Annotated in this window: 41 protein-coding genes, 1 tRNA gene and 1 pseudogene (1 of these 43 running past the window's edge); 19 read left to right on the plus strand and 24 right to left on the minus strand. The window is 73.8% G+C overall.

Annotated elements, in window-relative coordinates:
* From ACFVHI_RS19900 to ACFVHI_RS19935, 8 genes and pseudogenes are all read left to right on the plus strand, one after another.
* Positions 1-2,252, plus strand: a pseudogene (locus tag ACFVHI_RS19900) (condensation domain-containing protein); the annotation flags it as partial.
* Positions 2,253-2,339: 87 nt separating this feature from the next.
* Entirely contained in the window at positions 2,340-8,087 is a 5,748-nt protein-coding gene (locus ACFVHI_RS19905; RefSeq protein WP_380341257.1) for an amino acid adenylation domain-containing protein, read from the plus strand.
* Positions 8,088-8,234: 147 nt separating this feature from the next.
* The gene (locus tag ACFVHI_RS19910; RefSeq protein ID WP_063349681.1) at positions 8,235-9,281 is read left to right on the plus strand and encodes a class I SAM-dependent methyltransferase; all 1,047 of its coding nucleotides are present in this window, start codon (positions 8,235-8,237) and stop codon (positions 9,279-9,281) included.
* Complete coding sequence (locus ACFVHI_RS19915) at positions 9,281-10,294, plus strand: pyridoxal phosphate-dependent aminotransferase (protein ID WP_380341160.1); 1,014 nt, start codon at positions 9,281-9,283, stop codon at positions 10,292-10,294. Before ACFVHI_RS19910 ends, ACFVHI_RS19915 begins: the two co-directional genes overlap by 1 nt.
* A gap of 208 nt (positions 10,295-10,502) precedes the next feature.
* The gene (locus tag ACFVHI_RS19920) at positions 10,503-11,801 is read left to right on the plus strand and encodes an MFS transporter (protein WP_380341163.1); all 1,299 of its coding nucleotides are present in this window, start codon (positions 10,503-10,505) and stop codon (positions 11,799-11,801) included.
* Between the two features lie 52 nt (positions 11,802-11,853).
* Positions 11,854-12,951, plus strand: a complete 1,098-nt coding sequence (gene hppD, locus ACFVHI_RS19925; RefSeq protein ID WP_380341166.1) for a 4-hydroxyphenylpyruvate dioxygenase — start codon at positions 11,854-11,856, stop codon at positions 12,949-12,951.
* Positions 12,948-14,135, plus strand: a complete 1,188-nt coding sequence (locus ACFVHI_RS19930) for an alpha-hydroxy acid oxidase (RefSeq protein ID WP_380341169.1) — start codon at positions 12,948-12,950, stop codon at positions 14,133-14,135. The genes hppD and ACFVHI_RS19930 overlap by 4 nt, the downstream gene beginning before the upstream one ends.
* Positions 14,136-14,200: 65 nt before the next feature.
* Positions 14,201-15,430, plus strand: coding sequence for a PLP-dependent aminotransferase family protein (locus ACFVHI_RS19935; RefSeq protein WP_380341260.1), 1,230 nt, complete (start codon positions 14,201-14,203; stop codon positions 15,428-15,430).
* A 68-nt stretch (positions 15,431-15,498) separates the two neighbouring features.
* Here ACFVHI_RS19935 and ACFVHI_RS19940 read toward each other — a convergent pair whose 3' ends face one another.
* Positions 15,499-16,062 (minus strand): MarR family winged helix-turn-helix transcriptional regulator, encoded by a 564-nt coding sequence (locus tag ACFVHI_RS19940; RefSeq protein ID WP_380341172.1) that lies wholly within the window; start codon positions 16,060-16,062, stop codon positions 15,499-15,501.
* A gap of 232 nt (positions 16,063-16,294) precedes the next feature.
* Here ACFVHI_RS19940 and ACFVHI_RS19945 point away from each other — a divergent pair, with 232 nt between their 5' ends.
* The 3 genes from ACFVHI_RS19945 to ACFVHI_RS19955 all read left to right on the plus strand — a co-directional run bounded on the left by ACFVHI_RS19945 (position 16,295) and on the right by ACFVHI_RS19955 (position 19,644).
* On the plus strand, positions 16,295-17,494 hold the full coding sequence (locus ACFVHI_RS19945; protein WP_380341175.1) for a cytochrome P450: 1,200 nt from the start codon (positions 16,295-16,297) through the stop codon (positions 17,492-17,494).
* A gap of 41 nt (positions 17,495-17,535) precedes the next feature.
* Positions 17,536-17,733 (plus strand): ferredoxin, encoded by a 198-nt coding sequence (locus ACFVHI_RS19950; RefSeq protein ID WP_063349674.1) that lies wholly within the window; start codon positions 17,536-17,538, stop codon positions 17,731-17,733.
* Between the two features lie 666 nt (positions 17,734-18,399).
* A complete protein-coding gene (locus tag ACFVHI_RS19955) occupies positions 18,400-19,644 on the plus strand; it encodes a hypothetical protein (protein ID WP_380341178.1) in 1,245 nt (414 codons plus the stop codon).
* Here the strand turns inward: ACFVHI_RS19955 and ACFVHI_RS19960 are convergent.
* Entirely contained in the window at positions 19,628-21,682 is a 2,055-nt protein-coding gene (locus ACFVHI_RS19960) for a tetratricopeptide repeat protein (RefSeq protein WP_380341181.1), read from the minus strand. The genes ACFVHI_RS19955 and ACFVHI_RS19960 overlap by 17 nt on opposite strands.
* 600 nt (positions 21,683-22,282) lie before the next feature.
* On the opposite strand from ACFVHI_RS19960, the gene ACFVHI_RS19965 reads away from it, so the two are divergent.
* Both ACFVHI_RS19965 and ACFVHI_RS19970 read left to right on the plus strand, forming a co-directional pair.
* Positions 22,283-24,226, plus strand: a complete 1,944-nt coding sequence (locus tag ACFVHI_RS19965) for a hypothetical protein (protein ID WP_380341184.1) — start codon at positions 22,283-22,285, stop codon at positions 24,224-24,226.
* Between the two features lie 381 nt (positions 24,227-24,607).
* Complete coding sequence (locus ACFVHI_RS19970; protein ID WP_380341187.1) at positions 24,608-24,844, plus strand: hypothetical protein; 237 nt, start codon at positions 24,608-24,610, stop codon at positions 24,842-24,844.
* Between the two features lie 329 nt (positions 24,845-25,173).
* On the opposite strand, the gene ACFVHI_RS19975 is transcribed toward ACFVHI_RS19970, so the two are convergent.
* Positions 25,174-25,431, minus strand: coding sequence for a DUF5302 domain-containing protein (locus ACFVHI_RS19975; RefSeq protein WP_380341190.1), 258 nt, complete (start codon positions 25,429-25,431; stop codon positions 25,174-25,176).
* A 347-nt stretch (positions 25,432-25,778) separates the two neighbouring features.
* On the opposite strand from ACFVHI_RS19975, the gene ACFVHI_RS19980 reads away from it, so the two are divergent.
* Positions 25,779-26,300, plus strand: a complete 522-nt coding sequence (locus tag ACFVHI_RS19980) for a tyrosine-type recombinase/integrase (protein WP_380341193.1) — start codon at positions 25,779-25,781, stop codon at positions 26,298-26,300.
* Here the strand turns inward: ACFVHI_RS19980 and ACFVHI_RS19985 are convergent.
* The 7 genes from ACFVHI_RS19985 to ACFVHI_RS20015 all read right to left on the minus strand — a co-directional run bounded on the left by ACFVHI_RS19985 (position 26,282) and on the right by ACFVHI_RS20015 (position 32,482).
* Positions 26,282-26,355: transfer RNA gene (locus tag ACFVHI_RS19985), tRNA-Pro, on the minus strand. The genes ACFVHI_RS19980 and ACFVHI_RS19985 overlap by 19 nt on opposite strands.
* Positions 26,356-26,501: 146 nt before the next feature.
* Positions 26,502-27,875 (minus strand): MFS transporter, encoded by a 1,374-nt coding sequence (locus ACFVHI_RS19990; RefSeq protein WP_380341196.1) that lies wholly within the window; start codon positions 27,873-27,875, stop codon positions 26,502-26,504.
* A 62-nt stretch (positions 27,876-27,937) separates the two neighbouring features.
* The gene (locus ACFVHI_RS19995; protein ID WP_380341198.1) at positions 27,938-28,729 is read right to left on the minus strand and encodes a DUF1684 domain-containing protein; all 792 of its coding nucleotides are present in this window, start codon (positions 28,727-28,729) and stop codon (positions 27,938-27,940) included.
* 261 nt (positions 28,730-28,990) lie between these two features.
* Positions 28,991-29,857, minus strand: coding sequence for an acyl-CoA thioesterase (locus ACFVHI_RS20000; RefSeq protein WP_380341200.1), 867 nt, complete (start codon positions 29,855-29,857; stop codon positions 28,991-28,993).
* Positions 29,858-30,085: 228 nt separating this feature from the next.
* The gene (locus ACFVHI_RS20005) at positions 30,086-30,793 is read right to left on the minus strand and encodes an alpha-ketoglutarate-dependent dioxygenase AlkB family protein (protein ID WP_380341263.1); all 708 of its coding nucleotides are present in this window, start codon (positions 30,791-30,793) and stop codon (positions 30,086-30,088) included.
* 70 nt (positions 30,794-30,863) lie between these two features.
* Positions 30,864-31,322: a transglycosylase family protein gene (locus ACFVHI_RS20010; protein WP_380341202.1), complete on the minus strand. Its 459-nt coding sequence runs from the start codon at positions 31,320-31,322 to the stop codon at positions 30,864-30,866.
* Positions 31,323-31,678: 356 nt separating this feature from the next.
* Positions 31,679-32,482: a transglycosylase family protein gene (locus ACFVHI_RS20015; RefSeq protein ID WP_380341205.1), complete on the minus strand. Its 804-nt coding sequence runs from the start codon at positions 32,480-32,482 to the stop codon at positions 31,679-31,681.
* A 595-nt stretch (positions 32,483-33,077) separates the two neighbouring features.
* Between ACFVHI_RS20015 and ACFVHI_RS20020 the strand changes: the two genes are divergently transcribed.
* Entirely contained in the window at positions 33,078-33,920 is an 843-nt protein-coding gene (locus ACFVHI_RS20020; RefSeq protein ID WP_079135943.1) for a hypothetical protein, read from the plus strand.
* Between the two features lie 288 nt (positions 33,921-34,208).
* Positions 34,209-34,973 (plus strand): hypothetical protein, encoded by a 765-nt coding sequence (locus tag ACFVHI_RS20025; protein ID WP_380341208.1) that lies wholly within the window; start codon positions 34,209-34,211, stop codon positions 34,971-34,973.
* Positions 34,974-35,100: 127 nt separating this feature from the next.
* On the opposite strand, the gene der is transcribed toward ACFVHI_RS20025, so the two are convergent.
* The 4 genes from der to ACFVHI_RS20045 form a co-directional block, all read right to left on the minus strand.
* The gene (gene der / locus ACFVHI_RS20030; protein WP_063349663.1) at positions 35,101-36,555 is read right to left on the minus strand and encodes a ribosome biogenesis GTPase Der; all 1,455 of its coding nucleotides are present in this window, start codon (positions 36,553-36,555) and stop codon (positions 35,101-35,103) included.
* A 266-nt stretch (positions 36,556-36,821) separates the two neighbouring features.
* Positions 36,822-37,535 carry a (d)CMP kinase gene (cmk, locus tag ACFVHI_RS20035; RefSeq protein WP_363374184.1) on the minus strand — a complete coding sequence of 238 codons (714 nt, stop codon included), beginning with the start codon at positions 37,533-37,535 and terminating at the stop codon, positions 36,822-36,824.
* Between the two features lie 215 nt (positions 37,536-37,750).
* Positions 37,751-38,845, minus strand: coding sequence for a DUF4419 domain-containing protein (locus ACFVHI_RS20040; protein WP_380341212.1), 1,095 nt, complete (start codon positions 38,843-38,845; stop codon positions 37,751-37,753).
* A gap of 80 nt (positions 38,846-38,925) precedes the next feature.
* Entirely contained in the window at positions 38,926-40,011 is a 1,086-nt protein-coding gene (locus tag ACFVHI_RS20045; RefSeq protein ID WP_380341215.1) for a prephenate dehydrogenase, read from the minus strand.
* Between the two features lie 459 nt (positions 40,012-40,470).
* Here ACFVHI_RS20045 and ACFVHI_RS20050 point away from each other — a divergent pair, with 459 nt between their 5' ends.
* The 3 genes from ACFVHI_RS20050 (at position 40,471) to ACFVHI_RS20060 (ending at position 44,896) form a co-directional block, all read left to right on the plus strand.
* Positions 40,471-42,903 carry a DUF4139 domain-containing protein gene (locus ACFVHI_RS20050; protein WP_380341218.1) on the plus strand — a complete coding sequence of 811 codons (2,433 nt, stop codon included), beginning with the start codon at positions 40,471-40,473 and terminating at the stop codon, positions 42,901-42,903.
* A gap of 3 nt (positions 42,904-42,906) precedes the next feature.
* Positions 42,907-44,454 (plus strand): mucoidy inhibitor MuiA family protein, encoded by a 1,548-nt coding sequence (locus ACFVHI_RS20055; protein ID WP_380341221.1) that lies wholly within the window; start codon positions 42,907-42,909, stop codon positions 44,452-44,454.
* Positions 44,455-44,533: 79 nt separating this feature from the next.
* A complete protein-coding gene (locus ACFVHI_RS20060; RefSeq protein ID WP_063349658.1) occupies positions 44,534-44,896 on the plus strand; it encodes a DUF952 domain-containing protein in 363 nt (120 codons plus the stop codon).
* 71 nt (positions 44,897-44,967) lie between these two features.
* On the opposite strand, the gene ACFVHI_RS20065 is transcribed toward ACFVHI_RS20060, so the two are convergent.
* From ACFVHI_RS20065 to ACFVHI_RS20110, 10 genes are all read right to left on the minus strand, one after another.
* Positions 44,968-45,951: a helix-turn-helix domain-containing protein gene (locus tag ACFVHI_RS20065; RefSeq protein WP_159398525.1), complete on the minus strand. Its 984-nt coding sequence runs from the start codon at positions 45,949-45,951 to the stop codon at positions 44,968-44,970.
* 260 nt (positions 45,952-46,211) lie between these two features.
* Positions 46,212-47,570 carry a pseudouridine synthase gene (locus ACFVHI_RS20070; RefSeq protein ID WP_063349657.1) on the minus strand — a complete coding sequence of 453 codons (1,359 nt, stop codon included), beginning with the start codon at positions 47,568-47,570 and terminating at the stop codon, positions 46,212-46,214.
* Between the two features lie 63 nt (positions 47,571-47,633).
* The gene (gene scpB / locus ACFVHI_RS20075; protein WP_279634960.1) at positions 47,634-48,269 is read right to left on the minus strand and encodes an SMC-Scp complex subunit ScpB; all 636 of its coding nucleotides are present in this window, start codon (positions 48,267-48,269) and stop codon (positions 47,634-47,636) included.
* A 359-nt stretch (positions 48,270-48,628) separates the two neighbouring features.
* A complete protein-coding gene (locus ACFVHI_RS20080; RefSeq protein ID WP_380341226.1) occupies positions 48,629-49,495 on the minus strand; it encodes a segregation and condensation protein A in 867 nt (288 codons plus the stop codon).
* A 185-nt stretch (positions 49,496-49,680) separates the two neighbouring features.
* Positions 49,681-50,259, minus strand: coding sequence for a hypothetical protein (locus tag ACFVHI_RS20085; RefSeq protein WP_380341229.1), 579 nt, complete (start codon positions 50,257-50,259; stop codon positions 49,681-49,683).
* The gene (locus tag ACFVHI_RS20090) at positions 50,256-51,323 is read right to left on the minus strand and encodes a ParA family protein (protein ID WP_208869108.1); all 1,068 of its coding nucleotides are present in this window, start codon (positions 51,321-51,323) and stop codon (positions 50,256-50,258) included. Before ACFVHI_RS20090 ends, ACFVHI_RS20085 begins: the two co-directional genes overlap by 4 nt.
* 481 nt (positions 51,324-51,804) lie before the next feature.
* Positions 51,805-52,920 carry an alanine dehydrogenase gene (ald, locus tag ACFVHI_RS20095; RefSeq protein ID WP_063349655.1) on the minus strand — a complete coding sequence of 372 codons (1,116 nt, stop codon included), beginning with the start codon at positions 52,918-52,920 and terminating at the stop codon, positions 51,805-51,807.
* A 261-nt stretch (positions 52,921-53,181) separates the two neighbouring features.
* The gene (locus ACFVHI_RS20100; protein WP_380341233.1) at positions 53,182-55,347 is read right to left on the minus strand and encodes an AAA family ATPase; all 2,166 of its coding nucleotides are present in this window, start codon (positions 55,345-55,347) and stop codon (positions 53,182-53,184) included.
* A gap of 175 nt (positions 55,348-55,522) precedes the next feature.
* Positions 55,523-56,170, minus strand: a complete 648-nt coding sequence (locus ACFVHI_RS20105) for an NUDIX hydrolase (RefSeq protein WP_063349653.1) — start codon at positions 56,168-56,170, stop codon at positions 55,523-55,525.
* Positions 56,171-56,263: 93 nt separating this feature from the next.
* A protein-coding gene (locus ACFVHI_RS20110; protein ID WP_079135937.1) for a CTP synthase crosses the window boundary here: on the minus strand, positions 56,264-57,671 show its 3' portion. 272 nt of this gene lie beyond the right edge of the window; the window shows 1,408 of its 1,680 coding nt (coding positions 273-1,680); its start codon lies beyond the right edge, outside the window; the stop codon is at positions 56,264-56,266.

Below are 57,671 nucleotides of genomic sequence, written 5' to 3' on the forward strand. Positions count from 1 at the left end.
GGCGTGGCAGGCGAGCTGTACATCGCCGGCGCCGGACTCGCCCGCGGCTACACCGGCCGCCCCTCCCTCACCGCCGAACGCTTCGTCGCCTGCCCCTACGGCCCGCCCGGCGAGCGGATGTACCGCACCGGCGACCTCGCCCGCTGGACCACCGACGGCATCCTGGAATTCCTCGGCCGCGCCGACGACCAGGTCAAGATCCGCGGCTTCCGCATCGAACTCGGCGAAGTCGAAACCGCGTTCACCACCCACCCCGCCGTCGGCCAAGCCCTCGCCCACGTCCGCGAAGACCAGCCCGGCGACAAACGCCTCGTCGTCTACACCACCACTTCGACAGACAGCGTCACTCCGGGCGAACTGCGCGCCGCCGTCGCCGAAGCCCTCCCCAGCTACATGCTCCCCGCCGCCGTCGTCATCCTCGACACCCTCCCCGTTACCGCCAACGGCAAAGTCGACCGCCGCGCCCTCCCCGCCCCCGACTACACCGGCACCACCGAAGGCCGCGCCCCCCGCAACACCACCGAACAGACCCTCTGCGAACTCTTCGCCGACGTCCTCGGGTTGACCACCGTCACCATCGACGACCGCTTCTTCGACCTCGGCGGCCACTCGCTGCTCGCCACCAGGCTGGTCAGCCGCATCCGCGCCGCCCTCGGTACGGAGCTGCCGATCCGCACCCTGTTCGACTCCCCCACGGTCGCCGCCCTGGCCGCCGTCCTGCCCGAGCGCGAACAGAAGGCCACGCCGAAGAAGGCCCGCCCGGCCCTGCGGCCGATGCGCCGCCCGGGCGGTCCGGCCTGACCTGCCGCCCACCTCGCGGCCCCGTCCACAGCAGGATGCGCGCCCGCCGCCGGCCCGGCCGGCGGCGCGGCCCGCCGCGTCCCGCGACCGCCGAACCCCACCAGCCACACCAGCCCCAGCAGTCACAGCACCCGTACGTCGCCAGTCGGAGGCAGACCTTGATCCCGTTGTCGTTCGCCCAGCAGCGGCTCTGGTTCATCGAGCAGTTCGAGGGCCCGAGCGCCCTCTACAACACGCCGTTCGCCCTCCGGCTGACCGGCGAGCTCGACGCCGCCGCCCTCGAAGGCGCGCTGTGGGACGTGGTGGCCCGGCACGAGGTGCTGCGCACCGTCTTCCCGACCACCGACGGCCAGCCCCACCAGCACATCCTCGACCAGGGGCGCCCGCCGCTGCACCGGGTGCCGGTGGCCGGCGAGGCCGAACTGTCCGAGCGGCTGCGCGAGGACGCCGGGCAGGTCTTCGACCTCGCCGCCGATCTCCCCGTCCGCGCCTGGCTGTACGCCCTCCCCTCGCCGGGCGAGCACGTCCTGCTGCTGCTGACGCACCACATCGCCAGCGACGGCTGGTCCGTCGCCCCGCTCTTCGGCGACCTCGCCACCGCCTACGAGGCCCGGCTCGCCGGCACCGAGCCGCAGTGGGAGCCGCTGCCGGTGCAGTACGCCGACTACACCCTCTGGCAGCGCGAGCTGCTCGGCGAGGAGGACGACCCCGAGAGCGTCGTCTCCCTGCAACTCGCCTACTGGCAGCAGGCGTTGTCCGGCCTCCCCGAAGAGCTTGCGCTCCCCTACGACCGCCCCCGCCCGACCGCGCCCACCCGCCGGGGCGGCGCCGCGGAGCTGGAACTCGACGTCGAACTGCACACCGCGCTGGCCGAGTTGGCCGGCACGCAGAACGCCAGCCTCTTCATGGCCCTGCAGGCCGCCGTCGCCGCCCTCTACACCCGCCTCGGTACGGGCACCGACCTGCCGATCGGCACCGTCGTCGCCGGACGCACCGACGAAGCCCTCGACGACCTGGTCGGCTTCTTCGTCAACACCCTGCTGCTGCGCACCGACACCAGCGGCAACCCGAGCTTCCGGGAACTGCTGGACCGCGTCCGCCGCACCGACCTCGACGCCTACGACCACCAGGACATCCCCTTCGAGCGCCTGGTCGAACACCTCAACCCCACCCGCACCGCCGGCCACCCCCTCTTCCAGTCGCTCGTCACCCTGAACACGGAGCGGGCCGGCGATCTCGCCTTCGGCCCGGTGACGGCCCGGCCGGTCGAGGCCGGCGAGGCCCAGGCCCAGTTCGACCTGAACTTCAACTTCGTCGAGCACCTCACGGCGGACGGCGACTGCCTCGGTGTCCGCGGCGCCGTCGACTACGCGGCCGACCTCTTCGACCACGCCACCGCGACCGCCCTCGCCGAGCGGCTGCTGCGCGTCCTGCACGCCGTCGCCGCCGACCCGGACGCCCCGATCGGCAGCATCGAGATCCTCGACCCGGCCGAACGCGAGCACCTGCTCACCGGCTGGAACGGACCGACCGCACCGGTGCCCGACACCAGCCTGCCCCGGCTGTTCGAGGCCCAGGCCGCCGCCACCCCCGACGCCCCCGCCCTGATCACCGACGCCGAACAGCTCAGCTACGCCGAGCTGAACGGCCGCGCCAACCGCCTCGCCGCCCTGCTGCTGGCGCGCGGCCTGACCGCCGAGCAGCCGGTGGCGGTGCTGATGGAGCGCTCCGCCGGGCTGCTCACGGCCGTTCTCGCGATCGCCAAGGCGGGCGGCACGTACGTCCCGCTGGACGACCGCTACCCGCTGGACCGGCTCCAGCACATCCTCACCGACACCCGCACCGGCCTGCTGCTCACCGACCCGGCCCACCACGGGCATCCGGTCCTCGCCACCGGCGGCTTCACCACCGTCGAGGTCACCGACGCGCTGCTCGCCACGGCCCCCGAGGCGGGCGACCCGGCCGTGCCCGTGCACCCCGGCCAGCTGGTCTACGTGATGTACACCTCGGGCTCGACCGGCCTGCCCAAGGGCGTCGCCGTCACCCACCGCAACGTGGTGGACCTGCTGGGCAACCAGCACTTCCGCACGGGCCACCACGAGCGCGTCCTGCTGCACTCGCCCACCGCCTTCGACGCCTCCACCACCGAGATCTGGGCGCCGCTCGTCACCGGCGGGGCGATCGTGCTGGCCGAGCCCGGCGAGCTGGACATCCGGCGCCTCGCCGAGACCATCACCACCCACCGGGTGACCCTGGTCCAGGCGCCCTCGGGCCTGCTGCGGCTGATGGCCGAGGAGACGCCGGAGGCCTTCCGGGCCGTCCGGCAGGTGTGGACCGGCGGCGACGTCGTCCCGCCCGAGGCCGTCCGCCGGCTGTTCCAGGCGTGCCCGGACACCTCCGTCGTCGCGGTCTACGCGCCCACCGAGACGACGGCCATCAAGACCACCTTCACCATGACCCCCTCCTCGGCGGTCCCGAACGTGGTGCCGATCGGCCGCCCGCTGGCCAACACCCGGACGTACGTGCTCGACACCGCACTGCAGCCCGTACCCGCCGGCGTGGCAGGCGAGCTGTACATCGCCGGCGCCGGACTCGCCCGCGGCTACACCGGCCGCCCCTCCCTCACCGCCGAACGCTTCGTCGCCTGCCCGTTCATCGCCGGCGAGCGGATGTACCGCACCGGCGACCTCGCCCGCTGGACCACCGACGGCATCCTGGAATTCCTCGGCCGCGCCGACGACCAGGTCAAGATCCGCGGCTTCCGCATCGAACTCGGCGAAGTCGAAACCGCGTTCACCGCCCACCCCGCCGTCGGCCAAGCCCTCGCCCACGTCCGCGAAGACCAACCCGGCGACAAACGCCTCGTCGTCTACACCACCCTCACCACCACCTCGACAGACAGCGTCACGGACACCGTCACCGCCGGCGAACTGCGCGCCGCCGTCGCCGACACCCTCCCCAGCTACATGCTCCCCGCCGCCGTCGTCATCCTCGACACCCTCCCCGTCACCGCCAACGGCAAAGTCGACCGCCGCGCCCTCCCCGCCCCCGACTACACCGGCACCACCGAAGGCCGCGCCCCCCGCAACACCACCGAACAAACCCTCTGCGAACTCTTCGCCGACGTCCTCGGATTGACCACCGTCACCATCGACGACCGCTTCTTCGACCTCGGCGGCCACTCCCTCCTCGCCACCAAACTGGTCAGCCGCATCCGCGCCGCCCTCAGCACCGAACTGCCCATCCGGGCCCTGTTCGACGCTCCCACGGTGGCCGCCCTGGCCGCCGTCCTACCCGCCTCCGGCGCGGCTCGCCCGGCCCTGCGGCCCGTCGACCGGCCCGAGCGCATCCCGCTCTCGCCGGCGCAGCAACGCCTGTGGTTCATCGAGCAGTTCGAGGGCCCGAGCGCGCTCTACAACACCCCGTGCGCGGTGCGCCTGACCGGCCGGGTCGACGCCCCCGCCCTCCAGGCCGCGCTGACGGACGTCCTCGACCGCCACGAGGTGCTGCGCACCGTCTACCCGACCACCGACGGCCAGCCGCACCAGCTGATCGTCGAGCGCCCCGAACTCCCGCTGCACACCGTGTCGGTGGCCACCGAGGCCGAGCTCCAGGCCGCCCTGACCGAGGCCGGCGAGGCGGTCTTCGACCTCGCCCACGACCTGCCCGTCCGCGCGACGCTGCTCTCCCTCCCGCACGACGAACACGTCCTGCTCGTCCTCATGCACCACATCGCCACCGACGGCTGGTCCGTCGCCCCCCTCCTCCGCGACCTCGCCACCGCCTACCAGGCCCGGCTCACCGACACCGCACCGCAGTGGCAGCCACTCCCCGTGCAGTACGCCGACTACGCCCTCTGGCAGCACGAACTCCTCGGCACCCCACAGCAGCCCACCACCCTGCTCACCGAACAACTCGCCCACTGGCAGCAGACGTTGTCCGGCCTCCCCGAAGAGCTTGCGCTCCCCTACGACCGCCCCCGCCCGACCGCGCCGACCCGCCGGGGCGCGGCGGTGGAACTGCACCTGGACGGTGAACTCCACGGCGCCCTGGTCGAGTTGGCGCAACAGAGCCGGGCCAGCGTGTTCATGGTGATGCAGGCGGCACTCGCCACCACGCTGGGCCGCCTGGGCGCGGGCACCGACCTGCCGATCGGCACCGTCGTCGCCGGGCGCACCGACGAAGCCCTCGACGACCTGGTCGGCTTCTTCGTCAACACCCTGGTGCTGCGCACCGACACCTCCGGCGACCCGAGCTTCCGGGAGCTGCTGGAGCGCGTCCGGATCGGCACCCTGGACGCCTTCGGGCACCAGGACGTGCCTTTCGAGCGCCTGGTCGAGCTGCTCAACCCGGCGCGCTCGACGGCCCGGCACCCGCTCTGCCAGGTGATGCTGACCTCGGGCGGCGACGCCGGACAGATGCGCCTCGGCGGCCTGCCGGGCCGGGTCGAGGCGCTGGATTCGGACCTCGCCAAGTTCGACCTGACCTTCGCCTTCGGCGAGACCTTCGACCGCGACGGCGCCCCCGCCGGGCTGGAGCTGTCGGTCGAGTACGCCGTCGACCTGTTCGACCGGGCCACGGCGGCGGCGACGGCCGCGCGGTTCGAGCGCGCCCTGCGCGCGGTGCTGGCCGACCCGGACCAGCGGGTGGGCCAGGTGGAGATCCTGGCCCCGGAGGAGCGCCGGCAGCTGGTCACGGCCTGGAACGACACCGACCACCCCGTCGCCCCCGCCACCTTCCCGGCGCTCTTCCAGGCCCAGGCCGCCGCCCGCCCCGACGCCGTCGCCCTCGCCTTCGGCGCCGAGCAGCTCACCTACGCCGAGCTGAACGGACGCGCCAACCGCCTCGCCCGGCTGCTCACCGCACACGGCGCGGGCCCCGAGCGGTTCGTCGCGATCGCCCTGGACCGCTCGACCGAGCTCATCGTCGCCCAGCTCGCCGTCCTCAAGGCCGGCGCGGCCTTCCTCCCGCTCGACCCGCGCTACCCGGCCGACCGCATCGCCTACATGCTCGCCGACGCCGCCCCCGTCCTGGTCCTCACCACCGGTACGGTGGCCGCCGGCCTGCCGGCCGACAGTGCCGTCCCACGCCTGCTGGTCGAGGACCTCGACACCTCCGGTCACCCGGCGCACAACCTCACGGACGCCGAACCTGGTACCGCCACCGCCCCCACCCCCGACGCCGCCGCGTACGTCATCTACACCTCCGGCTCCACCGGCCGCCCCAAGGGCGTCGTCGTCCCCCACACCGGCCTCGCCTCCCTGATCGAGAGCCAGCGCGAGAGTCTCGCGCCCACCCCCGACAGCCGCGTCCTGCTGTTCGCCTCCCCCTCCTTCGACGCCGCCGTCGCCGAGCTCAGCATGGCCCTGCTCACCGGTGCCCGCGCCGTCCTCGGCACCGCCGACCAGCTGCTGCCCGGCCCGGCCCTGGCCGAACTGATCGCCGAGCAGGGCGTCACCCACGTCACCCTGCCGCCCACCGCCCTGGCCGTCCTGCCCCCCGACGCGCTCGCGCACGTCGAGACCCTGGCCGTCGCCGGGGAGGCCTGCCCGCCCGACCTCGTCGAGCACTGGTCCGCCCGCCTGCGGATGGTCAACGCCTACGGGCCGACGGAGTCCACCGTCTGCGCCAGCATGACCACCCCGCTGTCCGGCCGGATCGCACCGCCGCTGGGCCGGCCCATCCTGAACACCCGGCTGCACGTCCTCGACGCCGCCCTGCGACCCGTCCCCGCCGGGGTCGTCGGCGAGCTCTACCTCGCGGGCGCCGGCCTGGCCAGGGGCTACCTCAACCGGCCCGGCCTGACCGCCGAGCGCTTCGTCGCCAACCCGTACGACGCCCCCGGCAGCCGGATGTACCGCACCGGCGACCTCGCCCGCCGCCGGGCCGACGGCTCCCTGGAGTACCTCGGCCGCACCGACCACCAGGTCAAGGTCCGCGGGTTCCGCATCGAACCCGGAGAGATCGAGGCCGCCCTCGTCCGGCACCCCTCCCTCGCCCAGGCCTTCGTCCTGGTCCGCGAGGACCGCCCCGGCGACCGGCGCCTGGTCGGCTACGCCGTGGCCCGGCCCGGGCAGACGGTCGACCAGGCCCTCCTGCGGGCCCACGTCGGCGCGACCCTGCCCGACTACATGGTGCCCTCCGCCGTCGTGGCCCTGGACGCCCTCCCCCTCACCGCCAACGGCAAGGTCGACCGCCGCGCCCTCCCCGCCCCCGACACCGCCGCCTGGCCCGGCGCCGGGCGGGCGCCCGGCACGCCGCAGGAGGAGGTGCTCTGCGGGCTGTTCGCCGACGTGCTCGGGCTCGAACGGGTCGGCGTGGACGACAACTTCTTCGAACTGGGCGGGCACTCGCTGCTGGCCGCCCGGCTGGTCGCGGGGCTGCGGGAGCTGGTCGGCGCGGGCGAGGGGATCGGGGTCCGCACCGTGTTCGAGGCGCCGACCGTCGCCGGGCTCGCCGAGCGGCTCGCCCGGGGGCCGGGCGCCGAGAGCTTCCCCGTCCTGCTGCCGATCCGCACCCGGGGCTCGCGCCCGCCGCTGTTCTGCGTCCACCCGGCCGCGGGCATCAGCTGGGTGTACACGGGGCTGCTGCGCCACCTCGACGCCGAGCAGCCGATCTACGGCCTCCAGGCCCCGGGCCTGGCCGATCCGAGCCACCGCCCCTCCTCCGTCGCGGAGTTGGCGCGCGACTACCTCGCGCAGATCCGCGCCGTCCGCCCCGAGGGCCCGTACGCCCTGCTCGGCTGGTCCTTCGGCGGGGCCGTCGCCCACGCGATCGCCGCGCTGCTGCGCGACCAGGGCGAGGAGGTCCGGCTGCTGGCCCTGCTGGACGCCTACCCGGGCGCCGGCGAGGCCGGGCCCGAGCAGTGGCGGGACGACCCGGCGCAGCTGGCGGTGATCCTCGACTCGCTCGGCCACCCGGCCGGGGAGGTCGACGCCTGGCCCGAGGACGAGGACGGCTACGCCGAGCTGGTCCGGCACGGCGAGGGCCCGCTCGCGGGCCTCAGCGGCGCCGCGGTGGCCCGGGTGGTCGCGGTCTTCCAGACCAACGCCGAGCTGGCGCACGCGCTCCCGCTGCCCGGCTACGACGGCGATGCGGTGGTCTTCACCGCCGCCAAGGACCGCCCGTCCGACGCCCCCGACCCGGACGGCTGGCGCCCCCACGTGGGCGGCCGGATCGACGTCCACGAGGTGCCGAGCACCCACGGTGCCATGACGGGCCCCGAGGCGCTCGCCGTCATCGGCCCGGTGCTCGCCGCCCGTCTGACCGCCCGGCCGGCCTCCTGACCGACCGGCCTCTGACCGGCCTCCTGACCCACCTCCCGACCGGCCTCCCGACCCGCCGACTTTCGCATCCCTTCCGACCGCAGGCCACCGACCTGCACCCACCGCGCGGGCCGCACCCGGCCCGCCCACCGAGAAACGGACACCACCATGACCACTGCCGCCATCCCCGACACCTGGCGCGGCGTCACCCCGTCGCCGATCACGTCGACCGACGCCTACAACGGCTTCATCGCCGCCAACGTGATCTTCGCGCTGGACCGGATCGGCGTGCTGGAGAAGCTCGGGCGCGGCGAGCCGCTCTCGGCCGTCGAGGCCACCGCCCAGGGCGGCGACACCGCCCGGACCGAGGCCGTCCTGCGCGCCGCCGCCGACTGCGGCTACGTCAAGGCCGACGGCGGCACCTACGTGCCCACCGAGGTGGGCCTCGAAGTCGCCGCCGCACGCGGCTACTTCACCTGGGCCGTCGGCGGGTACCACGACGTGTTCGGCCGCGCCGGGCACCTGAGCGCGGGAACGCACCGCTACAGCGAGGACGTCCTGCGCGACGAGGCGATGGTCGCCCTCGGCTCCGCCCAGTGCGACCAGTCGCTGTTCGCCGCGCAGCTGACCGACGTGCTCTCCGGCATCGACTTCCGCACCATCGCCGACCTTGGTAGCGGCACCTCCGCCCGGGTGCGCCGGGTGGTCGGGCAGCGCGAGGGCACCCGGGGCCTGGGCATCGACATCAGCCGCCCGGCCACCGACATCGCCCGCCGCGACATCGTCACGGCCGGGATGCAGGACCGCGTCACCGCCGTCCGGGCCGACGTCCTGGGCCTGCTCGGCACCCAGATCGACAACGACGCCGAGGCCGCCGAGGTGGCCGAGGTCGACACCGTGATGAGCTTCTTCCTGCTGCACGACCTGCTGGCCGACCCGGCCACCCGCTCCTCGATCTTCACCCGGATGCGGGAGGCCTTCCCGAAGGCCCGCACCTTCGTGCTCGGCGACACCATGCTGCGCGGCCCGGGCGAGTCCCAGAGCGCCCTGCCGGTCTTCTCGGTCGGCTTCGAGCTGGCGCACGCGATGATGGGCGTGCCGCTGCACACCAAGGAGACGTACGAGGAGCTGTTCACCGACGCCGGGCTGCGGATCGACCGCGTCGAGGCGCTGGCCACCCCGCACTCCTGGCTCTACGTCCTCCAGACCGACTGATGGCCGCCGCCCCCGCCGCCAGACACCTGCTGGCGCAGAACGAGCACCCGGGCCCGCCGCTGCCGTCCGTCGTGGCCGCCCTGGCCGCGGCCGCCGGCGACCTGCACCGGTACCCGGACTTCCGCCCGCAGCGGATCGAGGGGATCATCGCCGACTGGCAGGGCGTCCCGGCCGGCCAGGTCGCGGTCGGCCACGGCTCGGCGGGCGTGGCGCTGGACCTCTTCCACGCCGTCGTCGAGCCCGGCGACAACGTGGTGCACTCGGCGCCCTGCTTCGACGCGTACCCGCTGTTCTGCGAGATCGCCCGGGCCGAGGCCCGGGCCGTCCCGCTCGGCCCCGACGCCCGGCACGACCTGGCCGCGATGGCCGAGCGGCTGGACGAGCGCACCCGGATCGTCGTGCTGTGCAACCCGCACAACCCGACCGGCACGGTCTACTCCTGGGCGGAGCTGACGGACTTCTTCCGCCGCGTCCCGGCCACGGCGCTGATCCTGCTGGACGAGGCGTACGTCGACTTCGCCCGGGACTGGGCGGCCCCGGCCGTCCCGGACCGGATCGCCGAGTGGCCGAACCTGGTGGTGCTGCGCACCCTCTCCAAGTCGCACGGCATCGCCGCCCTGCGGATCGGCTACGCGCTCGCGGAGGAGTCCGTGGCCCAGCGGGTACGGGACCACCAGGTCCCGTACGCGGTGAACCGGCTCCAGGAGGCGGGCCTGCTGGCCGCCGTCTCGGCCCAGGACGAGGTGGACCGGCGGATCGCCGAGATCGCCGCCGAGCGGGAGCGCCTGCGGGCCGAACTGCTGGGGCTGGGCTGGACGGTGGCGCCCAGCCTGACCAACTTCCTCTGGGTCGTCGCGCCGGGTGACCAGCTCCCCCTGCGGACGGAGCTGGAGCGCCGGGGGGTGGCCGTCCGCTACTACGCCGGGCAGGGCATCCGGATCGCCGTCGGTGAGAAGGACGCCAACGACGCGGTGATCGAGGGCTTCGGCGCCACCGCGCCCGCCGCTCCCTGACCGCACCCCGCGTCCGCGGATCCCCGCGTATCCCTGCACCTCCCCGCACGTCCCGCACGTTCCCGCATGTCCCCGCGCACGGCGCGTGAGGGCGCACCGTCCGCGCCCCACGCGCCGAGCAGCCCAGCAACTCAGCACACACGGCACGTCCAGCACGTCCAGCACGTCCAGCACCCCGAAGCGCCGTCGGCGCAGCGAAGGAACCGCGATGCACCCGCTGTTGGCCCGCCCGGAGTTCCGGCGCTACCTCGCCGGGCAGACCCTGTCCGTCCTCGGCGACAGCGCCCTCTCCATCGCCCTCGGCATCTGGGCCAAGGTGCTGACCGGCAGCAACTCCGCCGCCGGGCTGGTGCTGTTCTGCTTCGCCGCGCCGCTGCTGCTCCTGCCGCTGGGCGGCCTGCTCGCCGACCGGGTCCGGCGCAGACCGCTGCTGGTCGGGGTCAACCTGGTGGTGGCGGTGGGGTTGACGCCCCTGCTGCTCGTCGACGGTCCGGACCGGGTCTGGATCATCTACTGCACCGCCTCGCTCTGCGGTCTCGCCGGGGCCGTACTGGCCCCGGCGCAGAGCGCCCTGCTACGTACGATCCTGACGGACCGTCAGGACTTCGGCGCAGCAGCCGGGTTCACCCAGAGCGCCCGGGCCGGCACCACGCTCGTCGCGCCGCTACTCGGCTCGGGCCTCTACAGCTGGCTGGGCGGGCGCGCCGTGGCCCTGGCCGACCTCGGCGTGCTGCTGCTGGCGGCCCTGGCCTTCCTCGGCCTGCGGGCGGACGAGCCCAGGCCGGAGCCCTCGGGCCGCCGGTGGCGCACCGAGGTGCTGGCGGGCTTCGCCCACCTGCGCGGCGCGACCGGGCTGCGCCCGCTGGTGGCGGCCACCGCCGTCACGGGCTTCGTGCTGAGCCTGCTCCAGCCGGTGCTGTTCGCACTGACCCAGCACGGGCTGCACCGCCCGCCGCAGTTCCTCGGCGTGCTGGAGACGATCGAGGCGGTCGGGGCGCTGGGCGGCTCGGTGGTCGGCGGTCTGCTGATCGGCCGGCTCGGGCCGCGCCGGACGGTCATGGCGGGGTCGGTGGTGTTCGGCCTCGGCACGGTCCTGCTGCTCGCGCCGTCCCTCCCCGTGGTGGCGGCCGGCCTGGTGATCGCCGGGGCGGGCATCCCGGCCGCCATGGTCGGCCTCGCCACGGCCGCCCAGGCGGCCACGCCGCCCCAGCTGATGGGCCGCGCCCAGGCGGCCGTCAACCTCTCGCTCACCGCCCCGCAGGCCCTCGCGGTCGGCGTCGGCTCCGGGCTGGTGGCCGCCCTGGACTTCCGGGTCGTGCTGGCCGTGATGGTGCTCGGCGCCCTGCTCGCGGCCGCCCACCTGCTCGGCAAGCCCGAGGCCCCCGCGGAATCCGAGGCCCCCGCCGGGACCGAGGCCCCCGAAGAGCCCGAGAGCTCCACCGAGCCTCCGGCCGACTCCGAGAGTCCCACCGAGCCCGGGAGCGCCCCGGACCTCCAACGCACCTGATCGCCCGATCACCCCCGACACCTCCTCTCCTCCTCACCAGAAAGCTCCTCAGATGACCGACCGCTCCTCGCCCACCGCCGCCCCGCTCCCCGTCGAACTGGACCACGTCGAGTTCTACCTGTCCGACCTCACCGCCGAGACCGCCCGGCTGACCACCGAGTACGGCTTCGAGCTGCTCGTCCCGCCCACCGAGCGCGGCGAGGCCGCCGAGCGCTGCCTCTCGGCGCTGGTCGGACAGGGCACCGTCCGGCTGCTGCTCACCCAGCCGCTGGCCGGCGGCCACCCGGCCACCGACTACCTGGCCCGGCACGGCGACGGCGTGGGCGCACTGGCCCTGCGGGTGCCGGACGCCGCCGACGCCTACCGGACGCTGACCGGCCGGGGCGCCGACGGGCTGCGCCCGCCGCAGGCCGCGCACGGCTGCGTCACGGCGGTGGTCGGCGCCTTCGGCGACGTGGTGCACACCCTGATCGAACGCGGCCCCGACGCCCCCGCCGACCGGATCCCCGGCCTGCCGGACGCCGCCCCCGTGACCGGTGCCGGTACGACGGGGCTGCGCTCCGTCGACCACTTCGCGGTCTGCGTCCCCTCCGGTGAGCTGCGCGAGACCGTTCGCCGGTACTGCGAGGTCTTCGGCTTCCGGATGATCTTCGAGGAGCGGATCGAGGTCGGCGCGCTCGGCATGGACTCGGCGGTCGTGCAGAGCACCGACCACAGCGTCACGCTCACCCTGATCGAGCCGCTCAGCCCCGACGCGGGCGGCCAGATCGCCTCCTTCCTCGCCGACCACGGCGGCGCCGGGGTGCAGCACGTGGCCTTCTCCTCCGCCGACGCCGTGCACTCCGTCTCCGCGATGGCGGAGCGCGGCGTGCCGTTCCTGCGCACCCCGGGCGCGTACTTCGACGCGCTGCCCGCCCGTCTGACGCCGCTGCGGCACTCCCTCGACCAGCTGCGCGCCCTGCACCTGCTGGTCGACCAGGACCACGACGGCCAGCTGTTCCAGATCTTCACCCGCTCCCAGCACCCGCGCGGCACCTTCTTCTTCGAGGTGATCGAGCGCATCCGGGCCCGCACCTTCGGCAGCAACAACGTCCGCGCCCTCTACGAGGCCGTCGAACTCCAGCGCAGCGCCAGCGAAGTGGCCGGATGAACGCGCCGGCCCTGACCGGGCACCAGCCCTCCCCCGCCCAGTCGCCCTCCGCCCAGCCGCTCCCCTCCCAGCCACCCTCCACCCAGCCGCTCTCCGTCGCCGAGTACGCGGAGCCGGCCCGGGCCGCGCTCGCGCCCGAGGTCTGGGACTGGCTGGAGGGCGGCGCGGAGCGCGAGCGCACCCTCGCCGGCAACCGGGCGGCCTTCGACCAACTCGCCCTGGTGCCCCGGGTGCTGGCCGACGTCTCCGCCTGCGACACCGCCGCCACCCTGGTGCGCAGCCGCGCGAGCCTGCCGGTGGCGGTGGCGCCCGTCGCGTACCACCGGCTGTTCCACCCCGAGGGCGAGCTGGCCTCGGCCCGGGCGGCGGCCGCGGCGGGGGTGCCGTTCACCGTCGGCACGCTCAGCAGCGTCGGCTTCGAGGACCTGGCCGCGACGGGAGCCACGCTCTGGTTCCAGCTGTACTGGCTGCGCGACCGGGGGCGGCTGCTCGAACTGGTCGCGGCGGCCGAGGCGGCGGGCAGCGAGTGCCTGGTCGTCACCGCCGACGTGCCGTTCATGGGCCGCCGCCTGCGCGACGCCAAGAACGCCTTCGCGCTGCCCGCGGACGTCCGCGCGGTCCTACTCGAAGACGGCGCCGCCGGGCGGGCCCACCAGGCCACCACCGCCGTCTCGGCCGTGGCCGCGCACACCGCCGAGCTGCTCTCCCCCGCCGTCACCTGGGCGGATCTCGCCTGGCTGCGCGAGCACACCAGCCTGCCGCTGATGGTCAAGGGGGTGCTCGACCCGGCGGACGCGGTGCGGGCCGCCGAACTCGGCGCCGAGGCCGTGGTGGTGTCCAACCACGGCGGCCGCCAGCTCGACCGGGCCGTCCCCTCGATCACCGCGCTGCCCGCCGTCGCCGAGGCGCTGGCCGGCCGCGACTGCCAGGTGCTGCTGGACAGCGGGGTGCGCGGCGGCTCGGACGCGCTCACCGCCCTGGCCCTCGGGGCGTCCGGGGTGCTGCTCGGACGCCCGATGATCTGGGGCCTGGCGGCCCGGGGCGAGGCCGGCTGCGCCCACGTGCTCGACCTGCTGGCCGCGGAGCTGCGGCACGCGCTCGGCCTCGCGGGCTGCGCCGACCTGAGCGCGGCCGCCGCGCTGCGCACCACCCCCATGCCCTGCCCCACCTGGAGTGCCCCGTGACCACCACCGCCCCACCCCGCGGCCTGCTGCGGGCCGACCTGCACCCCTCCCTCGCCGACCCGGCGATGACCTCGATGAACCTGCTCAACGAGATCTCCATCCGCTACCCGGAGGCGGTCTCCTTCGCCGCGGGCCGCCCGGCGGAGCAGTTCTTCGAACTCGACGCAGTCCACCGCCACCTGGACCGCTACGTCGCCCACCTGCGCGCCGAGCGCGGGCTCTCCGAGGAGGCGGCCCGGCGGCAGGTGCTCCAGTACGGGCGGACCAAGGGGATCATCCACGAGCTGATCGCCACCCACCTCGCGGTGGACGAGGGCATCGAGGTGCCCGCCGAGTCGATCGTGGTGACGGTGGGTTGCCAGGAGGCGATGTTCCTGGTGCTGCGGGCACTGCGCCGCGGCCCCGAGGACGTGGTGCTCGCCGTCTCGCCCACGTACGTGGGGCTGACCGGCGCGGCGCTGCTCGCCGACCTCCCGGTACGGCCGGTGGCCGACGGCCCGGACGGCGTGGACCTCGCCGACCTGCGCCGCCAACTGGCCGCCGCCCGGGCCGAGGGGCTGCGCCCGCGCGCCCTCTACCTGGTACCGGACGTCACCAACCCGAGCGGGGCCAGCCTGCCGCTGGAGCTGCGGCGGGAGCTGCTCGCCCTGGCCGCCGAGGAGGACTTCCTCCTGCTGGAGGACAACCCGTACTGCGTCTTCGCCGGCGAGGAGCGGCTGCCCTCGCTCAAGGCCCTGGACACCGAACGGCGGGTCGTCCACCTCGGCTCCTTCGCCAAGACGGCCCTCCCGGGCGCCCGGGTCGGGTACGTGGTGGCGGACCAGCCGGTGGCCGACGGCGCGGGCGGCATCGACCTGCTGGCCGACCTGCTCGGCATGATCAAGAGCATGACCACGGTGAACACCTCACCGATCGCCCAGGCCGTGATCGGCGGGGCACTGCTCGAACACGGCTACAGCCTGCGGGCCGCCAACACCGAGGTCGCCGCGCTCTACCGGCGCAACCTCGCGCTCGTCCTGGCGGGCCTGGCCCGGCGCTTCCCGCCCGGCAGCGGGGTGAGCTGGAACGAGCCGCGCGGCGGGTTCTTCCTGGTGGTCACGGTGCCGTTCGCGGTGGACGACGCACTGCTCGAACTCTCGGCCTCGGAGTACGGGGTGATCTGGACCCCGATGTCGCACTTCTACCCGGGCGCGGGCGGGGAGCGGCAACTGCGGCTCTCGGTCAGCCAGGTCGACCCGGACACCGTCGACCGCGGGCTGGACGGGCTGGCCGCCCTGATCGCCGCACGGTCCTGATCGCCGTACGGTCCTGACCTCGGAGGGGGCGCCCGCTCCGGCGCCCCCTCCCTTGCCGGGCCCTCGCGTCAGGGGCAGTGGGACGAGCCCGAGTCGGCGCCCCCGACGCCCCCGACGCTCCCGACCGCCCGGTCCGCCGGCGTGGCGTCCTCGGACAGCATCTTGATCCGGACCTGCCGCACGTACCGGTCCACCAAGTGGCGCAGCACGCTGACCGTGGCGGCGACGTCCGGTGCCGGAATGCCGTCCAGCGCATTGGCCAGACCGGCGATGTTGGCCTGTTTCAGACGGTTGAGCATCGCCCGCCCCTCGGCCGTGAGCACCACCTGGCGGGCCCGGCGGTCCAGCGCGTCCGGGGTGCGTTCCACCAGTTGCTGGGTCTGCAGCCGGTCGATCTGCCGGGTGACGTGGGAGGGCTTGACCATCAGCCGGGCGGCCAGGTCGCCCACCCGGCTGACCTCCTCGGCCTCGGCGAGCGCGCGCAGCAGGTAGACGTCCGAGCGCGCCGCCGTGATGCCGGCCCGCGCCGTCTGGCGCTCGTGCTCCTGCGAGCGGGTCAGCAGGTAGGCCAGCGAGGCCAGCACCTCCTCCAGTTCGGAGGTGGCGGTCGGATTGTCTGTTGCGTCCGGCATGGGGGAACTGTAGCGACCCCGTTCGAGGAGTGGCTCCCCTCTCGACCACTGACCGGTTTCCGGACAGATTCGTTCGCCACCGGATGGACCCTTTCGCCACCACTGACCGCGAGTTAGCGTGACGGTGAGTTAGTTGCTTAGGGCATGCAATGGTCCCGGGCGCTACCCCACGGCACCGCAGGCCCATCCGCTCGGCGCCACCGGCAAATCCGCTCCGTGAAGGGAGCCCATGATGGCCACCGCCGCTCACCACCCCCAGTTCACCCACCCCGCCGCCCGTGGCGGCTGCCCGTTCGACCCGCCGCCGGCCTACCAGCAGGCCCAGCAGGACGAACCGATCAGCCGGATCGCCCTCTGGGACGGCGCCCCCAGCTGGCTGGTCACCCGCCACGACGACATCAAGGCCGTGCTCAGCGACGCCCGCTTCAGCTCGGACGCCGCCCGGCCCGGCTTCCCGTTCATCAGCGCCGGCGCCCGGCAGCTGAGCACCGGCCAGCGGACCTTCATCCGGATGGACGACCCGGAGCACGCCCAGCTGCGCCGGATGCTCACCAGCGAATTCATGATCAAGAAGGTCGAGGCACTGCGCCCCGAGGTCCAGCGCATCGCCGACGACCTGCTCGACGAGCTGACCGCCGGCCGCAACTCCGGCGACCTGGTCCACGAGTTCGCGCTGCCGCTGCCGTCCCTGGTCATCTGCCTGCTGCTCGGCGTCCCCTACCAGGACCACGACTTCTTCCAGGAGTGCAGCCGGGTCCTGCTGCGCCGCGACTCCTCGGTCGAAGAGGTGCAGATCGCCCAGAAGAACCTGGCCGACTACCTGGTCAAGCTCACCGACTCCAAGCGCACCGAGCCCGACGACGGCATCCTCAGCCGCCTGGTCGCCCGCGGCGAGCTGAGCACCGAGGAGATCGGCGCCATGGGCCGGCTGCTGCTCGTCGCCGGACACGAGACCACGGCGAACATGACCGCACTCTCCATCCTGGCCCTGCTGCAGAACCCCACCCAGCTCGCCCACCTGCGCGAGCACCCGGAGTCGGTCGCCGGCGCCGTCGAGGAACTGCTGCGCTACCTCACCATCGTGCACTCCGGCCTGACCCGGGTCGCCACCGAGGACGTCACCGTCGGCGACGTCCGGATCCGGGCGGGCGAGGGCGTGATCTGCATGATCAGCACCGCGAACCGGGACGAGCAGAAGTTCCCCGACGGCGACGAACTCGACCTCTCCCGCGACGCACGCCTCCACCTGGCCTTCGGCTTCGGCGTCCACCAGTGCCTCGGACAGCCCCTGGCCCGGCTGGAACTGCAGATCGCGCTGAACACCATCCTGCAGCGACTGCCCGAACTGCGCCTGGCCGTACCGTTCGAGGAGATCCGCTTCCGGGGCGACATGCTCATCTACGGCGTCCACGAGCTCCCCCTCGCCTGGTAACGGCCCTCCCACGTCCGAACCGATCCTCCGAAGGGAAAGCCATGCTCATCCACATCGACCAGGAAAAGTGCTGCGGCGCCGGCAACTGCGTACTCGCCGCCCCCGAGGTCTTCGACCAGCGCGAGGAGGACGGCATCGTCGTCCTCCTCGACGCCGCACCCCCCGCCGACCTCCACCAGGCCGTCCAGGACGCCGCCGCGGTCTGCCCGGCCGCAGCCATCCGGCTCGACCAGCCGTAACCCCCCCCCACCCCCACCCCACCAACCCGCCGCCGAGCGGCGCCCCTGACCGCGCGTCGGGGTCCGGCCGAACCGAGCGGACCCCGACCGAGGCCGAGCCCCAACATCCACGCCGTGGAACAATGGACGGGCCTCGCGCGGGGGAGGCGGCGAGCATCGAAGGAGCGGCGGGTTGGCAGGGCTGGTGACCGACTGGATCCGGGTTCCGGTGGGCGAGGACGCTTCGAGGTGGACCACCCGCGGTGGCTGCCGCCGCGTTCTCCTCGTCGTCCACAACGTGACCTCCGCGACCCGACTCCTGGACGTCGTTCCGCTGTTCCGCGACGACCTCAGGATCCAGTTACTGGCCTCCTGCACGGGATCGTCCCCCTTCAGCGCAGGAGTCGCCGAGCTGCTGAGCTCCCTCAGGGTTCCGGTACTTCCGTGGGAGCAGGCCAAGCAGACCCCCGTCGACCTCGCCCTGTCGGCCAGCTTCGGCGGTGAACTCTCCGAGTTCCAGGGGAAGTTGATCGTCCTCTCGCACGGAGCCGGATACAATAAAAAGCTCGCAACACCGAACACCGAACACCGAACACCGAACACCGAACACCGAACGCGCCGCATGCCCCTGTCTTCGGCCTGGCGCCCGAGTGGCTGCTGTCCGACGGGGTTCCGCTCGCCCGGGCGATGGTGCTCTCCCACCCCGAGCAGCTCGGCCGGCTGCGCGAAGCCTGCCCCGAGGCCGCTCCGACGGCGGTGCTCGGCGGCGATCCCTGCTTCGACCGCATCCTGGCCGCCCTTCCGCGCCGCGAACGCCATCGCCGCGCGTTCGGCGTCCGACCCGGGCAGCGGTTCATCGTGCTCAACTCCACCTGGAACCCGCAGTCGCTCTTCGGTGACGCCGGCGCGAACGACCCGCTGCCGTGGCTGCTCGACCGCCTCACCGCCGAACTCCCGGTCGATGACTACCGGGTGGCGGCCGTCCTCCACCCGAACATCTGGCACGGCCACGGCCCCGGCCAGGTCCGCCTCTGGCTGGACCGCGCCGAGCGGGCCGGCCTCACCCTGATCGACCCCCTGGACAGCTGGCGGCAGGCACTGATCGCCGCCGACGCGGTGATCGGGGACTTCGGCTCGGTCAGCTACTACGCCGCGGCACTGGGCACCCCCGTTCTGCTCGGCACGGCCTCCGACGAAGTCCTGGGCGCCACCTCACCGGTGGCAGCCTTCGTCCGCGAAGCCCCCAGACTCGCCCTGGACTCCCCTCTGCTGCCGCAGCTGAACCGGCTCCTGACGCACCATCAACCCATCACCAGCACCAGCGAATTGACGACCTCAGCACCCGGCGAGGCGGCCGGCCTACTGCGTTCGCTCTTCTACGAGGTCATGGGACTGCCCGAGCCGACAGAGCCGGCTCTCCTGGACCTGCTCCCACTCCCCGACTACCGGCCGCCGACCCGAACCGTGCCGCTGCGGGTCCGTACCCGCCCGGGGCCCCGCCCGCACGAGGTCACCATCGAACGGGTCGCCGAAGGCCGGTACGGGCCTGCCGGGCCCGGCTCCGATCACCTCGCGGTGCACGAGGACACCCTCGACCAGGGCCTCCTCGATCTGGCCGACGCGATCCTCCGGTACGGGGAGGCCGACGACCCCCGGATCGGCCCGCCCCGGGAGTGGGCCGCGGCGACGCTCGCCCGCTACCCGAACTGCTCGCTCGCGGCCTTCGTCTCCGGTCCGGACACCTGTGAAGTACTGCTGCGCGACCGGGGATTCGTCCGCCTCACCAGCCCCTCGCTCGACCCGGCGGCGGCCGCCTCGGCACTGTTCGCCCAGGTGGACGACACCGCCGTCCCCCGTCCGCTGCCGCCGATGGAGCTGACGGTGCGCACCGGCGGCGCGTCCCACGCGGTCCTGGTCAGTCCCGTTCCGTGAGGCACTGCTGCCGCAGGCCCGCCAGGTAGCGCAGATGGGGCTCCGCCTGCTCACGGTCCAGGATCGCGGTGGCCTCGTCGATCGCGGCCAGCGCCTGTTCCGTCGCCGAGGTGTCCGCCCAGGTCTCCGCGAGGTTGGTGAGGGTGCGGGCCGCGTTGTAGTTGTCGCGCAGACGCCGGAATTCGGACAACGCCTCCGTCAGCCAGGTCCGGGCCCGCTCGTACTCGGCCAGGCCCCGCAGCGCCCGCCCCCGGTGCCGCTTCAGCAGCGCCCGGGCCCGCGGAACGTCCCCCGCCCGCTCGTGCTCCGGACCGATCGACCCGAGCAGTCCGTCGGCCTGCTCGAAGCAGTCGTACGCGGGCTGCCACCGCCACTGCCGAAGCCTCAGCAGCCCGAGCGACTCGACGGCCGTGGCCCGGCCCAGCAGGTGGCCGGCCCGCTCGAACGCCGAGGAGGCGTCGACCAGACAGCTCTCGGCCTCGGCCAGCAGGTCAAGTTCCATCAGGGCGAACGCCAGTTGGGTGTGCATCCGGCCGGCCATCGCCGAGTCCGGGTCGTGCGCGACCGCCGCCCGCACGGCGGTTCGCAGCGCCGGCAACAAGGTCTCGTGCCGACCGGCCTTGAGCTGTACCGCCCACGACGCCTCCGCCAGCTCGCACACCGTGGCCGGCGCGGCCAACTCCTCGGCGGCGAGCACCGCCTCGACCAGGTTGCCCACCTCCGCGGCCAGCGCGGCCAACGCCGCACCGGCGTCCGGGTAGTCACCGGGCCCGAGCTCCCGGTAGAGCGGCCCGACGTGCCAACGCTCCCGCAACGCCGCGTAGTCGGCCCGGACGGCGAAGCGCAGCAGATGCTCCACGGCACGCGTCACCGCACCCGCGCACGCGGCCAGACCGTCCTCCCGCGCCGCCCGCTCCTCGGCGAACCGGCGCACGGCGGGCCGGTAGCGGTAGCGACCCTCGGGCGTGGCCTCCACCAGGCCGGCCTCGGCGAGCCCGGCCAGCAGGACACCAGCGCGCTCGACGGTGAGCCCGCCAGTTGCATGGGGTCCGACAACCGCCACGGCCAGCTCGGGACCTACGCCCTGCCACGGCCGCAAGGCGCAGAGCCGGAACAGCCGGGCCTCCTCCGGCTCCAGCGCCTCGTACGACTCCTGCACGGCGGCGCGCACCGGATCACCCACATGGGCATCGCCGCCGCCGTCACCACCACCGCCCCGGCCCCGGCGCTGCTGGGGGATGAACGCCAGCCGGGGAGCCGCGGCACGCAGGGCGAAGGGCGATCCTTCGCACCGTTCGAGGACGCCCGACAGGGCGGGGCCGGCGGCTGAGACGGTCTCCTTCCCCACGAGGTCCGTGAGCAGCCGCCTGGCGTCCTTGTCGGACAGCGGCCCCACCGGGATCGGGACGGCGTCGAGACCGGTGAGCGGACGCCGGGCCACGACGACCGTGACGACGCCCGGGGCCGCGGTGATCAACGGCCGGACCTGGGCCGCCGACCGGGTGTGGTCCAGCACGACGAGCAACTGCCGCTCGGCGACCAGCGACCGGAACCGCTCGACCCGGTCCTGCGCGGCCGGCGGAACCCGGTCCGCCGGCATGCCGAGGTGGATCAGGAACTGCCGGAGCACGGCGGCCGCATCGGGTGCGGTGGCCAGCGACCCGCCGGAGAGGTCCGCGTAGAGCTGCCCGTGCGGAAACCGCTTCCGCTGCTGCGCACCCCAGTGGACGGCCGCGGTGCTCACGCCCATCCCCTGCGGTCCGTACAGGACGCTGACGCGGGGCGTGCCGTCCGCCTTCCGTCCGGCCTCCTTGTCCAACAACGCCAACACCTTGCGCCGGTCGGTGAAAAAGCGGTCGGAGGGCGGCAGTAGGGAGGGCGTCGCCAACGGCCCGGACCAGGCCCCGCCCTGGCCGCCCAGCCAGGCCCGAAGCGCCCTGGCCTGCGCCGGATCCGACTCGGCCGCATCCAGCAACAGCTGCGCCACAGTGGCCCGTTCGGCGGCATCGGTCGGCGCCGGCACATCCCGTCCCGTCACCCGGCGAACGAACGCACCCGCCGACTCCCAGGCCCACTTACCGGCCTCGTTCGCCACGCTCGCACCCACGGCGCCGAAAACAGCGGCCACCGCCGACAGCGACACCGGCTCCAACACCCCACACCCCCTGGTCCATCGCGGCACCCGACCAGCACCGCCGCACCCTCGCGTCCGGCCCCACGGTAGCCTGCCAAACCCCACCACGGGCGCGCACCAGCCCGCTTGCCCACAGCCGGATCCGGTTCCGCTTCCCCTCCCCAGAAGATCGCGCCCCCAACGCCAACAACGTCCGTCTGAAACTCAAGCGGCTGGTCGAGCGCGGGATCCCGGCCGAGACCGAGCAGGGGGTGTTCACCCGGCCCCGGCCATAGCCGCCCCGCGAGCCCGCGGCCAAGCCGCTCGCTGGTTCCGCCGATGCTGTCGGCGGTCCGGACCTGGTCCTGTCCGACACCGCACCGGAGGCACCGAGGAGTTGCCCCCGACGAAACCGGTACGGCCCGCCCTGGGCCCCGGCCCTCCTCGTCTCCGTTCGTCCCCGGATTGTCCGACCGATGGAGCAGGATGGAGTTCGACCAGTCACTGGGGAGAGGGAAGCAAGGAATGGCCACTGACGAAACCCGGCTGCCTGTGGAGTTCCTGGCCACTGTCGCGGCCGGTGCCGATGCCGGGTCCGCCGCGGCCCGGATGGCAGCCGAACAGGCCCGTGCCGTCGCCGACAGTCAGCAGGGCGGACCACTCCTCGCCGCGCTGCTCGACAAGCCCTACCGGGATTCGGCACCCGCCTGGCTGCTGGAGGCCGCGGTGACGAACGGGCTACGGCAGACCGAAAGCGAATACGAGTACCTGACCGGGTCGACCTCGCTGGTGGTCCTCGCGCTCATCCACCCCGACTGCGACCCGGCCCTGCGGGCCGACGCCTTGCACCGCTGCTCCGACCGCCGGCTCGGCTCCCTCGGCACCGCCGACCGGCCGGCCGACCTCTGCGCGGCCGTCGCCGACGAACTGCGCAGGCGAGTGCCGCAGCCACCGCACATGACACCCGAACTGCTCAAGGAGCCAACGTCCGCACAGGTGGTTCTGCGTACGGGACGCCTCCACGACGCCGTGTTCGAAGCCGCTGTCGCTCTCCTGCCCGACGGCCTCGACCGCACGCGTCTGGAGGACGAGGATTCCGGCGCCTGGTCCGACCGGATCAGGGCAGCGTTCGACGCGTGGGGCCGCATGTGGTCGGCCGTACTCGAACGGCACTCCGACCGGCACTCCCAGCTCATCGACAGGACCGCCGGCACCACGGCGAACCGGGTCATCCGCGGCCAACTGCTCGGCAGCGTGCCGTGGACGGTCGAGCCGAAACTCCTTAGGCAGATCGCGCTGGATGACCTCTTCAGGTTCGGCGCCGCCATGCTCACGACCCGGATCTGCGGCTTCCTCCAGGAGGGTTCCTCGAAGGAGGAGGCCCGGCAGCACTTCGCCGCCGAGCTCTCCGCCCTGGACGAGACCGATCGAAGGGACATCGAGTTCCTGCACCTACGGGACGACGGCTTCGACACCGACTGGGGCACCGATTCCGCCGTCTCCTGGGTGAGCCATGCGGCCGACGGACGGTGGCGCCTCGTCCTGAACCCCGCCGAGGCCAAGCCCGCCTACGGCGATCCCCACGCCTGGCAGAGCCATGCGGACGAACTCGCCGACCTGGGCCGACACTTCGCCGAAACGGCCGTGCAAGCCCTCCGAACGTGGAAGCCGAAGGACCTCTACGGAATCAGCAGGGCGGCCGACCTGCGCTGGATCCACGCCATGCTGGTCCACCTGCCCGAACTCACGCCCGCCGTCGAAACGACCGTCCGGCTGGTGATCCGCGACGCCCGCCGCGGCCGGTCCGGCCTCCAGTCGTACGACTACAAGTCCCAGGACGACCGGCGACAGTTCGACGAACTCCTGGACGCGATCACGCGGATCGTCGCCGACCCCGCCCCGCAGCCGCCCGCGACCCGTCGCGGGGCCCTCGGCGATCCCGAAGAGGTGACGGTGCGGAGCCTGTCCGCCGTCACCGCAGTGGTGCTCGACGCGTACCTCGACCGGCACGCCGGCGACGACGAACTCGTGGAGAAGGCACTGCTGTCCTTCGCCTGGCACGGCCACCGCAGCGAACCGGCATTCACCTCGGTCCTCGCCCGCCACTCCGATCCGCAGCGCGCCGTCCACACGCTCACCCGCGAGCTCCGCCACAGGCTCGGCGGCAACCCCAGCAACCGCGAAGCATGGGCCCGGGAGATCCTCGCCCTACCCGCCTGCCCCAGCGAGACCATCCTCGCCCTGCCCGCCTGGACGGCACTCAAAGCACGCGGGCACCACTACAACAGCACCCATCCCACAGTGATCGCCCTGGTGGAAGCAGCGCTCGGAGACGACCACCAGGCCTGGCAGCGATTCGCCGACAGCCCGATCGGCAACTCCGGCCCCAACGCCTGGCTCCGCCTCGGAGACATCCTCACGGCCGCCGCAGACGGAACAACGTGGCCGAAGCCGCCGACCTCCAGGTGACAGCTCCGGGCCGCCCCGGGGCGGCCCTTCCTACTCGGCCACGAAGACGCCGCCCCCGTCCAGGTCGCCCTCCTTCCATGGCGGAGGCGTCGGCCACACTTCGGCTCGGGTCAGCAAGCGTTCCCATCCTGGGCACAGCACTGGAAGCAGCATCAACGAGGCCGGTGCCGTCCGGCCGCGGCGGCTACCGGGCGGCACCGGCCTCGTGGCGTCGGAGGCGGACTGCGCTACAGCCCCGCCAAGCGCTCCGCCCCCGCCCGGCCCCGCGCCGCCGAGCGCACCTGCTGGACCCCCGAACAGGCCGCCACCTTCCTGCGCCCCGGCGCCGAACAGTACGCCGATCAGCTAAACGACCTGTTCGAGGTGATGCTCGGCACCGGCATGCACCGCGGTGAGATCCTCGCCCTCCACTGGTCCGACGTCCACCTCATGGACCGCAGGCTCTACGTCCGCTGGACCCTCGCCGCCGTCAACAACGGGCGGCTCCATCCCCGCGGGCCCAAGACCGAGGCCAGCCGCACCTGGATCAGCCCCTTCCCCGGAGTCATGACGCCCTCCAGGTGGGGAGGTGAGGTTCACGGACGCCGTGGTGGCCGGCAGCGCAGCGATGTGGTGTAGCAGTGGCCGAACCCCTCGGAGTGAACGGACAGGTCGTTTGACTGCGTCTGCTCGTCGACTGGTTGCATCATGTGCACAGAGCTGACACGGCGGCGACCAAGATCCCCGACAGAGTCACGCTCAGTCGGCCCCACTGTCACGGGCGGCGGTGCTCGGCGGGACGGGCTCCGAGGCCGGCACCCGGCGCCGCCTTCTCCAGGCACCCTGCCGATCCCCGGCAGGCAAGGCCCCGCACCCGACACACTCGAACGAAGACCTTGCCTGTCGCGTACAGCTACGGCCGCCCGGTCAGGACCAGGCCTGGCGGCCCCCGGCGTCAACCGGGCTGATCAACCACCGCTCTTGCGGCGGAAGTTGCGCTTGCCGCCCACCGCGCCGTGGGCGCCGTGGATCTTCGAGTCGCCATTCGGGCCGCCGGCCGCGCTATCGGACTTGGCGCCGCGCTTGCGCTCCAGAGCGGCGAGGAACCGGGCCTTGACGTCGTCCTGGGCGGCGGGCGCGGGAACCTCGGCAGCCCCCGTGACCTCCGGGCTCTCGGCACTCTCGGCGCTCTTGGGGTTCTCAGATGACTCCACGTCGCTGCTCATGCAGAACCTCTTCCTTGAGGGATGGTGGCGGTTGATGACTTCACACACACCATGTCATGCCCAAGCTTCCCATCTGCGGGTGGTACCGATCCTGTACGGACAGAACCTGCGCGCCCGCCCGGTCCTCAGAACCCGGCCGAATCTCTCCGGCAGGATCCTGACGGGTTACCCGCAAGTAGAAATAGCGGGGGTAGTGCGCTGCGGGGGTGGTCGAGTGAGGGCGTTCGGTGAGCCTCTACTGGGTTTCGCCAGGCCGCTGCACTGAGCTGGCCGAGGCAGCCGGGTTGGCCGCCAGGTCCATCAGGCATCCGGAGCGGGGCCGCCGGGAGCGGCCGCAGCGTCGCACGGTGGAACTGCTGGTGTCGACGCTGGGGCCGGTCGAGGCCGGTCGGAGCGGGGGCACCGACCCCCTCTACGCCGACCTCGCCGACCTCGCCGACCTCATGATCGGCACCGGCATCCGCAAAGGCGAGGCGATCGCCCTGCACGACCTGCGCCACCTCGCCGCCAGTTTCGCCCTGGCCGCGGGCGTGCCCCTGCCCGTGATCTCCAAGACCCTGCGCCACCGCACTCTGTCGACGACCGCGAACATCTACGCCGACCACACCGTCCTCGGACACCCCGTCTGCCGCGCCCAGCGGCCCCTGGCGCCCGCGCCCGCGCCCGCACCCGCACCCGCACCCGCACCCGCACCCGCAACTGCCCGCATACCAGCAGGCGCGAACAGAAGAACCGTCCGCGCCCTGGACGATGTGGCCCGGCGATCACCGTGCGACCACCAGCTGACCCGGAAACAGAAAGAGCCGGCACTCGGTTTCCCAAGTACCGGCTCTCACAACCGACTTCACAGTCGGGACGACAGGATTTGAACCTGCGACCCCTTGACCCCCAGTCAAGTGCGCTACCAAGCTGCGCCACGTCCCGCGGTCTCGGTGCCCGGTAGCGGGGCCTGGGGGGCTCTGCTGTGGGCTTCTCGACCTTGTCTCCGGTTGTCCCGGCGACGTGGAAAACAATACAGCACGTGGAGGGGTGCTCGCTGCCGGGTTGAGGGTGGGTGGGTCAGGGGCGGGTCAGGGGGTGGGGTGGCGGGCGTCGTAGGTGAGGAAGGCGGGGCGGCGGGCGGCGAGGAGGACGACGGCGGCGACGCAGGCGAGGCCGCCGGTGATCACGGAGGTGGCGGGGTTGGTGAGGGCGGCGACGGCGCCGGACTCGAAGTCGCCGAGGCGGGGGCCGCCGGCGACGACGACGATGAAGATGCCCTGGAGGCGTCCGCGCATCTCGTCGGGGGCGGCGACCTGCATCATCGTGTTGCGGAAGATCATGCTGACGGTGTCGGCGCAGCCGGCGACCGCGAGCAGGAGGAGGCCGAGCCAGAGGTTGTGGAGCGCGCCGAAGGCTGCGATGGCGAGGCCCCAGGCGGCGACGGCGACGAGGACGGCGGCGCCCTGGCGGTGGATGCGGCCGACCCAGCCGGAGAAGAGGGCGCCGGTGAGGGCGCCGACGGCGGGGGCGGCGACCAGGAGGCCGACGGTGCGGGCGTCGCCGCCGTAGAAGGTGACCGCGATGGCGGGGAAGAGGGCGCGCGGCATGCCGAAGATCATCGCGGCCAGGTCGGCGAGGAAGCTGGTGCGCAGGTTGGGCTGCTCGCGCAGGAAGCGGAGGCCGTCGAGGACGGAGGCGCGGCCCTTGCGGTCGCCGAGCGGGCGCATGGCGGGCAGGCGCCACATCGCGTAGAGGGTGCCGGCGAAGGCGACGGTGTCGACCAGGTAGGCGGCTTGGGTGCCGTAGGCGCCGATGAGGACGCCGCCGAGCATGGGTCCGACGGTGAGGCCGAGGTTCATGCTGACGGTGTTCAGCGCGTTCGCCGCGGGGAGCTGGTGGCTGGGGACCAGCCGGGGGATCATCGCGGAGCGGGCGGGCGAGCTGAGGGCGAAGAAGCCGGCCTGGGCGGCGACGGCGGCGTAGAGGACGGCGACCTGGCCGAGGCCCGCCAGTGCCTGCACGGCGAGGACGGCGGAGACGACGGCGAGCCCGGCCGAACCGATCAGGCCGAGCTTGCGCCGGTCGACGGTGTCGGCGATCGCGCCGCCGTACAGGCCGAAGGCGACGATCGGGAAGAAGGAGAAGAGGCCGACCAGGCCGGTCGCGAAGGCGGAGCCGGTCTCGTCGTAGACCTGGACGGAGACGGCGACGGCCGTCATCTGCTGGCCTATGGAGGAGACCGCCTGCCCGAACCAGACCCGGCGGTAGTCGGGGTGGTCGCGCAGTGGGCTGAGGTCGGCGAAGGCCCGCCGGTACCAGGGGAGGGTCTCGGTTCCGGCCGACGGAGCGGAGACGTCGGAGGGTGGCTCCTCCGTCGGAACAGGGGCAGGCGCCGAGGCAGGGGCAGGCGTCGGGGCGGGATCGGACGCCGGGGCGGGATTGGCAGGATGATTGGTCGACACAACCCTCCATGGTCCGCCCCGGCCTCCCCGCTCCCCGCACCGGGGCCGGACAGCGGCCCGTCCTACCTGGTCAGGACCTGCTTCTCCCCTGCCTCCACCGCGAAGTCGAGCCGGTTGCCCGGCGGCGGGAACGGGCAGATGAAGTGGTCGGCGAAGGCGCACGGCGGCAGGTAGGCCCGGTTGAGGTCGAGGACGGTGCGGCCGTCCGCGTCCGGGGCGGGGAGGGTGATGAAGCGGAAGCGGTAGGTGCCGATGCCGCTGGTCGCGTCCGCGATGACGCCGGTGAGGCGGTCGCCGGAGCGGCTGACGGTCAGCTCGCGGTGCTCGCCGGCGACGGTGAAGGCGATCTGCCCGGTGACGGCGAGCGGGCGCTCCTTGCCGTCCGCATTGGGGACGAGCACGGACTGGGCGCCGTCCTCCTCGAACGGGGTGAAGACGGCGGGGACGGCCCACTCCGGCGAGTACGGGTAGGCGGAGATGCCCGCGAAGGCCGTCCGGCGCGGCGCGGCCGGATCGAAGACCCGCAGGGCGAGCTCGCCCTCGCGCTCGATCGGGACGAGCAGGACGTCGCCGAGGGTGGCGGTGTCGGCGGCCGGATCGGTGTCGGGACGGAGCAGCGCCTCGCCGTCGACCGGCCCGTCGGCGCCGCCGACGGTGATGCCGTCCGCGGCCGCCGCCCGGACCCGGACGCCCTCGGCGTCGGCCCACCAGTGCCCGGGCAGGCCGACGATCTCGACGGGTCCGGGCTCCAACCAGTGCGTGCCGGTGAGTGCGAGCTGGCCGTGTGGCGAGCTCACCGACGCCGCCCGGCCATCGCTCCAGCGCTTCCAGTCCTCCGCGGCCGTAGCCGTCATCGGTACACCCTCCCACTGCGGTCCTCGGGCGGCCCGCTGTTCGGGCCGTCCACCTCGGTCACCCACCACAACGCCGCGCACCCGGACGGATCATTCCCGCCTGCCGGAACCGCCACAGGGCGGCCACAGGGGGCAACACGGCGTCACGACGGCAACACCACCGACACGACGCCCGCCGGGACGAAGGCCGGCCCGCTCGGCCGACACCCGGCCGCTGGCATCCAGCACCCGACGCGCCCACTCGCCCACTCGCCCACCCCGTCAGCTGCTGGCGCCCAACGGCCGGAACAGCCCCTCCTGCACCACCGACACCACCAGCCGCCCGCTCCGGTCGAAGATCTGCCCGCGCGCGAGGCCGCGCCCGCCGTGGGCGATCGGGGACTCCTGCTGGTACAGCAGCCAGTCGTCCGTACGGAACGGGCGGTGGAACCACATCGCGTGGTCGAGCGAGGCCATGTCGAAGTGCCGGGTGCCCCAGAGCGGCTCGACGGGGGCGCGGACGGCGTCGAGCAGCGTCATGTCGCTGGCGTAGGTGAGGGCACAGACGTGGATCAGCGGGTCGTCCGGCAGCGGGCCGTCCGTCCGCAGCCAGACTCCGCTGCGCGCCTCGACCCCGGCCAGCTCCTCCTTCGTCCAGCGCAGCCGGTCGACGTAGCGGATGTCGAAGGGCTGGCGGCGGCTGATGAACGGGGGGAGTTCGCCGAGCCGGGAACCGACCTCCTCCAGCGCGCTGGGCAGGTCCTCGGGCGCGGGGACGTCCGGTATGGGGTGCTGGTGCTCGATGCCGCCCTCTTCGGGGCTGTGGAAGTCGGCGGTGAGGGCGAAGATCGACCGGCCGCCCTGGATGGCGAGCACCCGGCGCGTGGTGAAGGAACGGCCGTCGCGGATCCGGTCGACCTGGTAGACGATCGGCACGCCGGGCACCCCGGGGCGCAGGAAGTAGGCGTGCAGCGAGTGGACCGGGCGGTCGCCGTCCACCGTGCGCCCGGCCGCGACCAGCGCCTGCCCGGCGACCTGGCCGCCGAACGTCCGCTGCAGCGCCTCCTCGGGGCTGCGCCCGCGGAAGATGTTCAGTTCGATCTGCTCCAGGTCGAGCAGGTCGACAAGGTCGTCGACGGGGGTACCCATGCGTGCGCTTCCTCTCCAGGCCCACGGCCCCGGCGGAGGTCTTCCGCCCGGCTCCGGCGCCCGTCCTGATCGAATTCTCCAACCCACTGGAATTCTCCGGCGACCGGGGTCATTCCCGCTCACCGGGCCGAAGGAGCCGATTCACTCGAACGAGTAAGCGAGCAGAGGGGAAGAGCGGAAGAGCGGAAGATGCGGTCACCAGGCGGACGGACGAACGCCCACCCGGACTCAGGTCTCCCCCGCCTCCCCCGCCTCCAGCCCCGACTGCCGCACGGTGATGTTGAGCCGGCCGACCAGACCCAGCGCCGGATCCGCCGTGCCGGGCAGCGTGCGCACCACACCGTGGTACGCGAACCGGGCCGGGCCGCCGAACACCAGCAGGTCACCGCTGCGCAGTTCCAGGTCGGTCCACGGGCGGGTCCGGGTCTCGGTGTTCCCGAGCCGGAACACGCAGGCGTCGCCGAGCGAGAGTGAGACCACCGGCGCGTCGGTCCGCTCGTCGCGGTCCTGGTGGAGGCCCATCTTCGCGCCGTGCGGGTAGTGGTTGACGATCGCGATGTCGGGTTCGTACGACGCGGCGCCGGCGATCTGCCGGGCGTCCGTCCCGTAGGCGTCGGCGACGGCCCGGCGGGCGAGGCGGTCGAGTTCGGGCGGGAACGGCTTGACGGGCGTGCCGTCCTCCGCGTCCTTCCGATAACCGTACGGATACCAGTGCCATCCGAGGCTGACCATTCGTACGGACATCATCCCGCCGGTGGGCATCCGCACGGCGTGCAGGCCGGCCGGTGGGCGGGCCCACTCCCGACAGGCGGCGACCAGGCGCAGTTGGGCATCGGCGTCCAGCCAGCCGGGGAGGAGGACGGCACCGGGGGCGGGCTCGGCGCGCCCGCGCGCGGCAGCGGACCCCGACCGGCCGCCCGGGACGGCACCGGGCAGGTCACCGAACAGTTCGCCCTGGATCACCCCACCATCCTCCCGCACCGCCACGGCCGAAGCCCGGCCGGCCTCAGGAACCCGGCCGACCTCGGGAGCCCGGGCCACCTCCGGAGCCCGGACCGCTACCGGAGGTCGGGCTGCCACCGGGGGTCGGGCTGCCGCCGGAGGTCGGACCGCCACTGGGGGCCGGCGATCCGCCGATCAGCCCCAGCTCCCGCGCGCAGTCCGGCCACGCCTCCCAGCCCTGCTGTCGGAGGATCTCCTCGCCGACGGTCGTCTGCTCCCGACGGCTCGCGTGGTCCGGCCGGTCGGCGAAGCGCAAGCCGCCGGCGACCTCCCAGGTGGGCGGCCAGATCTGCAGGCCGCCGTAGTAGCCGTTGCCGGTGTCGGCCTGCCAGTCGCCGCCGCTCTCGCACTCGGCGAGGCCGTCCCACACGACGTCCGCGACCCGGGCCGCCGCACCGGCCCGCTCCCAGGGGATCGCCGCCGCCCCCGCCAGCAGCACCACGGCGACGCCCAGTCGAAGCACGACCCGGCACATACGCTCGTCACAGGGAGGCGGCACAGCAGCCGACCCTAGGCCGGTCGCCTCACGGCCCTCCCCAACGACACTCCGAACGCGCCGGAAACGCCAGAAACGCCGGGAACACCGGAAGCACCGGAAACGCCAACGGCCGCTCCCCCGCGCAGCGGAGAAGCGGCCGTGGTGTCAGCACACCGCCGGGGCCGGGAGGCCCGCTGAACCGACCTCAGGCCGGGGACGTCGGACAGCCGACATCAGGCGGCAGACCCCGGAGAGCCGGTGTCAAACGCTCAGACACTCAGTTGCTCAGAGGCCCAGACGCTCAGAGGCCCAGGTGCTCAGAGGCCCAGGTGCTCAGGTGCTCAGACGCTCAGGGTCTGGCCCGGGAGGATCAGGTCGGGGTTGCCACCGATGACCTTGGCGTTGTTCTTGTACAGGTCGTGCCAGTCCAGGCCCTGCGCGGCGGCGATCGAGCTCAGGGTGTCACCGGACTTGACGGTGTAGCTGTCGCCCTTGGCCGGCTTGGCGTCGTTCGAGCCGGTCCAGCCCTTGGCGCCCTTGGCGGCGTCGTTCTTCGGCGCGGCCTTCGGCGCAGCGGCGGCCTTCGGGGCAGCGGCCTTCGGCGCGGCATCGGCCTTCGGCGCAGCGGCGGCCTTCGGAGCCTGGGTCTGCGCCGGCTTGGCGGCCGGGGCAGCCGGCTTGGCGGCGGTCGAACCGGCAGTCGAGCCAGCGGTCGAACCGGCCGAGGTGTCGACGGCGGCCGGGGTGCCGCCCTTGGTCAGGCCGGCCTTGACGGAGCACACGGGCCAGGCGCCCGGGCCCTGCGAGGCGAGGACCTTCTCGGCGACGGCGATCTGCTGCGCCTTGGTGGCCTGGTTGGCCTGCGAGGCGTAGGCGGTGCCGCCGAAGGCGGCCCAGGTGCTGGAGGTGAACTGCAGTCCGCCGTAGAAACCGTTGCCGGTGTTGATGGCCCAGTTGCCGCCGCTCTCGCACTGGGCGACGGAGTCCCAGGTGGAGACGGAGGCGGCGGAGGCCGAGGTGGCCGTGACGAGGCCGGCCACCGGCAGGGCCGCGACAGCGGCGCCCGCCACGACAGCCATCCGGACGCGGTTGCGCTTGGTGGCCGTGGAGGTGGTGGCAGCGGCGGTCTCGTGACGGAAGGTCATGGGGTTCCTCTCGAAAGCCCCGGGCGGGCATGCGGAACCAGGCCCTGGAGAGGGCCGCGTTCACTTGCCGCGTCCGTCGGGCGACCGTGCACGTGTCGGACGTGCCGCTTGCCGCCCCGGCCACCCAGCCGCTCACCGGCGACCTTTTCGAGCGATCGCGTCGGCGGGCACCTGCCGCATCCGGCGGGGAGCCGGAGGGGCGGTGCGTCGGGGGTGAACCCGGGTGGCGCTCGTTGCGCCGCCAATGAAGCTACGAGCCGGTCGGCGGGGAAACCAAAACTCCACCGGTCTGCCCAGCTCAGCCAAGGGTTACCGGCGGTAGCGCCCGCACAATCCTGTCCGAAATGCCCGTTTTAGCCGTCGATTCGTAGATCAAACATCACGGTGGCGTGACTCACCTCACGGTTTCATTCCGGCAGGCCTGCCACCGACATCGACACATTGCGACCACGAGAACACGCGGCGCGGTCGGATCAGAGGCAATTCCCGTCAGCCTCGTCGACCACCCGTGACGCCTGACACAAGGGCCCGTTGGTCATGGCGACCTCCCCGTATCCGCCCCCGACCGCCAACCGCACCCACCAGAGGAGAACCTGTGCCGCGCATGCTCGACGTCAGCGACGAGGTCCGGTCCGAGATCGGCGACGACGAGGCGGACCGCCTCCTCGGCGGCGACCGCGCACCCGACAGCTACGAATGCACCTCCTGCCGCACCTCCGGCGACACCCACGCGGAGCCCACCAGCACCGTCCTGTTCGTCGGCGAGGAGACCGCCGTACTCGCCTTCGCCCACGCCCGCTGCATCCCGTCCCAGGTGGTGCCGGTGGCCGAGGAGCAGTTGGTCGGCGCCGTCCGCAGCATCAGCCAGGCCCAGACCGGCGCCCCGGCCGCGCCCGCGCACCCGCTGGTGCCCATTCCCGCGCCGACCCCGGCGACCGCCCCCACCGCCCAGCCCAGCGCGCCGGGCCAGGCCGCCATCCTCGGCATCACCTGCGGGCTGGTGCTGCACGGCAAGGTCGGACACGCCTCGCTGGTCGTCGAGCCGACCGGCCCGGTCGGGCGCCCCGGCAGCACCTCGGGCGAGGACGAGTTCCTCGACCTGCTCCAGGACGCCGGCTTCCAGGCCATCACCGACCTCGACGAGACCCCGGACCAACTGGGCGGCTGGTCGGTCCTGGTGGCGATGGGCAAGCTGCACGCGATCCTGCAGCCCGCTGCCGCCGGCGGCAGCACCGGCTGGTGGCAGGCGCACCAGCCGCTCCAGGTCACCGACGCCTGGCGGATGGCCGCGAGTCAGCTCTCCGAGGTCACCATGTACGCCGTCCCGGCCGGGATGGTGGGCCGCCAGCCGCGCGAGGACCTGCTCCGCCAGGCGCTGGAGCGGGCGGTGGCACTGGGTCAGGTGGTCGCCGCCTCCCTCCCCCTCGCCGGCACCTGAGCCCCTCGGCACCCGGGCCCGCCGACACCCGCCCTGTCGGCACCCAGCCCCAGCCGCGCGCCCGACCCAGGCGCGCGCCCGCCCCCGCCCCCTCAGCACCCAGCCCCAACCGCGCCCCGACCCGTCGGCACCCGGGCTCCACGCCCGGGCTCCGCACCCCGGCTCCGCACCCGCCGAAGCACCCGCCGAAGCACCCGCCGGAAGGCGGCCTCTCCCTCAGCACAAGCCGCCTTCCGGCCGGTCCCCGGCACCCCGCATCCCCGTGACCCCTCACTCGTTGGCCCCTGTGTGTACAGCTACGACGTCTCCGCGTCCCCCGGCCGGTCCACCACCGCCCCCCGCTCGATCCCCGGCATGCGCCCGTCGTACGACGCGGAGCACCCGCACTCGACGACGCCGATCTACGACGAGCTGTACTCCGAGTACCGGCGGCTGTTCCGCGCGCTCCCGGGCGACCGCTCGGGCGAGGAGGACCTGAAGTTCACCGGCTTCGCGGTCCGCGACGGCTACCCGGTGCTCGGCGAACCGCGCCCGTACCCGCCCCAGCACCAGGCCTTCCACAGCTACGGGGGGCAGCCGCCCGGCCTGCCGCAGTTCATGCCGAGCCAGCAGCACGGCCACTCCGCAGGGCACGCCACCGGCCACGGCGCCACCAGCCACACTGGCCACACTGGCCACACCGGCCAAACCCACCACAGCACCACCGGCCAAACCCACCACAGCGCGATGGGCCACACCGGCCACAGCGCCCCTCAGCCTCAGCCGCACCCCCACTCCGAGCCCGCCGCCCCGACCAGCGACGGCTTCGGCCAAGCCGCCCCGGCGGCCACCGCCCCTCGGCACACCCCGCCCCCGCCGCCCCAGTTCACCAACGGCCAGGGCTGGGTGGCCGCCGGCTACCTCGGCCCGATCCCGCACTCGATGCCCGCGCCGCCCCCGGCCCCCGCCCCGGCGATGGGCACCGCCACCGGCGTCGCCACCGCCGCGCCCACCGGCGGCCGCCACCGCCAGATGCTCTCCCTCCCCCCGGGCCGCAACGGCGACCACCACTGAACCGCCCGCCTGTACACCACCCGCACGACCCCGCACACACGACGAGGGCCCCGCCACCACCGTGACGGGGCCCTCGCCCACACCTACTGCCGGCACCCACCGACTACTGCCGGTGGATCACGACGTCCTACTTCCGCTTGCGCTTCTCCCGGACCCGCACCGAGATCGAGATCGGCGTCCCGACGAAGCCGAACTCCTCACGCAGCCGGCGCTCGATGAAGCGCCGGTAGCCGGCCTCCAGGAAGCCCGAGGCGAACAGCACGAACCGCGGCGGACGGATGCCCGCCTGGGTGCCGAACAGGACGCGCGGCTGCTTGCCACCGCGGATCGGGTGCGGGTGGGCGGCCACCAGCTCGCCGAGGAAGGCGTTCAGCCGCGCGGTCGGGATGCGGGTCTCCCAGCCCTCCAGCGCGGTCTCGATCGCCGGGACGAGCCTCTCCATGTGCCGGCCGGTCTTGGCCGAGACGTTGACCCGGGGGGCCCACTGCACCTGGACGAGGTCGCGCTCGATCTCGCGCTCCAGGTAGAAGCGGCGCTCCTCGTCCATCTGGTCCCACTTGTTGTAGGCGATGACGACGGCGCGCCCGGCCTCGACGGCCATCGAGATGATCCGGGTGTCCTGCTCGGCGAGGGTCTCGCTGGCGTCGACCAGGACGACCGCGACCTCGGCCTTCTCCAGCGCGGAGGAGGTGCGCAGCGAGGCGTAGAAGTCGGCGCCGGCGGTCAGGTGGACCCGGCGGCGGATGCCGGCGGTGTCGACGAACTTCCAGGTCTTGCCGGCGAGTTCGATCATCTCGTCGACCGGGTCGCGGGTGGTGCCGGCCAGCTCGTTGACGACCACCCGTTCCTCGCCGGCGACCTTGTTCAGCAGGCTGGACTTGCCGACGTTCGGGCGGCCGATCAGCGCGATGCGACGCGGGCCGCCGGGGGCGGCGTCGCCGAAGGTCTGCGGCGGGGCCTCGGGCAGCGCGTCCATGACGGCGTCGAGCAGGTCGCCCGAGCCGCGGCCGTGCAGCGCGGAGACGGGGTGCGGCTCGCCCAGGCCCAGCGACCACAGGTAGGCGGCCTCGGCCTCGGTGGACGGGCCGTCGACCTTGTTGGCGCACAGCACGGTCGGCTTGCCGGCCCGGCGGATGAGCTTGATCAGGGCTTCGTCGGTGTCGGTGGCGCCGACGGTGGCGTCGACCACGAACAGCACCGCGTCGGCCTGCTCGATGCCGAGCTCGGCCTGCGCGGCCACCATCGCGTCGAGGCCGAGGACGTCGATCTCCCAGCCGCCGGTGTCGACGACCTTGAAGCGGCGGCCGTTCCAGCTGGCCTCGTAGGTGACCCGGTCGCGGGTGACGCCCGGCTTGTCCTCGACGACGGCCTCGCGGCGGCCGATGATGCGGTTCACCAGGGTCGACTTGCCGACGTTCGGGCGGCCGACGATGGCCAGCACCGGCAGCGGTACGTGCTCGGCGCCGTCGAAGCCGTCCACGCCGTCGACGTCGAAGCCTTCCTCGGCGGCGATGGCCATGAACTCGGCGTAGTCGGCGGCGTCCAGTCCACCGTGGCCGGTGTCGGAGTGCTCTGCGGTCATGTTCGTCTGTTCCGTTTCCCGGCGCGGCCCTTCCCAGGGGCGCGCCGTGCGTACCTGCCCCGCTCGGGGCAGCGCGATGGTTGTCTCCGCGGCACCTCGGCGGCACCGCAGCTCATTCGGCCGTTCCGGCGATTCCGGTCGTTCAGGCCATTCCGGTCGTCCGGACCATTGTGGCCGTCGGGCCGACCCGATCATTCCGGCCGATCCGGTCCTCAGACCGGCCCGGCCGTCCAGACCTGTCCGTTCGTTCGGACCTGTCCGTCCTTTCAGACCGACGACATCCCGGCCCGCTCCTCCACCAGCGCGGCGATCCGGTCGATCACCTGCTCCAGGGTGAGCTCGCTGGTGTCCACCAGGACGGCGTCCGCGGCCTGGGCCAGCGGGGCCGTCTTCCGGGAGGAGTCGGCGGCGTCCCGGCGGGCGAGGTCGGCGGCCATCGCGGTGATGGTCGCCTCGTCGACGCCCTTGGCGCGCAGCTCGGCCGCCCGGCGCTCGGCCCGGGCCTGCTCGGAGGCGGTCAGGAACACCTTGACGGTGGCGTTCGGGAACACCACCGTCCCCATGTCCCGGCCCTCGGCGACGATGCCGCGCTCGGCGACCTCGGCGCAGCCGCGCTGCAGCTCCACCAGCCGGGAGCGCACCGCCGGCACCGCGGAAACGGCGCTGACCTGCGCCGTCACCTCGGGGCCGCGGATCGGTCCGGAGACGTCCTGGCCGTCCACCGTGATGGTGGGACCGTCCGCGTCCGTGCCCGACACGATCACCGGCTTGCCGCACGCGACGGCCACCGCCTCCGGGTCGGCCACGTCGACGTCGTTGGCCAGCATCCACCAGGTCATCGCCCGGTACATGGCGCCGGTGTCCAGGAAGCTCAGGCCCAGCCGGGCCGCCACCGCCCGCGAGACGGTCGACTTGCCCGAACCGGAGGGTCCGTCGATCGCGACGACGACCGGGGCGTGCGCTCGGTCGGCAGTGTCCACGGGGCCGAACCTCTCTCTGGGCGTGAAAGCCGGGGCCTGGGGAGGCAGACGGCAGGGGATTGTCTCCCTCAAGGTTAATGGACCGCCGCCCTACCCACTCCGCCACCCGATCAGCCCAGTACCAGCCCCCTGCCAGCCCCCCTCGGCCCCGGGATCAGCCCCGGTACCGGCGCCGGTATCAGCCCCGGGCTTCAGCCCCGGCTCCAGGCCCGGTATCAGCCCTGGTCGGGGCCCAGGACCTGCAGGACGGCGTTGCCCAGCCGGGGCCGCAGGTACTCCCCGTCCCACTCGATGCCGAGGATGCCGGCGGTGAAGGCCATCGGGATCTCGCGGCCGAGGAGGTCCCAGACGAACGGCACCTTGGAGACGTGCGAGGGGAAGTCGTTCACCGCGAAGGAGTCCCGGTGGTACGGGTTGGCGTCCGCCTCCCGCCAGCCGAAGGACTGGCGCAGCCGTGGCCCGTCGGGGGTCTGGGTGTGCGCGAGGAAGGCGGTGAGCCAGCCGGTCACCCGTGGGCCGCCGGACATCGACCGCCACTTGAAGAGCGAGCGCCAGAACTCGTCGTCGACCGCCCCGCCCGCCGCGGTCGCCGCGATCTCGTCGAGCACCGGGCGCAGTTCGGCGAACCACGGCGCCAGCCAGTCGAAGCGCTCCGCCAGCCCGGCGACCCGCGCCACCAGCAGCGCCCAGTCCTCGGCCGTGCCCTCCAGCCGGATCCGCGGGATGCCGCAGCGGGTCTCCCAGCGGAAGGCGTAGTAGGGGCTGACCACGTCCATCAGCGCCACCAGCGCGCAGGAGGCGTCGTCGGGCGTGGTCGTCGAGAACGCCGGCTGGAACAGCTCCACCAGCTCGGCCCCGACCGCCGCCGCCAGCGGCTCCCGCACCAGCCGGATCGACCGCGACCAGTCCGGCCAGGGCGCCGCCAGGGTGTCGTCGCGGACCACGATCGCTTCCCGGCGCCCCTCGGCGCCGCCGAACAGCGCCCGGTACCTCGGCGCGTACATCCGCGCGTGCACGGCCACCTCGTGCACCACCGCGTACCAGAGCACGTCCGGCGACAGGCTGAGCGGCAGGTGCTCCGCGAAGGCGGCGTGGGCCGCCCGCACCAGCAGGCTGCAGGTCGGCTCCGGCTCGGCGGGCTCCGGGTCCGGCGGCGTCGGCCGGGGCAGTTCGACCAGCGCTTCGACGCTGCGGTGGTGGATCCGGAAGCCCCCACCCACCACCGCGCGCAGGAACCGCTCGTTCCCCAGGTCCACCGGCCGGCCGTAGGACCCGTGCCGGGTCTCGCCCAGCGGCAACTCGATGATCACCCCTGCTCCCCCCTCAACCGAACCGCTCGGCCGAACCCCTCACCCGAAGTCCCGGAAGCCGACCGGCCCCCGCAGCCCGATCAGTCCCGGACGCTCCACCCGCTCGCCCGCAGCGCCACCGTGAGCGGCTTGACCGCCCCCGGCGCCACCGACAGCTGGACGAAGCCCACCTGCTGGCCGGTCGAGTGCTCGATGACGACGTCCTCGATGTTGACCCCGGCCGCGCCGACCTCGCCGAACAGCCGGCCCAGCTCGCCGGGCTGGTCACCGAGCACCACGGCCACAGTCTCGTACCGGGTGGGCGGCGCGCCGTGCTTGCCGGGGATGCGGGCCTGGCCGGTGTTGCCGCGCCGCATGACCGCCTCGATCCCGGCCGCGCCCGCCCGGCGCTCGCCCTCCTCGGGGGCGTCCAGGGCGCGCAGCGCGGTGACGGTCTCCCCGAGGTCGGAGGCGACCTCCTCCAGGATGTCGGCGACCGCACCGGCGTTGGCGGAGAGGATGTCGACCCACATGCCGGGGTTGGAGGCGGCGATCCTGGTGACGTCCCGGACGCCCTGCCCGGAGAGCCTTATGGCGGTCTCGTCGGCGTGCTCCAGCCGGGCGGCGACCAGCGAGGACACCAGCTGCGGGGCGTGCGAGACCAGGGCGACGGCCCGGTCGTGCGCGGCCGCGTCCATCACGATCGGCATCGCACCGCAGAGCGCGACCAGTTCCAGGGCGGCGTTGAGGGTCTCCGTGTCGGTGTCGTCGGTGGGGGTGAGCACCCAGGGACGGCCCTCGAACAGGTCGGCGCGGGCGGCCAGCGGGCCGGAGCGCTCGCGGCCGGCCATCGGGTGGCTGCCGATGTAGTGGACGGTGTCGCAGCCGAGCGCGGCGACCTCGATGCGCGGGCCGGCCTTGACGCTGGCGACGTCGGTGTACCAGCGGGCCAGGTTGCGGCGCTGGCAGTCGGCGAGCACCTTGCCGACGAGGGCGGGCGGCACGGCGATGATCGCCAGGTCGACCGGGCCGTCGGCCGGATCGGTGATGCCGGCGCCGAGGGAGGCTGCGGTCCGGGCGGCGTCCGGGTCGGCGTCCTCCAGATGGACGGTCAGCCCGCGGCCGGCCAGGGCGAGCGCGGCGGAGGTGCCGATCAGTCCGGTACCGACGACGACGGCAGTGCGCATGGCGGGTCGCGCTCCTTCTCGAATTCTCGGGCTTCGCGTTCTGGGCTTCGCGTTCTGGGTCTCCCGGGTTGCCCGGCCTCGCGGGACTTCCCGGGCCACCCGGCCTCGCGGGACTTCGCGGTTCTCGGTCCGGTCGGCACCCCGGCACGGGCCGGGAGCACCCGCGCCCCATCCTCTCGCATCCGCCCCACCCACGCCCCCACCGCCCACCCGTTGGGCAACCACGGCGGCCCCGCCCCCGTCCCACACCATGCGGACGCACGCCGGGCACCACAGGCACCAAGGCACCACAAACACCACAGGCACCGCGAACGCGCCAGACCCACCAGACCCGCCGACGGGCACACACGCCGCACCCCGCGAAATCCGGCGACGCCCGCACCGAAGCGGGGCAGACTGGCCGCCCGGGCACGGCGCGGGCGACACGCGGAACACGGCACGCGAACGAAGGGGTTGCGCATGGACGATCAGCACAGCGGCGACGATCAGCAGAACGGCGAGGACCGCCACGTCAGCGAGGCCGGGCCCCCGAAGCCCCCCGCCGTCCCCGCCCACCCGTCGGTCCTGGACTCCGTCGTGGTCTACGCCGAGGGCGCGGTGTGCCGCCGCCGGGCCAGCGTCCCGCTCCCGGCCGACGGCCGGCTGCGGCTGACCGGCCTGCCCTCCTCCCTGGACGGCCGCTCGCTGCGCGCCCGGGTGCTCGACGGCCCGAGCGGGACGGCGGTCACCGAGGCCCGGCTGGAGCTGCTCGCCGAGTTCCACGAGCCGACCGAACTCCCCAGGCTCCGCCGAGAGTTGGACGAGGCCATGGAGCGCCAGGGCGCACTCAACGAGCGCCGCCGACTGGTCCTGACCGCGATCGCCGAGACCTCCGCCCTGCGCGCCGTACCGCCGCAGCGGCGGCGCGAGGAGCCGCTGCGGCGGACGCCCGCCGACGCCTGGCTGGAGCTGGCCGACTTCGTCGACGAGCGCCTGACCCGGCTCCAGCAGCGCGCCGAAGAGCTCGCCCGGGAGGTCGAACTCGCCGACCACGAGCGCGAGTTGGCCGCCGACCGACTGGACCGCGCGTCCACCGCCGGCCCCGCCCACCCGGTCGGGACCGCCGCCACCGTCCTGCTCACCCTCACCACCACACCGGCCTCGGCACTCACCGCACAGCCCGCCCCGGCACTCACCACACAGCCCGCCCCGGCACTCACCACACAGCCCGTCACGGAACCCGCCCGGGAGCCCGTCGCCCCAGCCCCGGCCCCCGCCCCAGCCCCGGCCCCCGAGGAGCCCCCCGCCCGGCTCGACATCGAGCTGGAGTACGGCGTCCCCGCCGCCCGCTGGGTGCCCGCCTACCGCCTCTCCTACCGCCACGGCGCCGACACCGGCCGGCTCGTCCTGCGCGCCTCCGTCGCCCAGCAGACCGGCGAGGACTGGACCGGCGTCCGGCTCGCCCTCTCCACCGCCGACCTCGACCGCCGCACCGACCTGCCCCGGCTCCGCTCGCTGCGGATCGGCCGCAGCCAGCCCGCCCCGCCGCCGTCCGGCTGGCGCGAGCCCCCGGCCGGCCTGGCCGACCTCTTCACCGGCTACGACGACGCCGGCGCCGGAGCCCGCCCGGCCCCGCGCCGCAAGGCCCCGCTCGCCGCCTCGGCGCCCGGCCCGTACGGCTCAACCGCCCGGCTCAACCGCCTCGGCGGCGCCCGGCCCGCCGGTCCCCGCCCCGCCGACGCCGGCCTCGTGGCCGACGCCGCCCGGCTGGCCGCCCCCGCCGGGCGCGGCGGCACCCTGGACATCGACGAACCCGTCCCGACACCCCCCCCCGCCCCGAGCGGCTTCGCCGGATACGGCGGTGCGCCCGCCGCCGCCCCGATGCCCCAAGCCCCCCTGCCGCAAGCCTCGATGTACCAAGCCTCGATGCCCCAGGCCTCCGCGCCGCCGCCCGCCCCCGTGGCACCGGGCGGCGCACCCCCGCCGGACCTGTACCCGCTCGCCCGCCGCTCCCGCCGAAGCGGCGGCGGCACCGAGGCCCCCGGCACCGGCTTCGCCCCGGACGCCTCCCTGCTCGACTACCCCGGCCTCGTCCTGGCCGGCCCCGACGCACCCGCCACCCACCGCGGCACCCTGCACCTTCAGGCCGAGCAAGCCGACCGGGCCGACCAGGCCGACCACTACGGGCCGGCGGCGATGGTCCCGGGCGGCACCGGCGGCGAGCGGGTACGCCACCTGGCGCTCCCCCGGCACGCCGTCCCGCCCCGCGAGTCGGCGGGCTCCTTCGACCACCGCTTCGACTCCGCCGCCCCCGCCGACATCCCGTCCGACGGCACCTGGCACACCGTCACGATCGACGAGATCCCGGTGTCCGTCCGCCCGGAGTACGTCACCGTCCCCGCCGTCGAGGAGAAGGTGTACGCCACCCTGGTGCTCGCCAACCGGACCGACCGCGCCGTGCTGGCCGGCCCGGTCGAGGTCACCGTCGACGACGAGTTCCTGCTCACCGCCGCCCTGCCCACCCTCGCCCCGGGCGGGCTGCGGAGCCTGGGCATCGGGGTCACCGAGAGCATCGAGGTGGCGCGCCGCACCGAGCTGCACGAGTCCACCGCGGGCATGCTGAGCAGCAGCACCGTGCTCGACCACCGGGTGCACGTCCAGCTGGCGAACCGGCTCGGCCGTACCGTCACCGTGGAGGTCCGCGAGCGCGTGCCGGTCGCCTCCGACGCCGAGATCCGGATCGAGGAGCGGGCCGACTGGCAGGCCCCGGCGGTCTCCACGCCGGACTGCCCGCCCAGCACCCGGCTCTGGCGGGTCGAGCTGCCGCCCGGCGGCCGCACCGAGCTGGACGGCGGCTACCAGATCAAGATCCCGGCCGGAAAGGCCATCGTCCGTGGAAACCGGAGGAACTGAACGATGACCGGAACGACCATCCCCCTCCCCGTCACCGCCGTCACCTGCTTGGAGGACCGCAGCCAGGTCGAACGCACCGCCACCGTCGACCTCGCCGCGGGCGTCCAGCGGCTGCGCCTGGGCCCGCTCACCGCGCTCGCCGTCGACCGCACCCTGCGCGCCGAGACCACCGCCCCCGGCACCCGCGTGCTGGACGCCCGGATCGTCCGCGACTGGATCCCCCGCGCCCCGCTGCCGCCCGGCCCGGAGGACTCCCGGCTGCGCCACCGGCTGCACGAGCTGGAGACCGCGAGCCGCCTCGCCGACCAGACCCGCGCCCGCCTGGAGGCCCGGCTGGCGCTGCTCGCCCAGCTCTCCGCCGACCTGCTGCGCGAGATCGGCGAGGGCGCCGGGATCGGCGAGCTCGAACGCACCCGCTGGGCCCGCGAACTGGACCGGGTGGACGCCGAACGCGAGCGCCACGGCGAGGAGCTGCGGACCACCCACTCCCGGCTGCGCCGCCTGGACCAAGAGCGCTCGCAGGCCCTGATCGCCCTCGACCAGGCCGAGGAGGAACCGGCCGAACTGGTCGCCCACCTGGAGCTCACCGTCGAGGCGGCGCAGCCCGGCCCGAGCGGGCTGACCGTCACCCACCTGGTGCCGTGCGCCCTCTGGCGCCCCTCGTACCGGGCCACCCTGGACGGCGGGAGCCTGCGGCTGGAGTCGGAGGCGGTGGTCTGGCAGCGCACCGGCGAGGACTGGACCGGCGTCCGGCTCACCTTCTCCACCGCCCGCTCGGCCCTCGCCACCGACCCGCCCGCCGTCGCCGAGGACGTCCTGATGCTGCGCGAGCGCACCGCGGAGGAGCGCCGCACGGTCGAGGTGGAGCTGCGCGAGGAGGCGATCAGCGCGCTCGGCCCGACCGCCGGGGTGCCGGGGGTGGACGACGGCGGGGAGGTCCGGGTGCTGCCCGCGCCCGCCCCGGCCACCGTGCCCTCCGACGGCCGGGCGCACCGGGTGCCGCTCGGCGCCTTCACCGGGCAGGCGAGCAGCGAGTACGCGTGCGCGCCGGAGCTGTCCCCGCTGGTGACCCAGGTGGTCCGGTTCCGCAACGCGGCCGGGCACCCGCTGCTGGCGGGTCCGGTCGAGCTGGTCCGCGGCAGCGGCTTCACCGGTCGGGGCGAGCTGGGCTTCACCGCCGCCGGGGCCGACGCCGAGCTGGCGTTCGGCAGCTCGGACGGCTACCGGGTGGTCCGCGAGGCCGAGGAGCGCCAGGCCACCGCCGGGCTCACCGGCCGCCAGACGACCACCCGGACGGTGCGGCTGCACCTCTCCCGCTTCTCCGGCCCGGAGGAGCGGGACGAGCAGGTCGTCGCGGTCCGCGAGCGGGTGCCGGTCTCCGAGGTGTCGGCGGTGGAGGTGCGGCTGCGCAAGGAGGAGTGCTCCCCGTCGCCGGACGCCTTCGACGCCGAGGGCATCCTCCGCTGGGACGTCCCGCTCGGGCCCGGCGCCCGTCGGACGGTCACGCTCGTCTACGAGGTCTCCGCCACCGCCAAGGTCGCCGGGCTCTGAGGAGCCCGGCCTCCGCCGCCGTCCGAACACCGGTCCGCTCGTGACGACCGCTCAGGACCAAACCGGGTAGAACAGGAACATGATCCTCCACCTCGCACCCCTGGACGACTGGCTGTCCGACCCCGGTCGGCCGTACACCACCGCGTCGCTGCTCACCGACGGGTTCATCCACTGCTCGGCGGACGAACAGACGGCGCTCGCGGTGGCCAACGCCTTCTTCGCCGACACTCCCGACCCGCTGATGGCGCTGCTGATCGAGGAGTCACAGGTGGAACCGATGGTCAAGTGGGAGGCCCCGCACGGCGCACCGCCGCCCGGGGCCACCCCCGGCCTGCTGTTCCCGCACGTCTACGGACGGCTCAACCGCTCCGCCGTCAAGGGCCTGCTGAAGGTCGAACGCGGCCCGGACGGCCGCTGGGCCACCCTCACCCCCTGGAGCTGACGCCCAACCCCCGACGGCCCACCCGGCCCGGTGCACAACCAGCCCCGGTCACAACCAGCCGGTCAGCCAGCTCACAACCAGCCCCGCTCCCGGGCCGCCATACCGGCCTGGAAGCGGGTGGTGGCGCCCAGCGAGCGCATCAGGCTCTGCAACCGGCGCTGCGTGGTGCGGGCGCTCCAGCCCAGCGACCGGGCGATCGACTCGTCGGTGAGGCCGGCCGCCAGCAGGCCCAGCAGCTTGCGGTGGTCGGCCTCCGGCTCCAGCGTCGCGTCCCCGGTGCCGATCGCGGCCTGCAACTGGACGGCGCGCTCCCACTCCGCCTCGAACAGCGTGTCCAGCGCCTGGAGCAGCGCGGAGGGGTGGATGACGTACGCGGCGTCGAGGACGCTGTCGCCCACGCTGATCGGGATGATCGCCATCCGGTCGTCCGAAATGATCATCTTCATCGGCAGCGACGGCCGGACCCTGGCCTCCTCGCCGTCCGCGACCCCGGCCAGGATGTTCCGCTCCAGCCGGCCCGGCCAGGCCACCGCGTCCCGGTCGTAGACGGTCCGCAGCCGCAGGCCCTCCCGCAACCGCCGCCGCTGCAACGGGATCGGGGTCACCGGATCCTGGATGTACGGCGGGCGGTCGAAGCCGCGGACCTGGTACTGGCTGGTCTCGGTGATGTGCTCCAGCCGCTGCGCGATCGCCTCGCCACCGGTCAGCACCTCCACCGAGTGCGCCGGATCGGTGTACCGCGAAGCCTCCCGGAAGGCGTCCATCAGGCGGTGCATCTCGGCCCGGGCGTGCCGCAGTTCGGACTCTCGGTGGCCGATCAGGGTGCCGATCGCGACATCGGGGGCGACCGGCAGGTAGCGCTGCCGGTCCACCGGCGCCCGGGTCGCCATGCCCTGCTGCGCCAGGCGGTCCAGGGCGCGCACGCTCTGCTGGAGCGTCAGGCCGCAGCCCTCGGCCAGTTCCTCCGCGGTGGACTGCGGATTGGCCACCAGCGCCGCGTAGACCTGTCCGTCCGGCTCGGCCAGTCCCAGTGCGCTGAGTGGTGCATCCGACACGACGCCGTCTCCCCCGTTCGCCCCCACCGGCGCCGGCCTTGGCGCAGTCCCGCCACTGGGCGGGTGGTGGTCCGGTGGCAATCCTCTGCCACAGATCATGGCACTGACAAGGCCGTGACCAGGGGTTGCGGCCCGCCTCGCACCCCACCCACCCCCGCCGGACGACCGAGGGCCTCCCCGCCTTTCGACGGGGAGGCCCTCTACAGAAGCCCGAATATACCGACCGGTCTACAGACTCCAGCGGGAATATACCGACCGGTCTACAGGCCGACCTCGCGCATCAGCTGACCGACCTCGGGGTTGGTCAGACGGCGCAGCCAGCCCGACTTCTGGTCGCCCAGCGCGATCGGGCCGAAGTGCGTGCGCACCAGCTTCTCGACCGGGAAGCCGGCCTCGGACAGCATCCGGCGGACGATGTGCTTGCGACCCTCGTGCAGGGTCACCTCGACCAGGTAGTTCTTGCCGACGTTGGAGATCACCTTGAAGCTGTCGGCGCGCGCGAAGCCGTCCTCCAGCTCGATGCCCTGCGCCAGCTGCTTGCCCAGGTCGCGCGGGATCGGGCCCTGGATGGCGGCCAGGTAGGTCTTGGTCACGCCGTACCGGGGGTGGGTGAGACGGTGGGCCAGCTCGCCGTGGTTGGTGAGCAGGATGATGCCCTCGGTCTCGGTGTCCAGACGGCCGACGTGGAACAGCCGGGTCTCCCGGTTGGTCACGTAGTCGCCGAGGCACTGGCGCCCGTCCGGGTCCTCCATGGTGGAGACCACGCCGGCCGGCTTGTTGAGCGCGAAGAACAGGTACGACTGGGTGGCGACGGTCAGGCCGTCCACCTTGATCTCGTCGTTCTGCGGGTCGACCCGCTTGCCCTGCTCGGTGACGAGCTTGCCGTTGACCTGGACCCGGCCCTGCTCGATCAGCTCCTCGCAGGCGCGGCGGCTGCCGATGCCCGCCCGGGCCAGCACCTTCTGCAGGCGCTCGCCCTCGGGCTCGCCGAAGGTCTTGGGCAGCTTGACGGCCGGCTTGTCGTGCCGGGCGAGGACGGCGTCCTCAATCTTGGCCTGCAGCTCGCGCGAGCGCTGCGGCTGGCGGCGCGGGTCGCCCGGGGCGCCCTGGCCCTCACGGCGCGGGCGCGGGGCCGGGCTGGGGCGACGCCCGGAGAAGCCGCCGCGGGCGGGGGTGGCGTTGGGGCCGCCGCCGTACTCGGGGCGGTCGTAGCGCCGCTCCTCGGGCCGCAGCGGGCGGTCCGGGTACCGGTTGTCGTCGCGCCGGTCGTCCCGGCGGCTGTCACGCCCGTACGAGCCGGAGCCCGAGCCGGAGCCGCCGCGCGAGCCGGCACCGCTGCCGCCGCCGTACGAGCCGCCGCGCGAGCCCGAACCGGACCCACCGCCGTACGAACCCCCGCGCGAGCCAGAGCCCGAGCCGGACCCGCCGCCGTACGAGCCGCTCCGCGAACCCGAGCCGGACCCGCCGCCGTACGAACCCCCGCGCGAGCCGGAGCCCGAGCCCGAGCCGCTGCGGCCGCTGCCGCTGCCGCCGTAGGAGCCGCCGCCCCGGCCCCCGCCCTGTCCGCTGCGACCGCTGCCGCCGCCGCTGCCGTTCCTGCCGTTGCCACTGCTACGCATCAAAGTGTCCGTACGTCGTTACCGTCTGGGATGTGCGGTCGTTTCGGCCGACCTCACCGCCCCCTACCGATCAGGCGCAGCCCGACCGGCCTCGCCACTGCCGTCCACGGCCTTCACGGCAGCGGCGGCGACCGCCTCCGCGATCATCGTGCCCTCCAGGGACTCCGCTTCCACGTCGTCGACCTCGGGCAGGAAGGGAGCAAGCTCCGGCAGCTCGTCCAGGCCGCGGAGCCCCATCCGTTCCAGGAAGTAGTTCGTCGTCCGATACAGGATCGCACCTGTTTCGGGCTCGGATCCGGCCTCTTCCACCAGTCCTCGCTGTACCAGGGTACGCATCACGCCGTCACAGTTCACACCGCGGACGGCGGAAACCCTCGATCTGGACACCGGCTGCCGGTAGGCGACGACCGCCAGGGTCTCCAGTGCGGCCTGCGTGAGCCGGGCCTGCTGGCCGTCCAGCAGGAAGCGGTCGACGGCCGGAGCGCAGGTGTCCCGGCTGTAGAACCGCCACCCGCCGGCGATCAGCCGCAGGTCGAATCCGCGGCCCTGGGCGGTGTATTCGGCGGCCAGTTCGCGCAGCGCCGCGGCCACCTGCGCCCGGGGCCGCTCCAGCACGCCGGCCAGCCGCTCCTCCCCGGCCGGCTCGTCGACGACCATCAGGATCGCCTCCAGCTCGGCCTTCAGTCCGGCCCCGGCCACCTCCTCGCCCTCGGCCGAATCAGCACCCTCGGCCCGATCAGCATCCTCGGCCAGATCGGCATCCTCGGCCAGATCGGCGACGCCGACCAGATCACCGACGCCGGAAGTCGACGGGGCCGACTTCTGGTGGACGACCCGGGCCTCGCCCTCCGACGAGACACCCACGGACGCCGCCACCGGATTCACCGGCCCCGGCAGCAGCCCCGCCACCGGCTCCGGCAGCAGCTCGAAGGCCGGCTCCAGCCACTCCCCGGCCCGCGGCCGCCCCGGCAGCCCGAGCGGGCGCCGCACCGGCCGCCCGCCGCCCCCGCCGCTCCCACTCAGGCTCCCGCCCCCACTCGGGCTCCCGTTCCCACCACTCATCGGCTCTCCTCCCGCTCCCGCTCGCCCACCGGCCGGTCGAACTCGTCCGTCACCTCGACCGCGCCCCGGTCCGCCTCCGCCACCCAGCGCACCAGCAGTTCGCCCAGCGCCTCCGGCTGCTCGAAGGCCAGCACCCGTTCCCGGTACAGCTCCAGCAGCGCCAGGAAACGGGCGACGACCACCAGCTCGTCCGGCGCGTCCGCGACCAGCCGCTGGAACGACGCCTCGCCGAGCTCGATGAGCAGCCCGACCACCAGCCCGGCTTGCTCGCGCACGCTGACCGGCGGGCTGTGGATGTGGTCGACGTACACGACGGGTTTCGGCTTGGGTTCCATGGCCCTGGCCGCCAGCTCCGCGAGCCGCTCCGGGCCGATGGTGATGACCACCTCGGGCAGCAGCCCGGCATGCCGGGGCTCCAGCCCGACGGTGCGCGGGCGTCGGGCCAGCTCGGCGGCCCAGCGCTCGCCGAAGAGAGCCGCCGCCCGCTTGTACGCCCGGTACTGCAGCAACCGGGCGAACAGCAGGTCGCGGGCCTCCAGCAGCGCCAGGTCCTCCTCGTCCTCGACCTCGGCGGCGGGCAGCAGCCGGGCGGCCTTGAGGTCGAGCAGGGTCGCGGCGACCACCAGGAACTCGGTCGCCGCGTCCAGGTCCCAGTCCGGGCCCATCGCCCGGATGTGTGCCATGAACTCGTCGGTGACGGTGGCCAGCGCCACTTCGGTGACGTCGAGCTTGTGCTTCGCGATCAGGCTGAGCAGCAGGTCGAAGGGGCCTTCGAAGTTGTCCAGCCGCACCCGGAAACCGCCCCGCGGCTGTTCCTCGGTCGCGTTCACGGCGGTGGTGGGTGGTTCGGCGGTGCTCGGCATGACGGTCCATCTTCACCCGGCCCGGCCGCCCGCCCCGCCCCCGGGGCCGTCGACACGCCGTCGACACCGCAGGACGCCGACACGCCACACCAGGGATGCCGCGCCGGGGATGCCACACCGGGACCGCCGCACCGGAGGCACCGCACCGGCAGCACCAGAGGCACTACCGACGCCCAGGAAGGGGCCTAGCGGCCGCGCAACCGCCGGACCAGGATGGAGGCCTCACCGCGCTGCTCCAGGTCCGCCAGGACGACCGCGATGGCCTCCCGGACGATCCGCCCGCGGTCCACGGCCAGGCCGTGCTCACCGCGCAGCACCAGCCGGGCGTGCTCCAGGTCCATGAGCTCCTCGGCGGACACGTACACGGTGATCTTCTCGTCGTGCCGCTCGCGCCCGCTGGGGCGGCGCGGCGCGCGGCCACGCGGCCGGGCGCGCCCGGTGCCGCCGGCCTGCTCCTCGGCGGCGCCGGGGTGCTGGCGGCCGGCCGGCACGGCGCCCTGGGGCCCGGCTGACGAGGCGGAGCGCTGGGCGGGCGGCTGGGCGGCCGCCGGTGCGCCGGCGGCCGACTGCTGGTCCTGGGACGGCTGCCGCCCGGCCTCGCCGGTGCGCTGGGTGTCCTGGGCGTCCTCGGCGCCGTCCGTGCCGTGGACGGTCCGCGCGGTCTCCGCTCTGGCTGCCTCGGCGGCCGGACGCGGCGCGAGGGAGGGCGACAGCGCCATCCCGCCGGTGGTCCGGAACAGCTCGTCGGCCCCCGGGAGACTCACTCGGCGGGGCGGCACCGGTCGAGCACCTCCCTGGCGAGCTGGCGGTAGGCGGCGGCACCGACCGAGTTGGTCGCGTACGTGGTGATGGGCTCGCCGGCGACGGTGGTCTCCGGGAAGCGCACGGTCCGCCCGATGACGGTGTGGAAGACGTGCTCACCGAACGCCTCGACGACGCGCGCCAGCACCTCGCGGCTGTGCACGGTGCGCGAGTCGTACATGGTCGCGAGGATGCCGTCCAGGCGCAGCTCGGGGTTGAGCCGCTCGCACACCTTCTCGATGGTCTCGGTCAGCAGTGCGACGCCGCGCAGCGCGAAGAACTCGCACTCCAGCGGGACGATGACGCTGTGAGCGGCGGTCAGCGCATTGACCGTCAGCAGGCCCAGCGAGGGCTGGCAGTCGATGATGACGAAGTCGTAGTCGGGCAGCAGCGGCTTCAGCGCGCGGGCCAGCGCGGACTCCCGGGCCACCTCGCTGACCAGCTGCACCTCGGCGGCGGAGAGGTCGATGTTGGACGGCAGCAGGTCCATGCCCGGCACGGCCGTCTTGAGCAGCACTTCATCGGCCGTCAGGCCCCGCTCCATGAGCAGGTTGTAGACGGTGACGTCGAGCTCCATCGGGTTGACGCCGAGGCCGACCGAGAGCGCGCCCTGCGGGTCGAAGTCGACGAGCAGCACCCGGCGGCCGTACTCGGCCAGCGCGGCGCCCAGGTTGATGGTCGACGTGGTCTTGCCGACGCCGCCCTTCTGGTTGCACATGGCGATGATCTGCGCGGGGCCGTGCTCGGCGACCGGGGCGGGGATCGGGAAGTACGGCAGCGGGCGGCCGGTCGGGCCGACCCGCTCGCGGCGCTGGCGCGCGGCGTCGGGGGCCAGCGTGGCGGCGTACTCCGGGTCCGGCTCGTACTCGGCGTCCGGGTCGTCGTAGGCACCGTAGGCGAACTCGCCGTAGGCCAGGCCGTAGGCCGCCAAGTCGGCGTCGTGATCGGTCACCGTGGTCACCTGCGCTGTGTTCTGGCGTGCTTCGAAGGTACGGAGTGCGACCGAGCCGACCTCGGCCGAGCCCACGGAGGGCTGCCGGGCCCCGGGCTCCTCACTCGGCTGGCCGGCGGTGCGCTCCGCCAGTCCTGGCTGACCACCCCCGGGAGCAAATGTCGACTCATTCACAAGTCGTCTTACCTCCTTGGGCATCCAGGACTCTATGTCGATTCGTCAGCGTGGCAGCATGCCGACGGTTTGCGACTCTAGGCCGTTCAAGGCGTTCGCAGCAACACAATCCACGGTAGTGGGCCGGATGTGTCGACTATCGGGCGGGCCGATGTCAAGGGATGAGTAGGCCGTTGACCCTAACGTTTCTGCGGTGGGGTGACACGACCGACAGAAATTGACGACAGAGCGACCCGCCCGCTCAACCACCCGTTCACGGGCACGGCGAAGCCCCCGGCCCGAGGGGATCGGGTCGGGGGCGAACGACCGCCGGGCGGCCTACCGGATCACTGGATCGCCAGATCAGCGGATCGCTGGATCAGCAGATCACTGGATCACCGGATCAGGCGAGCACGCTCTCCAGCGAGACCGACTCCAGGCCGAAGGCCTCGGCCACGGCCGGGAAGGTGATCTGGCCCTCGTGCACGTTCAGGCCCTTGGCGAGCGCCGGGTCACGGCGCAGCGCCTCCTTCCAACCGCGGTTGGCCAGCTCGACGACGTACGGCATCGTCGCGTTGGTCAGCGCGTAGGTGGAGGTGTTCGGGACGGCGCCCGGCATGTTGGCCACGCAGTAGAAGACCGAGTTGTGGACCTGGAAGGTCGGCTCGGCGTGCGTGGTGGCGTGCGAGTCCTCGAAGCAGCCGCCCTGGTCGATGGCGATGTCGACGAGCACGGAGCCCGGCTTCATGCGGGAGACCAGCTCGTTGGTGACGAGCTTCGGGGCCTTGGCGCCCGGGATCAGCACCGCGCCGATGACCAGGTCGGCCTCGATGACGGCCTTCTCCAGCTCGAAGGTGTTGGAGACGATGGCCTTGATCTTCGTGCCGAAGATGCGGTCGGCCTCGCGCAGCTTGTTGATGTCGCGGTCGAGCAGGGTCACGTCGTAGCCCATGCCGATGGCGATGGTGGCCGCGTGCCAGCCGGAGACGCCACCGCCGATGACGACGGCCTTGGCCGGGTGGGTGCCGGGCACGCCGCCGGGCAGCACGCCGCGGCCGCCGGCCGGGCGCATCAGGTGGTACGAGCCGACCTGCGGGGCGAGACGGCCCGCGACCTCGGACATCGGGGCGAGCAGCGGCAGCGCGCCGTTGCCGAGCTGCACGGTCTCGTACGCGATGGCGGTGGTGCCCGAGGCGATCAGCGCGTCGGTGCCGGCGCGGTCGGCCGCCAGGTGCAGGTACGTGAAGAGGGTCTGGCCCTTGCGCAGCCGGTGGTACTCGGAGGCGATGGGCTCCTTGACCTTCAGCAGCAGGTCGGCCGTGGCCCACACCTCGTCGGCGGTGGGGAGGATGGTGGCGCCGGCGGCCACGTACTCCTCGTTGGGGATCGAGGAGCCGACACCGGCGTTGTCCTCGATGTAGACCGAGTGTCCGTTGCGGACCAGCTCATGCACGCCGGCGGGCGTGATGGCCACGCGGTACTCGTGGTTCTTGACCTCGCGGGGGATGCCGACCTTCACGGCTAAACACGTCCTCTTGCCATGGGGGTCCCTACCGGAGAAGACCGGCGGGCGACGCGCACGTGGGGAAGCCTCCGGGGCAGCCCGGGGCGGGGATCGCTGCGCGACTGAGTTCGAGTGTAATGAAGCCCAGTCGGCGTGTCAGCCTTCCAAAGTGAATAAATCTGCCGAACACATTGGCAGGTTCGTAGGCTTCCCTTGCGATCTTCCCACCAAAGGTGTGTTAACCGGGCATCTTCGACAATACCTCTGAAATACCCCTCACCACCCGGCGTCGACGCGTTCCCGCAGGTCCGCGAGGGCGGCCCCGACGGCCTCCCGGCCGCGCTCGTCGCCGAGCCTGCGCAGCACCGCCAGCGCGGCCCGGTACTCGCGGTCCGCCTCGTCGAAACGGCGCTGTGCGGTGTGCGCCTCGGCCACCCGGGCGAGCAGCCGGGCCTCGGCGGCGGGCTCCCCCATCGACTGCCGCAGGCCGAGCGCCCGCCCGTACCAGTCGGCGGCGCGCACCGCGTCGCCGAGCGCGCGGTGGCAGCCGGCGGCGCCCTCCAGGGCCCGGGCGCAGAGCGGTTCGTCCCCGGCCGTGCGGGCGTGCTCCAGGGCGGCCCGGTAGTGCGCGACGGCCTGCTCCCAGCGGCCCGCGGCGGCCTGCAGGTCGCCCAGGTTGAGCAGCGCGGCCGAGGCCCGGCGGGGTCTGCCGTGCCGCTCGGCGACGGTCAGCACCAGTTCGTGCAGCCGGTAGAGGTCGGCGGGGGCGGCGCCGGTGAGCGGCAGGGTCCGCAGCAGCGCGGTGACCAGCCGGCCCGCCGAGCCGTCCAGGTCGCCCTGGCCGATCGCGTCGGCCACCGCCCCGAGCAGCAGGTCCCGCTCGCCGAGCAGCCACTCCCGGGCGTGCGCCGCCGAGCCCAGCCGCAGGGCGGCGGGCAGCGGGTCCGGCCCGGGGCCGCCCGACGGGTCCAGCAGGGCGCGGGCCGACTCGGTGAGCCGGACCAGCCGCTCCAGCAGCCGGGCCCGGGCGAGCTCGGTCTCGGCGGGCCGGTCCTCCTGCTCGCGCAGCCGGACCAGCCTCGGGTAGAGACGGCCTGGCACCCGGTAGCGCGGGCTGCCGTCGGCGGCCGGCGCCTCCTGGCCGAGCAGCTCCCGTTCGGCCAGTGCGGCGAGCGTCACAGCCGCCTCCGGTGCCGGGCAGCCGACCAGGGCGGAGGCGGTGCGCGGGTCGGCGGTCTGCGCCGGGGCCAGGGTGAGGGTGCGCAGCATCCGCGCCTGGGCGGCCGGGAGGGTGCCGTACAGCAGGGTGAACGCGCCGATCAGCGGGTCGCTGTCGGGGACGGGCACCGGCTCGGCCGGCTCCGGGCCGGGCTTCACCCAGGCCGCTTGCTCCCCGGCCGTCTCGGCGGCGGCGGGCTCCGGCGCCGGGCCCTCGGCCGGCTTCTCCCCCGACGCCGAGGGCGTCGCGGCCTTCCCGGCCTTCCCGGGCGTGGACGCCTGGGCAGCCTTCAGCCCTTGTACGGGCTTCGCGGCCTTCCCCGAGGTCGTGCCCTGTACGGGCTTCGCCGCCTTCCCGGGCGTCGACGCCTGGGCGGTCTTCGGCCCCTGGACGGGCTTCTCCGCCTTCTCCCCCTCTCCCTTCGGCGCCGCCGACCGCGCCGACTCCTCGCCCACCACCCGGGTGAGCTCGCGCGCCGCCTCGGTGACGGCCGCCTTCGGGTCGCCGCGCAGCCACCCGGCCATCAGCCGCAGGGCGTCCGGCCGGGCCGCGCAGGCCTCGGCCAGGTCGGCGCCGCCGACCGGGTCGCAGGAGATCCGGGTGCCGCCGACCAGGTCGGCGAGCAGTTCGCCGGAGGCCTGCCGGTCGAGCCCGCCGAGGATCACCGGGTCGATGTCCTCGATGCCGGTGAGCGGCCCGGCGGTGGTGGCGAGCACCAGGCAGCCGGGTTCGTCGGCGAGCAGCGGCCACAGCTGCCCGGCGTCCCGGACGTCGTCCAGCACCAGCAGCACCCGGCGGCCCACGAGCGCCTCGCGCAGCGCGACGCAGGCGGGCTCGTCCCGCCCGTCCCCGGTGGCGCCGGGCAGCGGCACGGGGGCCTCGGGGTCGAGTTGCTCCAACAGCAGCCGGGCGGCCCGGGCGGGCGTCACCCGGCCGCCGTCGGGGGCGGACAGGCGCGCGAAGAGCACGCCGTCGGGGTGGTCCGCGGCGGCGGTGCGGGCGAAGCGGACCGCCAGCGTGGTGCGGCCGGAGCCGGGGCGGCCGGCCAGCACCAGCACCGGGCTGCGGCCGGTGGCCGGGCGCGCGGCGGCCGCCCGCAGCGCGGCAAGCTCGGTGCGCCGCCCGACGAACAGTGCGGGCCCGGCCGGCAGCCGGTCGAGGCCCGGAACGGCCCCGACGGGCGCGTCGGGGCCGGGGTCCATCGTCGCCGTCTTCCTCGCCACCCGTGCCACTCCCGACGTCATCCGGCCTCAGCGGAGGCGGCCCGGGACGGGCGCCCTGTCTGCGAAGCGTAGTTCGACCGTCCGGCTCAGCCGAGGTGACATCCGGTCGTACGAACCGGTAAATCACCCTCGCGGATCAACAGCAGGGTGCTCAGGAGGCGTACGGGCCGTTCGCTCACCCCTCGAAGGGCCGGGCCGGCCAGGGCGAGTCCGCCGGGCGCAGCCCGTCCAGCCCGTCCGGTCCGGTGAGCGCGGCGTGCACGGCGAGCGTGCCGGTGATCAGGGTCGGGTTGTGCAGCCGCCCGGCGTGGATCAGCCGGATCAGGTCGGACACCGGAACCCAGGCGACCTCGATCTCCTGCTCCTCGCCCTGCGCCGCGTAGCGCTCGCCCTCGGCCTCCGCGAGGTCGGTGGCGAGGAACATCCGCAGCGCCTCGTCGGTGCCGCCGGGGGAGGTGTAGTAGTCGGCGAGGATGCGCCAGGTGTCGGCCTTGCAGTGCGCCTCCTCGTACAGCTCGCGCTGCGCGGCGTGCCACGGGTTCTCGCCGGGCACGTCGAGCAGGCCGGCGGGCAGCTCCCACAGGCGCTGGCGGACGGGGTGGCGGTACTGCCGCAGGACCAGCACCCGCTGCTTGGCGTCCAGGGCGAGCACGGAGACCGAGCCGGGGTGGGTCTGGTAGTCGCGGCGGGCCCAGCTGCCGTCGGGCATCCGGACCTCTTCGCTGCGCACGCCGGTGACCTTGCCCTGGAACGGCGTCCGGCTCTCCCGGACCTCCCACTCCTCGGCCACGTCGGCGATCCCCTGGTCGCGCTGCTCGTCCATCGCTCTCCCCTTTTCGTCAGTGCGACACAATCTAACGCCGAACGGCGGCCCCGCGGGAATCGCGGGGCCGCCGTCCGGTGAACGACCGACGACTTACTCGGCCGCGGTGGTCTTGATCTCGATGGCGGCCTTGACCAGGCCCGCGAACAGCGGGTGCGGGCGGGTCGGGCGGGACTTCAGCTCCGGGTGGGCCTGGGTGGCCACCAGGTACGGGTGCACCTCGCGCGGGTACTCGACGTACTCGACCAGGTCGCCCTTCGGGGAGAGGCCGGAGAACTGCAGGCCGGTCTTCTCCAGGTCCGCGCGGTAGGCGTTGTTGACCTCGTAGCGGTGGCGGTGGCGCTCCTCGACGTACTGCTCGCCGCCGTAGACCTCACGGACGATCGAGCCCTCGGCGAGCTTGGCCGGGTACAGGCCCAGGCGCATGGTGCCGCCCAGGTCGCCCTTGCCGTCGACGATGGCCAGCTGCTCGGCCATCGTGGAGACGACCGGGTGCTTGGCGGCGGCGTCGAACTCGGTGGAGTTGGCCTCGGGCAGGCCGGCCAGGTTGCGGGCCGCCTCGATGACCACGCACTGCAGGCCCAGGCACAGGCCGAGCAGCGGGACGCGGTTCTCGCGGGCGAAGGTGATGGCGCCGACCTTGCCGTTGACGCCGCGGTCGCCGAAGCCGCCGGGGATGCAGATCGCGTCCACGTCGCCGAGCTGCGCCCGGGCGCCCTCGGGGGTCTCGCAGTCGTCCGAGGTCACCCACTTGATCTCGACCCGGGCGTTGTTGGCGAAGCCGCCGGCGCGCAGCGCCTCGGTCACCGACAGGTAGGCGTCGGGCAGGTCGATGTACTTGCCGACCAGGGCGACCTTGACGATGTGCTGCGGCTCGTGGACGCGGCGCAGCAGGTCGTCCCAGGTGGTCCAGTCCACGTCGCGGAACGGCAGGTCGAGCCGGCGCACCACGTAGGCGTCCAGGCCCTCGCCGTGCAGGACCTTGGGGATGTCGTAGATCGACTTGGCGTCGATCGCCGCCACCACGGCCTCCTCGTCCACGTCGCACATCAGCGAGATCTTGCGCTTGATGGCCTGCGGGACCTCGCGGTCGGCGCGCAGCACGATCGCGTCGGGCTGGATGCCGATGTTGCGCAGCGCGGCGACGGAGTGCTGGGTGGGCTTGGTCTTCAGCTCGCCCGAGGGGCCGATGTACGGCAGCAGGGAGACGTGCACGAAGAACACGTTGTCCCGGCCGACCTCGTGGCGGACCTGGCGGACGGCCTCCAGGAACGGCAGCGACTCGATGTCGCCGACGGTCCCGCCGACCTCGGTGATCACCACGTCGACGTCCTCGGTCGCCATCCGGCGGATCCGGGACTTGATCTCGTTGGTGATGTGGGGGATGACCTGGACGGTGTCGCCCAGGTACTCGCCGCGTCGCTCCTTGGCGATGACGGTGGAGTAGACCTGGCCGGTGGTGACGTTCGCCGAACCGTGCAGGTTGGTGTCCAGGAACCGC

The organism is Kitasatospora sp. NPDC127121, assembly GCF_042677305.1.
Classification (GTDB): domain Bacteria; phylum Actinomycetota; class Actinomycetes; order Streptomycetales; family Streptomycetaceae; genus Kitasatospora.

What these genes read in the sequence shown, in the direction of transcription:
- ACFVHI_RS20105 (WP_063349653.1), bottom strand. Translation starts at nt 56,170, where the DNA reads ATGGACGAGCAGCGCGACCAGGGGATCGCCGACGTGGCCGAGGAGTGG.
- ACFVHI_RS19920 (WP_380341163.1), top strand. Translation starts at nt 10,503, where the DNA reads ATGCACCCGCTGTTGGCCCGCCCGGAGTTCCGGCGCTACCTCGCCGGG.
- ACFVHI_RS20060 (WP_063349658.1), top strand. Translation starts at nt 44,534, where the DNA reads ATGATCCTCCACCTCGCACCCCTGGACGACTGGCTGTCCGACCCCGGT.
- ACFVHI_RS20070 (WP_063349657.1), bottom strand. Translation starts at nt 47,570, where the DNA reads ATGCGTAGCAGTGGCAACGGCAGGAACGGCAGCGGCGGCGGCAGCGGT.
- ACFVHI_RS20000 (WP_380341200.1), bottom strand. Translation starts at nt 29,857, where the DNA reads ATGGGTACCCCCGTCGACGACCTTGTCGACCTGCTCGACCTGGAGCAG.
- ACFVHI_RS19940 (WP_380341172.1), bottom strand. Translation starts at nt 16,062, where the DNA reads ATGCCGGACGCAACAGACAATCCGACCGCCACCTCCGAACTGGAGGAG.
- ACFVHI_RS19915 (WP_380341160.1), top strand. Translation starts at nt 9,281, where the DNA reads ATGGCCGCCGCCCCCGCCGCCAGACACCTGCTGGCGCAGAACGAGCAC.
- ACFVHI_RS19970 (WP_380341187.1), top strand. Translation starts at nt 24,608, where the DNA reads ATGCACCGCGGTGAGATCCTCGCCCTCCACTGGTCCGACGTCCACCTC.
- ACFVHI_RS19975 (WP_380341190.1), bottom strand. Translation starts at nt 25,431, where the DNA reads ATGAGCAGCGACGTGGAGTCATCTGAGAACCCCAAGAGCGCCGAGAGT.
- ACFVHI_RS20055 (WP_380341221.1), top strand. Translation starts at nt 42,907, where the DNA reads ATGACCGGAACGACCATCCCCCTCCCCGTCACCGCCGTCACCTGCTTG.
- ACFVHI_RS19950 (WP_063349674.1), top strand. Translation starts at nt 17,536, where the DNA reads ATGCTCATCCACATCGACCAGGAAAAGTGCTGCGGCGCCGGCAACTGC.
- ACFVHI_RS19910 (WP_063349681.1), top strand. Translation starts at nt 8,235, where the DNA reads ATGACCACTGCCGCCATCCCCGACACCTGGCGCGGCGTCACCCCGTCG.
- ACFVHI_RS19965 (WP_380341184.1), top strand. Translation starts at nt 22,283, where the DNA reads ATGGCCACTGACGAAACCCGGCTGCCTGTGGAGTTCCTGGCCACTGTC.
- hppD (WP_380341166.1), top strand. Translation starts at nt 11,854, where the DNA reads ATGACCGACCGCTCCTCGCCCACCGCCGCCCCGCTCCCCGTCGAACTG.
- ACFVHI_RS19930 (WP_380341169.1), top strand. Translation starts at nt 12,948, where the DNA reads ATGAACGCGCCGGCCCTGACCGGGCACCAGCCCTCCCCCGCCCAGTCG.
- ACFVHI_RS20045 (WP_380341215.1), bottom strand. Translation starts at nt 40,011, where the DNA reads ATGCGCACTGCCGTCGTCGTCGGTACCGGACTGATCGGCACCTCCGCC.
- ACFVHI_RS19955 (WP_380341178.1), top strand. Translation starts at nt 18,400, where the DNA reads ATGGTGCTCTCCCACCCCGAGCAGCTCGGCCGGCTGCGCGAAGCCTGC.
- ACFVHI_RS20015 (WP_380341205.1), bottom strand. Translation starts at nt 32,482, where the DNA reads ATGACCTTCCGTCACGAGACCGCCGCTGCCACCACCTCCACGGCCACC.
- ACFVHI_RS19995 (WP_380341198.1), bottom strand. Translation starts at nt 28,729, where the DNA reads ATGACGGCTACGGCCGCGGAGGACTGGAAGCGCTGGAGCGATGGCCGG.
- ACFVHI_RS19945 (WP_380341175.1), top strand. Translation starts at nt 16,295, where the DNA reads ATGGCCACCGCCGCTCACCACCCCCAGTTCACCCACCCCGCCGCCCGT.
- ACFVHI_RS19935 (WP_380341260.1), top strand. Translation starts at nt 14,201, where the DNA reads ATGACCTCGATGAACCTGCTCAACGAGATCTCCATCCGCTACCCGGAG.
- der (WP_063349663.1), bottom strand. Translation starts at nt 36,555, where the DNA reads ATGACCGCAGAGCACTCCGACACCGGCCACGGTGGACTGGACGCCGCC.
- ACFVHI_RS20080 (WP_380341226.1), bottom strand. Translation starts at nt 49,495, where the DNA reads ATGCCGAGCACCGCCGAACCACCCACCACCGCCGTGAACGCGACCGAG.
- ACFVHI_RS20050 (WP_380341218.1), top strand. Translation starts at nt 40,471, where the DNA reads ATGGACGATCAGCACAGCGGCGACGATCAGCAGAACGGCGAGGACCGC.